This is a genomic window from Hymenobacter cavernae (assembly GCF_014641455.1).
Classification (GTDB): Bacteria; Bacteroidota; Bacteroidia; order Cytophagales; family Hymenobacteraceae; genus Hymenobacter; species Hymenobacter cavernae.
Genome location: NZ_BMHT01000005.1, coordinates 358,041 through 415,711 on the forward strand (window position 1 = coordinate 358,041; position 57,671 = coordinate 415,711).

The following is a 57,671-nucleotide window of genomic DNA, read 5'->3' on the forward strand; positions in this document are numbered from 1 at the left end:
GCGTTATCACGATCAATCCGGATGCGGCCGCTTTCACGGGTAATCTTGCCCGCATCAAGCCCTACCTGCAACAGTCGCAGATGAGCCTGCCGGCTGCTTCTGAGGCGGCTGCAAGCCCGGCGGGTTATGCCATCATTTCTATCTCGCCAACCCTAGGTGCGCAGCTGCTAGGCACCACGCCCGCGGCGCTTCAGCAATACCAGGCCGATGTTACGCAAGCCGGCAAGCCAGTAGCTGTGAAATGGAAACCTAGCTCTGCTAAAGTGAAGGCGCCCATCATCAAGGAAAGCGTCACGACTGAAAACGTGCTGGGCTACCTGGAAGGCACCGATAAGAAAGACGAGCTGCTGGTGTGCTCGGCGCACTACGACCACGTGGGTATTATCGACGGCAAGGTGTACAACGGGGCCGACGACGACGGTTCGGGCACCGTGTCGGTTCTGGAAATGGCGCAGGCATTTACGCAGGCCAAGAAAGATGGCCATGGTCCGCGCCGCAGCATCTTGTTCATCACCGTGACGGGTGAGGAGAAAGGCTTGCTAGGTTCGGAGTACTACACGGAGCATCCGGTGTTCCCGCTGGCCAGCACCGTCGCCGACCTGAATATCGACATGATCGGCCGCATCGACTCCAACCACAAGAAAGGCGACAACTACGTGAGCCTGGTGGGGTCGGATAAGCTGTCGTCGGAGCTGCACTCTATCAACGAGGCCAACAACACAAAGTACACCAAGCTCGACCTCGACTACCGCTACAACGTGCCTAACGAGCCCGAGCGCATCTACTACCGCTCCGACCACTACAACTTCGCCAAGCACGGCATTCCGGTCATTTTCTATACTACCGGCGAACACGAAGACTACCACAAAGACACGGACGAAGTCGACAAAATCGAGTTTCCGCTGATGGAAACCCGCGCCCGCCTCGTGTTCCACACGGCCTGGGAGCTGGTCAACCGCGACAACCGGATTGTAGTAGATTCCAACAAACCGTAAGTATCTTTAGTATTCTGATTACCGTCAGAGGTTCGCGGAGGTCGTCTCTGCGAACCTCTGTGTTTTTCCTCCGCGTGCCTCTGCGGTAACCCACCACCTAGCTGCCATGACCAAAGTCCTGCAATTTCTTACCGACTCCGAGCAGAAAGCCTTCGACCTGGAGCACCGGCGCAAGATTCGCTTTAACATCGGCAAGTACAACGCCGCCGTGCAGACCGGCCTGACGTGGTACCACGACCACGAGCTAGCCCGCGAACGCGCGTCGTACCTAAAATCTAAGGTCATCAACAACCTAGATCAGTACCTGCTGGAGTTTGAGCGCAACTTCACGGCGCGTGGCGGTAAGGTGATCTGGGCGCAAGATGCAAATGATGCACTGCGGGAAATCGGCAAGATCATGGCCCGGCGCAAAGCTCGCACCGTGGTGAAGGCCAAGAGCATGACTACGGAGGAAATTCACCTGAATCACTTCCTCGGTCAGAACGGCATCGACTCCATCGAAACGGACCTAGGTGAGTACATCGTGCAGCTCAACGGCGAGCGGCCCTATCACATCGTGACGCCAGCCATGCACCTGAACAAGCACGACATCGCCAACATCTTCGTCAAGCACCTAGGTATCGAGTACACCGACGACGCCCAGAAGCTGGTGCTCACGGCCCGCCACCTGTTGCGCGACAAATACACCACGGCCGAAGTCGGCATCACCGGCGGCAACTTCCTCATTGCTGACGCGGGCGCCATTGCCGTAACCGAGAATGAAGGCAACGCTCGCCTCTCCGCCACTTTTCCGCGCACCCACATTGCCATTGTCGGCATCGAAAAAGTCATTCCCAAGTTGGAGGACCTAGCTTTGTTTTGGCCCTTGCTGAGCACCAGCGGCACCGGGCAGCAGGTTACCGTTTACAATACGATTTACACCGGTCCGCGTCAGCCGTTGGAAAAGGACGGTCCGGATGAAATGTACGTGGTGCTGCTCGACAACGGCCGCACAAATCTGCTTGCCCAGCCTGATAAGCGTGAGGCGCTGAACTGCATTCGCTGCGGCGCCTGCCTGAATGTGTGCCCCGTGTACAAGAACATCGGCGGCCACACCTACGAGGCCACGTACTCGGGGCCAATCGGCTCGGTGATTACGCCACACCTGTCGGGAATGGCTGAGAATAAGCACCTGAGCTACGCCTCTTCCTTATGCGGCGCTTGCACGAGTGTGTGTCCGGTGAAGATCAACATCCACGGCATTCTGCTCAAAAACCGCCAGCAAAGTGTGCAGGAACACCTAACCGATAAAGAAGAACGACTAGCCGTGAAGCTCTGGATGCGCGCCATGCTCAGCCGCACGCTGCTGAATCTGCTGCCGGCGCGAGCTAAGAATTACGTCTTGACTCGTCTGCTGGACCTTTCCTGGAACAAGCGACGCGGCACGTTAGCTGTGGCTCCGAAGTCGTTCAACCGCATGTGGCGCGAACGGAAGTAGAACCTAGCTAGCTTTTACACAACAACGTTCTCATCTCTATACCTTACTGCAAGGTTGATTTTTGTGCGGTAGAAGGCTTTGTACAGGCCGATTCTCCGTTCGTGACTATAGCAACGAGCTAACTATTCCAGGCTGAGCTTAGTACAACAGCAGCAAATGCTAAGCGCAGCCCTGTATGTTTGGATTCTATCTGTTGCACGTGCTGGCCTTCGTGGCCGGTGGGTTTCTGGTTGTTATGGTTATCCTGGCTGCGGTGCGCTCATTCGTGATGCCCCGCAACGAGTCGGTCCTGATCAACAACTGGACGTTTATGGCTATCCGGTTTGTGTTCAACCAGCTAGCTACCAAACAGAAGACCTACGCCAAGCGCGACCGGATTATGGCGCTGTATGCGCCGTTGAGCCTGGTATCGTTACCTATTGTCTGGCTGGCAGTAGCCAGCTTTGGCTACATTCTGATTTTCTGGGCCTTAGGTGAAGAAGACTGGCTTCAGTGCTACCGACTCAGCAGCAGCGCCCTGCTTACCCTAGGTGCCGAAAACGCCGAGTCGATCTGGATCAGTGCCTTCTCCTACTCCGAGGCCGGCCTAGGTCTGCTGCTTATGACGTTGCTGATTTCCTACCTGCCGACCATCTACCAGGCGTTTTCGCGGCGCGAACTGGTGGTGGCGCGTCTGGAATTGCGGGCGGGTGTGAACCGCTCGGCGCCCGACCTGATTGGCTGGCTCAACCGCAGCGGTAGCTTGCAGGACGACCGTGAGCAGTGGGAACGATGGGAAGAATGGTTTGTGGAGATTGAGGAAAGCCACACTTCCCTGCCCATTCTCTCCTTCTTCCGCTCGCCGCAGCCGGGCCGCTCCTGGGTTACGGCAGCCAGCATCATCCTCGACACAGCTGCTCTGATTATCAGCACCATCGACCAGCCCGCCGACCCGCACATGCAGCTCTGCTTTAAAGCCGGTTGCCTGTCGATAAGCCGGGTTTCGCGCTTCTTTGATGAAAGCGCCGACGCAAAAGCTCCCGACGTTCCGGAAGACGAAGAACCTATCGAGCACCCCGACCGTGCCTCGTTCTTCACAGCCTATGAGCAGCTCAGCAACCTAGGTTTAGCCCTGAAACCCGACCGCGAGCAAGCCTGGCAGCACTACCACGAACTGCGCGAACGCTACGTAGCAGCCATCGACTACTTGGCTAAGCTCACCATGTCTCCCGACCTAAAATCGTTGGGTTAGGTGCTAGGCATACCCGTTATATTACCGTAGTTCGAAGCCTTTGTCCGGCTGAAAAAGAGTTTTTTCACAAATGCAATAATTGTAATTATTACAATATTAAACATAATATATTATAACAATTTTCCGCGAAATAATGGCATTTATTACGTTCTACTCTATAATTTAAGTAATATACTAAAATTTATATCTATACATTAATTGAGTTTTTTTTGTATAAAAACAATCTAAAATTTGCTTCTGTCGTATATTTGCCGTCTCCAATCCTATTATATACTAATAACATGCAAAAAACTGTACACTCTCGGCGAAGTTATTCTTCCCTTTCCATAGACTTGTATAGGAAAGCTTCTGCACTGCGCACTCGGGTCCTGCTTTTCGCAGGTTTTGCTTTATTCTTCCTTACCAGCTTAGCGTTGCCGGCCAAAGCGGACAGCGGGTTCTGGAAAGACTTTGTAATCATCAATAAAGGAGGTGCTAACGATTATTACTTCACTAATTATGTTACATCGAACTACCAGTTTAACGGTGCGAACCTAGGTTCAGTAGACCGAAGCACCGGCACGCTCCTGCTCAATGGTGGCGAGGCCAACACGTACAACACGAACGGTGATGCCATCGTCGCGACGCGCCTGTACTACACGGTGTACCCAGTCGGCAAACGCCCTGTTAACCCCAGTTTCTCACCTGTAAATCTGCCACGTACTACCGCAGAAGGCCCTAACAGCGGCAACGACCGGCAATGGGCTGCTACGAGTGCGGGTATCAACCTGGTAGCCGCGGCAGGCTTTGTAGGAACCTATACTCTGGAAGTATACTTTGAGGGCGACGGCACTTATCCAGGCGGCACTTTCAAGATTTTCGACAACAACAGAAACCCTAACACCAACTACCAGGCGACTTTCACCGTCACAAACTCCAGCCCACCGGCAGCATCGCAGTTGCGCTGGACCGGCGCAGTGAACAGCCGCTGGCAGGAACCCGGTAACTGGAGCCCTCGTCAGCTTCCAACCAGAGAGACTGATATAACCATTCCTAGAGGGCTCATTAACTACCCCGAGCTTGCCAATGAATTCGAAATAGCGGAGGTGCATACGCTACAGATCGAAGGTGTTAGCCTGACTGACCGGGGCCAGGTAAACTTATCAGCTGGTGAGTTGCGCGTATTTGGTGACTTTATCAATCCAGCCAACGGGTTTTCCTCAACAGGAGGCTTCTTTATCCTAGCTGGCACCAACCAAACCGTTGATGCGGGCTTGTTCTACAATCTTCGCGTAGAGGGTGGCGGTGTAAAGGTTGTCTCAACCCGTATGGACGTGCAGAACGATCTGGGGATGATTAATGGGGTGCTGGAAACTCGCACCTACGATCCATCTACTTACGGCATTGACCTGCGGCGCGATGCTAGGCTAGGTCCTGAATCGATGCAAAGCTACGTACGTGGTGTTATCCGCACCGACCGAATAATGGCACTAGGCCGCACAGAAGGTTTCGGTGGAATCGGGATAGTTGTGACGGCCTACGGCGCGGCGCCCGGCAACACATTTGTAACGCGGACCACCAATGTTGCCTTCGATAATGTTGGCAACAAACAAGGTATTAAGCGTTCCTTCGAATTCCGCCCCGATAATAACACGGGCCTGAATGCTTCCATGGTCTTCACCTACCAGGACCAGGACGTGACCGGCACAGGAGTAGTAGAAGGCAACATGAAGCTCTTTGTGACCCGCCAGAATAGCCCTGCTTTCCAGGATCTGGGCAGAGAATCTATTAACACGGGTGCTAATACCCTATCGCAAAACGGCATTGATGCGCTGCGCACTTTCACCTTAGGTGATGGTACGGCTGCCCCGCTACCGGTAGCCCTCACCAGCTTTACCGCCGCGCGCCAGGGTGCTGATGCGGTGCTTACCTGGGCTACTGCACAGGAAGAAAACAATGCCGGCTTCCAAGTGCAGGTATCTGCCGATGGCAGCTCGTTCCGTACGCTCACGACCATCAAGCCTAAGGCACCGAACAGCAGCACCGGCTACACGTACCACTACACCGACAAGGAGGTTGGCAAAACCGGTACGCGCTACTACCGCCTTCGCCAATTGGATACGGATGGCACCGAGTCGTTCTACGGCCCGCAAGCAGTGGAATTCGCCGACCTAGCAGCCGCAGCTCTCTCCGCTTCGCCTAACCCTTTCTCCTCCGAAGTTACCCTCACGGCGCAGAGCAGCGTACGCGGTACCGCCACGCTGCGCCTCACCGATATGAACGGCCGCACGGTGCGCGAGCAAGCTCTGACTTTGGAGAAAGGCGTTTCGAACCTGCCCATAGCTAGTCTCGATGGCCTAACGATTGGCATGTACTTCGTGCAGCTCACTCTGCCCAGCGGCGAGGTGCAGCGCCTGAAGGTGCTTAAGCAATAAGCAATCTAGCTTCTCAAGAGGCACAAAAAAGCCGACCTAGCTAGGTCGGCTTTTTTTGTGCTTTCTGGAAATGATTGCCTACAGGTTTTCGCCCGGTTCATCGGGTAGGATGTTGATGTCCTGCACCAATACACGCTGCTCAATCTGGCGGCCCCTGGGAGTGTTGGCCAAGCCTCCCAGGGCGGTTTCCTTGTAGCGGGTTTCCATACTCTGACCTACTTCGCCCAGCGCCGCCACGCACTCATCCACGGGGATAACCGGGTCGACGCCGGCAATGGCAATCTGGGCGGAGGAAAAGGCAATGGCAGCGGCCGAAGCATTGCGGACCACGCAGGGCACTTCCACCAGTCCCGCCACCGGGTCGCACACCAGACCTAGCATGCACTGAATAGTGATGGCCACGGCGGCAAAGGTTTGGTCTACATCGCCGCCCAGGCAATACACGATGGCGCCGCTGCCCATAGCGGCCGCGCTGCCGGTTTCGGCCTGGCAGCCGCCCACGGCACCGGCCAACGAGGCATTTTGCTCAATGATCAGGGCAATGCCGGCAGCTACGAGCAAGCCTTCCAGAATCTTGCGGTCGTCGAGCTTGTGCAGGTCTTGCAGCGTCACCAGCACACCGGGCAAAATTCCGGAGGCGCCGGCCGTGGGAGCTGCCACCACCCTGCCCATGCACGAGTTTACCTCCTTGGCTCCTAGGGCCCTAGTTACCAGCTGCTTGAATTCCGGCGACAACACCGTGACGGGCGAGGCGGCAATCTTCTTGGCCCCGTTGTTTACCATCCCCGAACGGGAGGTCATGTTTTCGGTGAGGCCCGTGTGCACGGCGTCGCGCATCACGTCGTAGGCGCGTTGCAAGCCGGCCCAGATTTCCCCCTCCGCACGGCCTTTCTGCTCAATTTCGTAGTCGAGCACGGGCTGGTAGAGCGGCTCGCCCGTTTGGGCGCAGTGGGCTTGCCAGCTGGCAAAATCAGTGAACAGCAGCGACATAAGGCAGAGAGTTTTAGCGGTACAGCGAATAAGTTACGGCAAGTTCAGGCAGCATAACCTAGGTTTGCAAGCTACAGAAAGCCCGGCAGTGCTGATCATTATCTTAGTAGAACATGCGTCTGCAAACCTAGGTGCAACCGTACGCAGGTTTCTTTCAGGCAGAAACAAAAAGAGCGGCCGGAATAACCAGCCGCTCTTTTCATCTACTGAAACCTAGGTTTTTACACCGCTTCTTTTTGCGCCTGCACCAGCTTGATAGCGGCCGAGTTGATGCACAGCCGCAAGCCGCTCGGCGGCGGACCGTCGGGGAAAACGTGGCCCTGGTGCGCGTCGCACACGTTGCAGAGCACTTCCACGCGGGTCATGCCGTAGCTGGTGTCTTTCTTGTAGCGGATGGCTTTTTCCTGCACCGGCTGCGTGAAGCTAGGCCAGCCCGTGCCCGACTCGAACTTGGTGCGCGAGTCGTAGAGCGGCGTGCCACAGCACACGCAGGCGTACAAGCCAGGCTCGTGCGCCTCGCAGTATTCGCCGGTGAAAGCCCGCTCGGTGCCGTGCTGGCGGGTTACGTAGTATTGCTCAGGAGTGAGCTGCGCTTTCCACTCCGCATCGGTTTTCTCCACCCGATGCTCCGGGGCGGGACCACCGTGGTTGGCAAGGCGGATAACATCATTCCAGTTTTGCATGGCTTTGGGATTACGAAGTCCAATCAACAAATAGATTCTATTGCAAACGAACTCAGGCGCCGGAAGTTTAAATCAGTAATCCGAACTGCGCTACTGCGCTTAGCGAGCAGAAAACCTAGCTTTCGCTAACATTCTTCTCTTTCACCTTCCCCACTTTGCTTACCCGCAGCAGATGCTGGCCGCGCAGCAGAATGCGAATGCTCCGGCGCTTCAGCGAAATATTGGCCTGCGGGCTGTTGTAATCGGCTTGCTGCAGCTGGTACGCCGATAGGATATCCCGGTAGGAAAGTACGCCCACAACAGTTCCTTTCTTCTTGCTGGCCAGCACAGGCAGCACGTCCACCTTCTCGCGCGACATGATTTCGACGGCCCGGCGCAACGTGCTGCTGTCGGTGATGGTAGCAGGCTTCTGACTGATCAGGGCCCGCACCGGCAAATCGGTGGTGGTGTGCAGGTCGAAAAGCTGGGTGAAGCTCACGATGCCTTCAAACTGACCTTCGTTGCTAACGATAATGAAGTACGTGCCCGGCGTGCCGTGGCCCGCTTCGAGCCATTCGCGCACTTCGGCCACGCTGTTGTCGCCGCTGATAGTTTCGCCGCCTTCGCGCAGCACCTGCCCCACGGTCACTTTTTCCAGCACATCCGGCTCAAAGGAATCGGGTGTGCTGACACCGCGGCGCGCTATTTTCTCCGTCATAATGGTATTGCCCATCAGGAAAAACGACACTAGATACGAGCCCGTGCAAGCCCCTAGCAGCGGCAGCAGCGCCTGCGACTGCATGGTGGTTTCGAGAGCAAACACGATGGACGTCAGCAAAGCACGCGAAGCGCCCGCGAACATGGCCGACATGCCCACCAGCGCCGCCAGCGGCAGGTTGATATTGGAGCCGGGAAACAGCTGCAATACCACGCCGCCCAGCAGCGCGCCGCTGGCCGCGCCAATCGTGAGCAACGGACCTAGGGTACCGCCCGAGGTGCCGCTGCCCAGCGCAATAACCCACGACGTAAACTTGAGCAGGCACAGCGAGAGAATTAGCATGAGCGGTAGGCGACCGGCCAGCATGTCGCCGATGTTTTCGTAGCCGACACCTAGGGTCCGCGGCGCGAAATACCCGATTACGCCCACCACCAGGCCACCCATCGCCGGCCACCACATCCAATGAATCGGCAGCTCCTCGAAGAGGTCTTCCACCCAAAACACGATCTTGGTAACCAGCACCGAAATACCACCGATGGCAATGCCAATGACGCTGTAAGCGGCCAGAGCAAAGTTGTCGGGAGCGGCAAAATCGGCCATTTTAAACTCCGGGCCGTTCTCAAACAGCAAATGGTGACCGGCCGCACCCGTGATGCAAGCCAAAGCCACCGGAATGATGGAGCGAGGCGAAAACTCAAACAGCAGCAGCTCAATAGCCAGGAAAATAGCCGCAATCGGGCAGCCGAATACGGCCGTCATGCCCGCAGTGGCGCCGGCGGCCAGCAGGATCTTGCGCTCGTTGTGCGTGATTTTGAAGATCTGGCCGATGGTAGAGCCAAAGGCGCCCCCGGTGGCGATAATCGGGCCTTCGGTACCGAACGGCCCACCTGTGCCAATGGAAATAGCGGCCGACAACGGCTTCAGAAATGTGATGGATGGCTTGATGCGGCTTTGATTGGTGAGCACCTGCTCAATGGCTTCCGGAATGCCGTGCCCGCGAATCGCCTTCGACCAGTACAGCGCCATCAGCCCAACGATCAGGCCGCCAATGGCCGGCACAACGATAACCCACAAACCTAGGTTGTTCTGCGCCGGGCTGTGGTACTTCACCGAAATCGTCTGGTAGAAAGCTAGGTTTGTAACCAAGTTGATCAGGTACACCAGATCTTTGGCGATGATGCTGATAAAGGTGCCGATCAGCACGGCTAGCGCGGAAATGAAAGCTACCCGCTTTCTATCCGGCGCCAAAAGCGTGCGGAGGCGACGGCCTCCTTCCGCGTTCAGATCCAAAGAAGTTGAAAGGGGAATGCCTTGGTTTAGAATGGTATCGTCTTTCATGAAACGGTTACTGAGGGCTGCCCGAAGGCGCAGGGAAAGGACTATATTCTTCAACGCGAATCAGTCTTGGCAGTTCCCCTGCCATCTTCTTTCGACCCGTCTAGCCCGACCAGCTCGGCCGCGGTTGCGTAAAAAGAGGCGTTCAAAACCACAAATTTCGCCTCACGGGTTAAGCTTATTATGAAGATTCTAACCGCCGCCCAAACGCACCAAGCCGATCAGGCGACCATTCAGGCCGAAAACAGCAGCTCCGATGCGCTCATGGAGCGGGCCGCTACGGCCTTCACCGATTGGCTCACCAACCGGCAGTTGCCTACGGAGGCGGGCGAAATTCTCGTGTTGGCGGGCCCCGGCAACAACGGCGGCGACGGACTGGTGACGGCCCGCCAGCTGCACCAATGTGGCTACCAGGTGCGCGTGTTGCTGCTGCCCGCCGAAAAGCACTCGGCAGATTTTACGACCAACCGGCAGCGCCTGCCCGCCGCGGTGCCCGTCGCAGACCTAGGTCCGGAAAACCTGCCGGCGCTTACGCCCGCCACATTAGTCATTGATGCCCTATTCGGCACGGGCCTGAGCCGGCCGCTGGAAGGCCTGGCGGCTACCATGGTGCAGCATCTGAATGCCTCGCAAAGCCGCGTAGTAGCCATCGATATGCCCTCCGGCTTGCTGACCGATGCGCCCCAGCCGAAGGACAGTGCCGTGGTACGGGCGCATCATACCGTGAGCTTCGAGCTGCCGAAGCTAGCTTTTTTGCTGCCGCAGAACGCGGGGTTTGTCGGGGAGTGGCACCTGCTCCCGATTGGCCTGAATCGGGAGTTTATTGCGCAAACCGAAACGGCGATGTACTTCGTGGATGCGACGCTGCTGGCCGGCAAGCTCCCGAAACGGGCGAAATTCGGACACAAAGGCACCTACGGGCACGCGCTGCTGCTGGCCGGCAGCAAGGGCAAAATCGGGGCGGCAGTGTTGGCTACAAAGGCTTGTCTGCACAGCGGCGTAGGGTTACTCACGCTGCGTACGCCCGCCATCGGCTACGACGTGGTGCAAACCGCCGTGCCCGAAGCTATGGCGCTCATCGATCCGCACCCCGATTTCATTACCGAGCTACCCGAGCTGAAATCCTATTCGGCTATCGGTATGGGGCCCGGCATTGGGCAGGAAGCTGCCACCAAAGAGGTGCTGGCCAGGTTGCTGCGCGAAGCCAAAGCGCCGCTCGTGCTGGATGCCGACGCCCTGAATCTGCTCGGCCAGAACCGCGACCTGCTGGCCCTGCTCCCACCCGATACGCTGCTCACGCCGCACCCCAAGGAATTCGAGCGCCTCACCGAACCTGCCCGCGACGATTATCACCGCCTAGAGCTGCTGCGTACCTTCTGCCAGCAGCACCGCTGCTACGTGGTCCTGAAAGGCGCCTACACCTGCCTGGGCACGCCTGACGGGCAGTTCTACTTCAACAGCACCGGCAACCCCGGCATGGGCACCGGCGGCAGCGGCGACGTGCTAACGGGCGTGCTGACGGCGCTGCGGGGCCATTCGTTTCTCTCGCCCCTGGATGCGGCGCTGCTGGGGGTGTATGCCCACGGCCGCGCCGGCGACCTGGCGGCCCAGCAAACCGGCGAAGCAGGCCTCAGTGCCGGCGATATCACGCGGTTTTTGGGACCCACTTTCCAGGAGTTGATAACGCAGCCACTCTTCTAGAATGCTCGGTTGTGGAGCAAAGTGAGCAGTAAGCAAACTAACCGGGGAAGCAGGCCTTCCAATTCAGTACCTAGGTTGGTTTTGAGGCGACTTAGATAGCTGCGGTGGCTAACTGGTTTGCCAGCTCGGCGAACTAGTTCGGGTCGGAGGCCAACTTAGTGGCTTTTGCCCCAAACTAATTCACTACAAAAGCGAAGTAGTTTGCCTTTTTAGCTACCCAGTTCGCCTCCGACCCAAACTAGTTCACTACTGAGGCGAACTAGTTAGCTGCGCCGGTAAACGAGCAAGCGCAAGTAGCGCTCCAACTCAGGAAACCAGGTACACGGCCAGAAACTGCACCAGCATCACGCCATCGGCCAGTAGGGCAAAGTAGTAATCAGGGCGGGTTTCGTCGGCAAACCAGATGATGGCGCCGGCCAGCAGCGTAGGCACCGTGAGCACCAGCAGGCTGTGGTGCAATACGCCCTGCGGGATGAGAAAGCTGGAAACCACCAGCACCGTCAGGGCGAATATTTTGGTGGCTTTCACCCCAAAAACGCCCGGAAACGTGCGGGTGCCCGTGAGCCGGTCTTTGGTATAATCGCGAATATCGAACACGAAAGCCAAGGCCAGAATGAACAGGAAGCGCCGCCCAAACAACACCAGCACCACCGGCGACAGAAGCGGTTTGGAGAGGTAAAAAGCCGGAATCCAGACCGTGACAGCGGCCCACACATACGCAATCAGAAACACTTTCAGCAGCGGAAAATCGCGTAGGGCGCGCCACTTGCCCTTCACTCGCGCCACCGGTAGCGAGTAGAGCAGCGAAATAGCCGCCAGGTGCCCCAGAAAACCGAGGAGGTGCTCCCACCCATCGAGCCAGAAGAGCAGCCCCGCCACCGCCAACGAACCTAGGGCCAGCAAGAACAGCTCGCGGCGGTGATTGATCATCCACAGCTTGCGCTCTGATAGCACCAGCTGCTGGCTGTACTTGTAGGGCAGCACGCTGTCGATGTTGTAGAGAAACAGCGTCGCCGTGAAGATCAGCATGGCCAGCCGAAACGGCACATCGACCCGCCAGAACAGAAACGTGGCCCAGGTGAGTCCTACGGCTGCCGCGGCCAGCCACGCGCTGCTGTAGAGCAGCGCATCCACGCACCGCTTCAGGCCGGCGAATGAGGTGGTAGCGGAAGCAGGCGTAGAGTCACCGAAGTTGCGCATAGCTAGGCATATACGAAGGGCAGCAAGAAATAGAACAGGCAAAGCGCACAAGGGTTCAACGCGCCGCCGCGACCTAGGTCCTTACTCCCCTGTTTCCGCGTAGCTGGCATCAACGGGCTTCGACTGGGGCGAGTGCTGCTGACGCAGGAATATCGACAGGCCCACGATGGTAATAATGGAAACGAACTCGCTCTGCCAGTTCTGAAACGACTCGAACCAGAAACGCGCCGTCTGCATGTACCCTAGGGTTGTTACCGGCGGCTTGTGCTCGTGCGCCTGCTCGATGTTGTAAACCTGCATTCCGCCCCGTGCGTGCAGCCACATGGCGCCCAGAAACAGCAGGAACAGCGCCAAGCTCAGAGAGTGCTTGTACAAGGCTAGCCAAAGGCCTCCCCAGCGCACTGGCGCGGGCGCGTCGGGCTTGCTGGGGTCAGGGTCCCGGTCCACTTCCTCCTGCTCGTACAGCTTCTTCGACTCGGAGGAGCCGCGCTGCCGAAACCAGACCGTGAGCAGCACATACACAGCCATTTGGAGAAATTCGCTTTCCCAGTTCTCAAACGTAGCTTCCAGAAAATGCCCGGACGTGAAGTACTGACCTAGGGTCAGCGGCAGCAGGTGCATTTGCTCCAGGTCGGCATTGTTCTCGCGCCAGCCAGTGAGATACTGCCCTACCATTGTTACCAGCACCATCGCAGTCCCGACGAGCAGCAGGCTGTTTTCGTATACGAAGCGGCGAAAAGGGGACGAAGATGGGTGGGTAGCCATAAGAAAAGTGCGGGAGAGAGTCGGGCAAAGCTAGGTTTGCTATTAGTCCTAAACGACAAAAAACCTCCCATGCTCAAGTGCAACAGGAGGTTTTTTAGTGCTTAAGCTGCGAATTGCTCAGCTAGAAGCAGTTACGTTTCTACAGCTCTACGCCCGCTTCTTGCTTCGACGACTCCGGCGTGGCGCTGCCCATCGGGAAAGTCTCGTTGTAGAGCTTGATGCTGTCTTCGATGATGCGGTACGCATCTTCGCGGCCCATGAAACGCTCTACCGTTACTTGCTTGTGCTCCAGTGCCTTGTAGTCTTCAAAGAAGCGGCGCATTTCCAGCAGCGTGTGCGGCGGCAGGTCGGAAATATCATTGAAGTGGTTTACGGATACGTCGTTGGCGGCCACGGCAATAATCTTGTCGTCTTCCTCGTCTTGGTCGACCATCTGCATCACACCAATCACTTTCGCGTCGATAATGCACATCGGCACCACATCTACGGAGCAGATTACCAGGATATCGAGCGGGTCTTTGTCGTCGCAGTAGGTCTGCGGAATGAAGCCGTAAGCGGCCGGATAGTGAACGGCCGAGAACAGCACCCGATCCAGCTTGAGCAGGCCACTTTTCTTGTCAAGCTCATATTTACCTTTCGATCCTTTCGGGATTTCGATAATGCCGTTTACAACACTAGGGGAGTTTTCGCCACGCTCAACGTCGTGCCAGGGGTTAAAGTGGTTCATTTTCGGAGGGAATAAAATGACTAGGTTTAGGGAATATAACCTAGGAGTTCTTTCAAAAATAAGAAGGCGCGCGCAGAAATTTCACAGAAAATCTCAGAAAAATCAGATTTCTGCTATACTCAGCAAGACAAGGAAAATAGATGCTTATAAACGTAGCCGCTCCTATTAGGTTAGACTCCCGCTAAACGCCTGCTTACGGTCCCTGAGCTTCATCTACTTACTCAGCACTTCCAGCAGCGGCGTGCCCGTGCAGCCGTCCGGCTCCTGGATGTGCAGGTAGCGCGCCACTGTGGCGGCGATGTCCGTGATTTTGGCTGGCACATTCGATTCGCCGTGGCGCACATGCCAGCCCCAGAACAGCAGTGGTACGTGCGTATCATATGCGGAAGGACTCCCGTGGGTAGTTCCGCGGTTGATCGGGTACGCGTACGATTCGAGCCAGCCGGGTTCCAGCACCACCAGCACGTCGCCGCTGCGCTTGGGATAGTAGCCATTCTCCAGGTACATCAGCATCCCGCTTTCCCAGTGCGACTTCTGTACATCTTCCGCAGCAATGGCCCGCGTGACGCCCGCAAAATTGATCATAATGCTAGCTACTTCGGCCTGGAAGGCATACAGATCCAGCTTCTTCTGCGCGATGAGGGGCCGGTTGAGGTACACCTGCTGGTTTTCGTAAGTAAGCACCCATTTGCCCGCCCCATGCCGCCGCACCAGCTCGTGTTGCAAGGAGTCGCGCATGAGCGAGGGGCCTACCGAGCCCGCCGGAATGCGCTTATCGCGCAGGAAATCGGGCGAGTGGGCCGCGCCGTGGTCAGCGCTCAGAAACACAAGCGCCTGGCCTTTCCCAACGGTTTTATCCAGGTATTCCAGCAAGCGACCTAGGTCTTGGTCCAGCCGCAGATACGTGTCTTCGGTCTCGATGGCGTTGGGGCCAAATTGGTGACCCACGTAGTCGGTGCAGGAAAAGCTGACGGCCAGGAAGTCCGTGATGCCACGCTGTCCCATCTGCTCCGCCCGGATGGCTTCAATGGCGAAATCAGCCGTAAGCGTATTGCCGAAAGGCGTGGAGCGAATCAGGTCATAGTTCGCCGATTTTGTCGCCACGGAAGCATCGGCGCCGGCACGTAGGCCCGCACGACCCGCGGCAATGTCAACTCCGCTTAGCGTGGGCAGGTCATGTGGAAAAACAGGCCTAGCTTCGCCCTTGAAAGCGCCTTCCCAGGCTACGTCGTCGGCCGTGCTTTCCGTGTATTGCGCGATGGGCAGCAACGTTTCCCACGGCTTCGACAGGTATTGCTCCGGAAGCTTGCGGTTGTTGAACTGCACCACCCATTCCGGCAAGGCAGCCTGGTAGAATGTGCTGCTGATGAATGCGCCATTGGTGCCGTCGTACCAATAAGCCGCATTCGCTGAGTGCCCGGCCGGCAGAATAGAGCCCCGGTCTTTCATGCTTAAACCAATGACTTTGGCCTGAAAATTTGTCGCCAAGCGCAACTCATCGGTAATGGTAGAAGCTAGCATGTGGCGCGGCGACTGTTGTCCGGCCGCTGTCGAGCCACCTATCGACTGCACGGTTTTGTCTTCGGTAACGTAGGTTGCTTTTCCTTCTTCCCGCACCCACCAGTTGTTGCCCACAATGCCATGCACAGCAGGCGTAGTACCCGTGTAGATGCTGGCGTGGCCCGGCCCAGTATAAGTCGGCACGTAATTGTAGTGGGTGTTCTCGTAGCTGAAGCCCTCCCCTAGCAAGCGCCGGAAACCATTGCTCCCAAACTTATCCCAGTAGCGGTACAGGTAATCGTAGCGCATCTGATCTACCACAATACCAACAACAAGTTTGGGCCGGTCGAGCGGCTTTCCTTTTTTCTGACCAAATGAAGTGCCCGCCAGCGCGGCAGTTATCAGCAAGAGCAAGGTCTTTTTCAAAAGCAAAAAAGTTAAGTAGCCAACGTTACAAGCTAGCTTGATGAATCGCCAAAGATAAATTCACAAAGCCGAATCTCGGCCTTAGCGTCCAAAGCTAGGCGTCTTACGTAGGAATAGGCTGTTACTTTTCTGTTAAAGCGCCTTGTTTTCAAACCTGAATGCCTACTGACCAATCTTACGCGCTCATCTTCGATATGGATGGCGTCATCATCGATAATACCGATTATCAAGCCGAAGCCTTTCAACTGCTTTTTCGCGAGCATGGCCTGACCACCAACGCCCGGCACTTGCTCGAGCGACTGAACGGCATGCCCGCTACTGCCATTCTCAAAACGGTTTTTCAGCATCCCGTACCCGAGAAAGAGCTTAAGCGCTACGCTGATCAGCGTGAGTTTCTCTACCGCGTCATCTACTGGGACAAGCGCCAAGAGCTTGCCGGCTTACGAAAATTCTTGGAAGCCGCCAAGAAAGCCGGATTCAAGATTGGCCTAGGTACCGGTTCTGCTCCTGATACCATTGGCTATATCATCGATCATCTGCATCTGCGCCCCTTCTTTGATGTGATAACCGGCGCTGCTGATGTTGAAAAAGGCAAGCCGCACGCCGATACATTCTCCGTTGTGTCGCAAAAGCTAGGTATTCCGCCCGAGCGCTGCGTCGTTTTTGAAGATGCAGTGCTAGGTGAACAAGCCGCCTACAAAGCCGGCATGCGCTGTATCTGCCTAAGCACCTCAGTGGATGCCAGTAAGTTTCAAAACCCGATGAAGATCATCAAGGATTTTACCGAACTCGTTCCGCAGGATGTGCTGGATTTATTGGAGCAACATCCCATTGTTCCGAAACCCGATAAACAACGCGCAAAGCGAAAGTATATGAAGCTGCAGTAAGAAGCTTTAAGCCAGAATGAAAAAGCCGGCTTCTGGATAGAAGCCGGCTTTTTCATTTGCTGTTGTTTACTGCTTATCGGCTGGAAGCTAAAGCCTCAGCGCCACCTACGATTTCGAGAATCTCCGTGGTAATAGCTGCCTGGCGCGTACGGTTATACGTCAGCTTGAGCGACTTGAGTAGCTCACCGGCGTTTTCCGTAGCCTTGTCCATGGCCGTCATCCGTGCGCCGTGCTCCGAAGCATTGCTTTCTAATACCGCCTTGTAGAGCTGAATCTTGAGCGACTGTGGGATAAGCGTTTGTACGATTTCCTCTTTCGAAGGCTCGAAGATGTAGTCGATGTTGGAAGTCGCAACAGCTTCAGCAGGTGCCTCAGTAGGCACCAGCGGCAGCAGCTGCTCCGAGCGCACGATCTGGGTCGCTACGTTCTTGAATTCGTTGTACACCACCACCACCTGATCGAATTGACCATTGCGGAAGCCCTCCATCGCCTGCTCAGCTGCAACACGAACCGTATCGAAGGAAAGCTGGCTGAAAACGTGCGTGTACTCGCCCAGCACCGGACCACGCTTCGAGAAGTAATCGTGGGCCCGCTTACCGATGGCCATTACCGTGATATTGCCAGCCGCAGCCTGCGTTGCGTAGCGCTCAGCAATCAACTGGTTTACTCCTTTGAAGATGTTGCTGTTGAATGCACCAGCCAAGCCTCGGTCGGAAGTAATAGCGATAATAAGTACGCGGTTCACATCACGCTGAACGCCGTACTCGCTTACCATATCATCGTCACCTGCTAGGCTAGTCAGGTTACTCAGAATGCTGTTGAGCCGCTGCGCGTAGGGGCGCATCCGCAAAATGTTATCCTGAGCCCGACGTAGCTTAGCCGCCGCCACCATTTTCATGGCTTTGGTGATTTGCTGTGTGCTCTGCACCGACACGATACGGTTACGAACTTCTTTTAAGCTAGCCATTTATTGAATGGTTGAATTGTTAAATGGCTAAATGATTGATTGTTCTGGCACCTAGGTGCGAACGACCAACCATTTAGCCATCTAGCTAGTTACTTCGCGTAAGCAGCCGAAAGGTCTTTTGCTACCTGACGAATTGCGCTGGTGATAGAGTCATCTAATTTACCGGCTTTCAGCGCCTTCAGCTCTTCCGGATGACGCGTCTGCATCACCTGACGGAAATCGGCCTCAAACGTACGAACCTTGTCTACCGGCACTTGGTCGAGTAAGCCGTTTGTAGCAGCGTAGATGATAGCCACCTGATCTTCCACTTTCACCGGCGAGAATTGCGGCTGCTTCAAAATCTCCAGGTTACGACGGCCACGCTCAATGGTGAGTTTGGTTGAGGCGTCTAGGTCTGATCCGAATTTAGCAAAAGCCTCTAGCTCGCGGAACTGCGCCTGATCCAGCTTCAGCGTACCAGCCACTTTCTTCATCGACTTGATCTGAGCGTTACCACCTACGCGGCTCACCGAGATACCCACGTTGATAGCAGGACGCACACCTGAGTTGAACAGGTTAGTTTCGAGGAAGATCTGACCATCCGTAATCGAAATTACGTTCGTTGGAATGTACGCCGATACGTCACCAGCCTGTGTTTCGATGAGCGGCAAAGCCGTCAGCGAACCACCGCCTTTTACCAAGTGCTTGATGCTCTCGGGAAGGTCGTTCATGTCGCGGGCAATAGCGTCGGAAGCGTTGATCTTCGCAGCACGCTCGAGCAAGCGGCTGTGCAGGTAGAACACATCACCAGGGTATGCCTCACGTCCTGGAGGACGGCGCAGCAGCAGCGACACCTCGCGGTAAGCCACGGCCTGCTTCGACAAGTCATCATACACAACTAAAGCCGGGCGGCCCGTGTCGCGGAAGAACTCGCCGATAGCAGCACCGGTGAAAGGCGCGAAGAACTGCATCGGAGCCGGGTCGGAAGCCGAAGCGGCTACCACCACCGTGTAGTCCATAGCACCGCCGCGGGTCAGGGCATTTACTACCTGCGCTACGGTCGAGGCTTTCTGACCAACAGCTACGTAAATGCAGAAAACAGGCTCACCGCGCTCAAAGTACTCACGTTGGTTCAGGATAGTGTCAAGCGCTACCGTCGACTTCCCCGTCTGGCGGTCACCGATGATCAGCTCACGCTGACCGCGACCAATCGGAATCATGGCGTCAATAGCCTTGATACCCGTTTGCAGTGGCTCGTTTACAGGCTGACGGTAGATAACGCCAGGAGCTTTACGCTCCAAAGGCATATCGTAAGTCTGCCCCTGAACCGGACCACGACCATCAATAGGCTGACCTAGGGTATTCACTACGCGGCCAATGATGCCGTCACCCACTTGGATCGAGGCAATCTTATTGGTTCGGCGCACGGTAGCTCCTTCCCGAATGTCGCTGTAGTCGCCAAGCATTACGGCACCTACATTGTCTTCTTCGAGGTTTAGAACCAGTGCTTGTAAGCCATTTTCAAATTCAAGCAACTCACCTGATTGGGCCTGGCCCAATCCGTAGATGCGAGCTACCCCGTCGCCAACTTGCAGCACCGTGCCAACTTCTTCTAGTTCGGCTTCGGTCTTGAAGTTAGACAACTGCTCCCGCAGGATGGCGGATACTTCATCCGGACGTACTTCTGCCATGATGCTGATTTATAATTGAGATTGGTGGGAGGTCTCTTTAAGAGTATTGCGTAGTCGGTTTAAGCGGCCACGCACGGAGTCGTCGATCTGTTTGTCGCCCACACGCAGCACGAAGCCGCCAATGAGTTCCGGATCAACTTTCTCGTTAAGCGTTACGGTCTGGTGACCAGTTTGCTCACGTACCAACTTCGTTACCTCGTGGCGCAAAATAGCGTTAAGAGGCGTCGCAGTAGTTACCTGAGCCACCTGAATGCCCCGTAGCGTTTCGTACTGACTTTGAAACTCAGTAGCGACCCATTCAAGTGCGCTTTCGCGGTTATGCTGAGTAATAATCGTGAAGAATTTTTCCGTTACTTCCGATACTTTACCCCCGAAAATAGCGCGCAGAATAGCTAGCTTCTTGTCGTGCTTTACTATAGGATTACGTAGCAACAAACGCAGGTCACGGTTCTGTTCCAATGTTTTGGCGAACAGATCCATGTCCTGCTTTACTTGCTCCAGATTTCCCCGCTCCTGCGCCAAGTCCAACATAGACTTAGCATAGCGCGAGGCAGCTCGTTGTTCAGACATTCTTGTAGGAGTTAGGAGTTAGAAGCTAGGAGATAGGAGAAAGTATCGTTAGCCGACTTCTAGCTCCCAATTCCTAACTCCTAGCTTCTTAGTTCAGTTTAACATCCTTCAGGTAAGAATCCACTAACTGCTGTTGCGAGTTGGTATCAGCCAATTCACGACGCAGAATACGCTCGGCAATATCAATCGAAAGCTGAGCAGCGGTGTTCTTCACTTCGGCCAAAGCAGCGTTCTTTTCGTTCTGAATAGCTTCGCGAGCTTGTACGATCATGCGGCCACCTTCTTCAGTAGCTTTAGTTTTGGCTTGCTCGATTAGCTGATTCGACATTTGCGTAGCCTCGTGCAGCATTCGGTCACGCTCTTGACGAGCTTCAGCCAGCAGCTTTTCGTTGCTAGCTTTCAGTTGCTGCATTTCTAGCTTGGCTTCGTCAGCCATACGCAATGCAGACTCAATGGAATCTTCCCGCTCTTTCAGCGAAGAAAGAATTGGTTTCCAAGCAAACTTAGCCAGCAGAAACAGGACAATCAGGAAGATGATCAGCTGCCAGAAAATCAGGCCGAATTCAGGCGTTACGATTTGCATAGTAGGTTAGTCAGTAAAGCGTTCGTACTGATGGCATTAAAAGCAGGCAGACAAGTTTAAGAATAAGAGAACAGCCCTAGAGAAGAACAGGAAAATACTCTTACTACAAAATCACGAGCAGCCCGTTGCGCCGTGCGCCGAAGCGACGCGCAACGGGCTGCTGCTATGATGCCTCTTTCTTCTAGAGTTTGAAGGAAATCAGCAGGCAGACTACTACTGCGAACAGAGCCAAACCTTCGATAAGAGCGGCCACAATTAGCATTGCGGTTTGAATACGACCAGAAGCTTCGGGTTGACGACCGATAGCCTCCATAGCGCTACCACCGATGCGGCCAATGCCTAAGCCGGCGCCCAGAGCAACCAAACCAGCACCAATTGCGGCGCCGAATACGGCCAGACCAGCGGAATTAGCAATCTGCAACAACAGAGAAAGAAGCATAAAAGAGGGAGTTTTAAAGAGAATGAAATGAAAAGCTGGGTGAAAACGAATTAATGACCGTGGCTGTGCGCAGGCGTGGCAGCATCGCCGCCGCCAATCTGCAAATCAGCATCATGGTGCTCTTCTACGGCACCGCCAATGTACATGGCGGTCAGCAGTGTAAAGATGTAAGCTTGTAGGATAGCAACCAACAACTCCAGTACGTTGATAAACAAGCCGAAAGCGAGCGAAACAGGTGCTACGTAGATGCTACGAAAGATGAAGATCAGGCTGATAAAGCTCAGAATTACGATGTGGCCCGCCGTGATGTTGGCGAACAGACGTACCATGAGCGAGAAAGGCTTGGTAACGACACCGATCAATTCCACCGGAATCATGATGGGGCGCAGCCACATAGGTACGCCAGGAGTGGCAAAAATGTGACTCCAGTAGTATTTGTTGCTGCTGAAAAGTGTAACCAACAACGTCAGCATAGCCAGCGTCAGCGTCACAGCAATATTGCCGGTCAAGTTCGCTGCACCTGGCGTCAAACCTAGCAGGTTGTTGAACCAGATGAAGAAGAATACCGTGAGCAAGTACGGCATATAGCGCTCATACTTAGGCCCGATGGACTTCTTTGCTACTTCGTCGCGAATGAAGACGATAATAACTTCAAAGAAAGATTGAATGCCTTTAGGAGCACTACCCCGCCGCTTCTTATAACCACTAGCCACGATGCTGAATACGACGAGCATCATGATGCTGCTCAGCAAAAGAGCGAAGGCGTTCTTGGTAAGTGAGAAATCGTATACTTTGCTTCCGTCCTCAGCCACGAGATGCTCGTGTTCCAGCTTGAAGCCGTTGTATGATTCTCCTTCAGCTACGTGTTTCGACGAAAAAACCGATAACCCTTTGCCCGGCTGGTATGCGATAATGGGCAGATAAGTCGTTAGATGGTCGTTATCAGTCGAGAACCAATGCCACTCGTGGGAGTCACCGATGTGGTGCAGAATCATCTCTCCAGGGTTGAAAGCTTCCTGCTCGGTAGCTTCTGCCTGAGTTGCGGCTGGTTCGTTAGCGAAAACAGGAAGCGAAAGAATACAGAAGAGAGCTATCAGTAAGCGCTTCATTAAGAGCATTTTAGAGGGCCACCAAGGAAAAGATGAAGTTTTGATTAACCCCGTTTTGAAAACGGGCGCAAGTTACTCAGCACGCTCCAGATTTCAAACCCGGCAAACAGAAAATACAGGAGAAAGAAGCTTCCCAGAAAAGCCCAAGTAGCAGGCCCTTGCTTAGCTCCTCCTTTATAGAAGTAGATAAGTACGAAGCTAACTGATACCAGCAGGCGCACGACCATCGAGCCAAAGTACGCTGGCATGAAATGGTCGGGGTTGGCTTGCATGAGTCGGGCCGTAACCCAGTACGTAGCGGCGGAAAGCAACGCAAAGAAGCCTAACATGTAGCCGGTTAGCGGGTGAACGATAGCCGGCCCGAACTGACTACCGATTGCATAGAGTGTACTTCCAAGCAGTAAGCAGAACAAGATAAGGTCACGAAAAAAACGCTTCATTCTATTGGTACTTGTTCCTTATGATACTGGAACCTAGGTATAAGCAAAAAGCTAGGTTGCGCTACTAAACCCTACTACTTGCGAGTGACCGAACGGATAACCTGATACAATCCCCCGATCACGCCTACCAGCATCAGCCCAATGGTATACCACGGATTCTTATTATGGAAGTAGGAATCCAGCTTTACGCCAGCCCAAGCACACAACCCAATAGTCGCCAACATCTGGAAACCTAGGCCGGAGTACTGCGCGAAGCTGCGCATACGGTCGGCGTTGGAGTCGGTTGGTTTCTTGTCGAAATCAGAGGAAGTGGGCATGTAACACTGGACTTAGAAAGGCAAAAGTATTACTTTTCGAGGTAGCAGGTTGCATCATATTTCTGCTTCGTCTGTCGAAAGTGGGTAGGCGCTATGAAAATCCGTAATTTTACTCAATGTGCTACGTTGTGCAGCAGGAGAACCTGCCTCGAACGAACGAATCGGTGCAGGGCGCACGTTTGATTTCGCACGATACTGTTCCGATCTACTCTACCTTGATTTCTTCTTTCACTTCCCGTCGTCTGCTGCTGGCCTGTGCGGCGCTGCTGTACCTAGGTTTGGGGCTGAGTGCTTGCTCTTCTGAGCGCTCTGTTGTCGGCAAAGCGTACGACAACGTGGTAGCCCGCGACAATGCCTACTTTCTGGCTCGCGAGAAGATGCTCGTGCTGGAGGACGCGCTATATAAAGGCCGTGTGAATGATTACAATCAAGTATTGCCCCTGTTTCCGACCATCGACGAAGCCACCGTTACCAAAATTACGGCTGACCTGGATGATATCGTGAAGAAAGCATCGCTGCCGATTCAGCACCGGCCCGGCAGCGACTGGACGGATGATAGCTACGTCCTCATCGGCAAAGCACGCTATTATAAGAATGAGCTGGAAGATGCCATCAAGACCTTCAAGTACATCAACACGACCAGCAAAGACCCAAATGCCAAGCATGAGGCGCTGATTTGGCTGATGCGCGCCTTCATGGCCGATAAAGATTACGAGAGTGCCCTCACCGTTTCGAACCTGCTCGACAAAGAACAAGGCCGCGAGCAAAACGCGCGTGAGCTGTTTCTGACCCGCGCCCAATATTATCTGTTGACCGGAGACCAGAAGCTAGCTATCGAGCATCTGGAGCATGCCATACCGTATATAGAGGAGAAGAATGAGCAGTCGCGCACCCGCTATATTCTGGCGCAGCTATACCAGGCAAGCAACGAGGACAAGAAGGCCTACGCCGAGCTCAACAAGATTCTGAAGCGCAATCCGCCTTACGAGCTGGACTTCTTTGCGAAGCTGATGCTAGGTCAGGTATCCGATCTTAACACAACGGATCGGGCGCGGCTGGACAAGTACTTTGCTAAGCTTCTGAAAGACACTAAGAACAAAGAGTACCGCGACAAGATCTACTACGAGATGGCCCGGCTCAGCTACCGGCAGCAACGTTACGACGAGGCCCTAACTTTGCTTGAGAAGTCAGCGCGCACGCCCGGCCCGAACAAGGCCCAGAAGTCATACACGTACTTACTGGCTGGTCGCATCTACTACGAGAACTTACAGAAGTACCGGTTAGCTGCCGCTTACTATGATAGTACGGTGCAGAATATGCCCAAAACTGCTCCTAACTACGCGGCTATAGCGGAGCGCAGTGCCATTCTAAAAGATTTTGCGCAGCAGATTACCATCATTGAAACCCAGGACAGCTTACAAGCACTGGCTAAGCTAGATCCTGCTACCCTCCAGACCCGACTAACCGGATACGCGGTGTCGGCGCTGGAAGCGCAGAAGAGAGAACAGGAACGCTTATTGGCGCAGCAGGAAAAACAGGCGCGGCAGCAAGAGTCCATCTCAGGCGTGAGTGCGCTGCGAGCGGGCAACCCCGATATTGATCCTGGTACATTTGCAGCTACCAGCACGGGAGCCCAATGGTATTTCGACAACCCAACAACCCTGGCTAGTGCCCGCGGTGACTTCATTCGGCGCTGGGGTGACCGGCAATTGCAGGATAACTGGCGCGTAACGAGCCAGGCTAACAGCTCGGCGGTAACGAACCAGGGCGGCAACGTGCCCGTTACGATTGCTGGTGCCAGCTCTACTAATGTCAATCCGGCCAGCGAAACAACGGCAACTCCCGCTTCTACCGACCCGGCCGTACAGGCGCAGGCACTAGCGGAGAAGTACCGGCAAACTATTCCGCTGACAGAACCTCAGATGCAAACTTCTCAGAAGCAAGTAGAAGAGGCTCTGTTCACCCTAGGTACCATCTACAACCAGCAGTTGCGGGAATCCGCACCTGCCACTGATACGTACGAGAAGCTTGTGACGCGCTTCCCGCGCAGCAAGCATTTACCTGAGACGTACTACAGCCTCTATCTTCTTTATAAGGAGAAGCCTGATGCGCCGAAGGCAGAAGCTTATGCCCAGCGGTTGCGACAAGAGTTCCCAAACTCGTCGTACGCCAAACTGGTCGCTGATCCGGAGTACCTGCGTCGCACGTCGGTAGCTAATGCCAAGGTAGCAGTGCAGCTGGACTCCGCTTTTGCTCTGTATAAGAAGCAAGAGTTCAAAAAGGCCGCCGCGTTGTTGACTCTCACCCGGCAGCAGTACCCGGAGAATGATCTGAATGATCGAATAGCGTTCCTGAACACACTGCTGACCATTCGGACGCAGCCACCGCTGACGGCGAAAGCCTCGGTAGAAAAGTTCTACAAAGATTACCCGGAAAGCCAGCTGAGCAGCCAAGCCCTGACCATGCTCAACACCTACAAGGAGTATGAAGCTGGTAAGATCAGCGGTGCCCTAGCGTCCACCGATAAACCAGTAGTCTCCTTGTTCCGACCCGGCGAAATTGAAAACCGGATTCGCATTCTATATGCCGAGCATGAATCACCAGCGCCTGCGGGGCAACCTAGGGTAGCTGGCGCCACTACGCCGAAAGCACCCCGAGCCGTTATCAACCCCGCTGATGCTCCCGTAGCACCTAGGTCTGCTGTTCCTGTTGCGGCAGTGCCCAACCAGCCTGCACCGGCTAGCACGAATATTCCTCCGGCCGTTAACACAACGCCATCCACTCAATCAGCGACAGCCAATTCGGCTCCCACAACAGTACCACCATCTGCCGCGCCTGCTCCTACTACTCGTCAGGAAACCGCAGCAGCGACAGCCGCCACACCTGCTCCTACGTCTTCAACTCCTACCATTCTAGCTAAGCCAGCTACCGCCTACATATCAAATGCCAACGTTCAGTATGTGGTAGTGCTGGCCTTCCCCAAAGGCACTCCTCCCCTGAAAGATTTAGCAACCCAGCTAAATACGTATAACAGCCGCTTCTTCCGGGTCAATAACCTCACGGTGCAGGAGTCAAGTTTGAGCGATGCGTTGGATATGGTAGTTGTCCAAACGTTGCCGGGCACCAAGGTAGCCCAAAGCTATGCGCTGAAGCTGCGTGGACCTCAATCACCGCTGAGCCGCCTGCGCGGAATGGGTTACCAAACCCTGGTTATTGGTATTGATAATCTGCCACTGCTGCTTCAAAGCAAAGACATTGAGGAATACCAGAAATTCTATCAACAGACTTACGGCAAGTAGCCCGTGCGTTTTGCATGCTGAATGTCGGATGATCCTTTTTGTGGCTTTGCAAGCCGACACCAGACAGATCTGTTTTCAGCGTTAAAGCTTACAATTCATTAGTAAAAACATGGCTTATCCCGCCACTAAAAATAAACCCTCTGCCCGTAAGCCTCAGCGGGCAGGCCGCTTTGGCCGCATCACGCACGCGCTTTGGTGGATGTTTGGCGGTGGCTTTCTCCTCTTTGTTCTGTATGTTTTTGCCGTTAGCATCAACTTCCTGAACCTGTTCGGGCGAATGCCAAACCTGAAGACGCTCGAAAACCCAAAGAGTGAGCTAGCTTCGGAGATTTACTCCGCCGATGGCGTGCTGATGGGTAAGTTCTTTCGGGAAAACCGCACGCCGGTTGACTACGAAGATCTGCCTCAGACGCTTATCGATGCGCTCATCGCAACCGAAGATGCCCGCTTTGAGGAGCACTCCGGCATCGACCCGAAAGCAATGGGCCGGGTAGTTACCGGTGTGCTGACGGGCGGCGGTGGTGGTGGCGGTTCTACCCTTACGCAGCAGCTGGCGAAGGTGCTGTTTCGCACCCGTGCCGACCTCAACGATGGTGTACTCAGCAACGTACCCGGCCTTCGGATGCTGATTATCAAGACGAAGGAGTGGATTATGGCCGTGCGGCTAGAGCGCAACTACACAAAGCGCGAAATACTGCGCATGTATTTGAACACTAACGATTTCGGTTCTAATGCTTTTGGTGTCAACGTTGCGGCCAAGACCTTTTACAACAAGAAGCCCAAAAACCTAACGCTGGACGAGTCGGCGACGTTGGTAGGTGTGCTCAATGCGCCAACGGCGTTCAGCCCCGCGCTTAACCCGGAGCGTTCCAAGAAGCGCCGTAATTGGGTGCTGAATCAAATGCGCAAGTACGGCTACATAGAGCAGTCAGCTTACGACAAGGCTGTTTCTACCCCTATTGTGCTGCACTACAACGTGGAGAATGCGAACAAGGGCATGGCACCTTACTTCCGCACAGAGGTAGGCAAAGCCTTGCTACAATGGGCCAGGGAAACGGACCACGACCTCTATGCCGACGGCCTGAAGATCTACACCACCATCGACTCCCGGATGCAGGAGTATGCCGAATCGGCCATTGCCGATCATATGAAGCTGCAACAGAAGTGGTTTAACCAGCATTGGAAAGGTCAGCAGCCGTGGCGCGATGAGAATGGCAGGGTTATTCCGAACTTTCTGCAAACCTCTATTAAGCGCACTGAGCGTTACAAATCGCTTTATAATCGGTTCGAAGGCAACAAGGATTCGATTCAGTATTATCTGAATAAGAAATATAAGATGACGGTGTTCTCGTGGCAGGGCGAGAAGGAAGTGACAATGTCGCCGTTGGACTCTCTGGCCTACTACAAACGGTATCTGCACGCCGGATTTATGGCCATGAACCCACTCAATGGACATATCTTGGCGTGGGTCGGTGGCACCAATTTTAAATACTTCAAATACGACCACGTAAAGCAGGGCAAGCGCCAGCCGGGCTCTACCTTCAAGCCGATTGTTTACACCGCCGCTATCGATCAAGGCTACTCGCCCTGCTACCAGCGGCCTGATATTGCCACTACTTTCCCTCCGGTGGCCGGTCGGCCGGCCTATACTCCTAAAAACTTCGAAGGTGGTTTCTCAGGCCGAATGTTCACGCTACGGCAAGCCCTGGCTCGCTCGATGAACTCTATCACGGCCTTTCTGGTGCAAAAGCTAGGTCCGGAAACTATCGTTAGCTACGCCAAGCGCCTAGGTATCACGTCTCCCATTGAGGCCGTGCCAGCGGTAGGCTTTGGCTCCAGCGACGTGAGTATTTATGAGCTATGCGGCGCCTACGGTACGTTCGTTAACAAAGGTGTCTGGACTGCTCCGATGATGGTGACGCGCATTGAAGACAAAAATGGCAACGTACTCCGCGAATTCGTAGCTCAGACGCGTGAAGCATTGAGCGAGGAAACTGCGTATCTGATGACTTATATGCTACAAGCTTCTACCACGGAGCAGGGCGGCACTTCCACTATCCTCAAAACAGGTTTCAAATTCCCGTATGAGATAGGTGCCAAAACCGGCACAACCAGCAACTATTCCGATGGTTGGTTTATGGGCATCACCCCGAATCTGGTGTGTGGTATGTGGGTTGGGGGCGAGGACCGCAGCATTCACTTCCGCACGGGTGCCTACGGACAAGGTGCCCGCCTGGCGTTGCCGATCTATGGCGTGTTCATGCGGAAGGTTTACGCCAACAAGAACAACATCAAAAGCGTTGACATTGATACGGGTCCTTTCCCGAAACCTGCCTCCCTGTCTATCGAAATTGATTGCAGCCGCTATAACGGCGGGCAGCGCGACACCATTCCGTACGAGCAAAAGCTTAATCAGGCAGACCTCGACGACCTAGATGACGAAGACATCTAAGAGAGTCCGTAACTCTTGGCTGTTGATTTCTTCTTCAAAACGTGGCTGGTAATCTCTACCAGCCACGTTTTTTGTTATAAAGTAATCCGTCGGAAATTCCTCTGCGAACCTCTGCGTTATTACTCTGCGTACCTTCTTAGAAGGAAGCTAGGTTTTCCTGGTTGCGCAATCGTTCACTCTGCACCGAACCGTGATTTATGGCCGCCAACGCCCATTTACAAGAGCAAATTCGTCACCTGCCGCATCGTCCAGGTATCTACAAATACTTTGATGATGAGGGTATTATTTACGTCGGAAAGGCCGTCGACATTCGCAAGCGAGTTAGTAGCTACTTCACCAAGCAAGACCACAACAAGAAGACCCAGCAGCTGGTCAAGAACATCAAGCGCATTGAGTTCACCATTGTCGATAATGAGTCGGAAGCATTTTTGCTGGAAAACAACCTTATCAAGCAGCATCAGCCGAAGTACAACATTCTGCTCAAGGACGGCAAAACCTACCCGTACCTGTGCCTGACCAATGAGCGCTTCCCACGCTTGTTGCCTACCCGGCAGAAGATAAATGATGGCTCACGGTACTATGGCCCTTATGCCAATCTAACGGCCATGAACATTGTGCTGGAACTGATCAGGGCCTTGTACCCGCTTCGTACCTGCACTTACAACTTATCGCCCGAGAACGTAGCCGCTGGTAAGTTTAAAGTATGCCTGGAGTACCACCTAGGTAATTGCAAAGGCCCATGCGAAGGTTTGCAGGACGAAGAAACGTACGGCCAGTACATTCAGCAGATTCGTAATATTCTGAGTGGTAATCTTTCTGTTCCAAAGGCTTATTTCCGGGAGCGGATGATGCAGGCCGCGCAAGAACAACAGTTCGAGCTAGCGCATACGCTTAAGCAGAAACTCGACCGCCTAGATGACTTCCAGGCTAAATCGACTGTCGTCAATGCGTCGCTTTCCAATATCGATGTATTCAGCATTGCTTCCAATGAAAAGAGTGCCTTCATCAACTACCTGAAGGTGATGAGTGGCGCTATCATCCAGACCCAGTCGCTGGAAGTGCAGAAGAAGCTAGATGAGCTAGATGCCGACATCTTAGCTCCGCTGGTCATGCAGATGCGCGAAGAGTTCGAGAGCGAATCAAAGGAGATCCTCACGAACGTTCCTCTTCCGCCCCTACCTCTGCCCGGTGTTACGCTCACGGTGCCACAAATCGGCGACAAACGTAAGCTGCTGGAGCTTTCCATCAAGAACGTGCTCTATTTGCGCAAGGAGAAGGAAAGCATGAACGACCGCTCCAAGGATGTGAACGAGGTGCGTATTATGGAAGGTATCAAACGCGACCTTCGGCTCACGGAACTACCAAAACATATAGAGTGCTTCGACAACTCCAACTTTCAAGGTGATAATCCGGTAGCGGCTATGGTCTGCTTCCGCAATGCCAAACCTAGCAAGAAGGACTATCGTCACTTTCATATTAAAACGGTAGTTGGACCAAACGATTTTGACTCTATGTATGAAATAGTTACGCGCCGATATCGTCGTCTGCTTGACGAAGGAGCTTCCTTGCCGCAACTGGTGATAGTGGATGGTGGTAAAGGGCAGCTTGGTATGGCTGTAAAAGCGTTACGCGACCTAGACCTGTGGGGTAAGATCCCCGTAGTTGGAATCGCCAAACGCCTAGAGGAAATCTACGTTCCGAATGATCCTCTTCCGCTCTACATCGATAAGAAATCAGAAACGCTGCGGCTCATCCAACGGATGCGTGATGAAGCCCACCGCTTTGGTATTACCTTTCACCGTAGCCGTCGCGACGCTGCGACGCTCAAAACGGAACTTACTGATGTGAAAGGTCTAGGTCCGACAACGGCTGACAAGCTACTCAGCAAGTTCAAGTCTGTTAAGAAGATCCGGGAGTTAAGTGAAGCAGAGCTAATAGCTGAAATTGGCAAAGCAAAAGCCCGTATCCTGATCAATCATTTTGAGCAGCAGGAGTCACAGGCCAGCGACACTACTACGTCTGTTAATTCTTAAATATTACTCGGAGCTAAACCTAGGTAAAACAAAAAGCCCCCGCTTTGCAGCGGGGGCTTTTTAGGTATTGACTAAAACTGGATTAGAAGCTCCAGAGGTTGTACTCGTACTCAATCAGGTCGGAAGCCGCCTGCTGTGAGGCCAAGACACCTTGTTGCTGTCCACCGTAGATTTCGTCGAGACGTGAATCATTCGGGTTAGACACTTTCACGATGTAAGAGTTGAACAACCACAGTTCAAAAGCGTCTGCCAGATTCTTGTGCTGAGCATCGTTCTGCGAATTAAACCAGATAGCTTTATCAGGATTATTGCGGAACACCCGAACCAAGTCACTGTACTTGAACGTACCGATTGGCTTTTCAATGCCTGAGGTATTTGCACCTAGGGTAGCTGGCACCAGAAGCGTGATGGTTTTAATGTCATGATACATCCGCGACCGTTTTTTGTCGAAGATCATATCTTCCTTTAATTCCATCTGGTAAAGATCCTTGTAGCGATATTCGTAGCTAGGTGGAGGCGGAGGTGTTTTCGCTACAACGGCCTTCGTTTTACCTTTGGTCTTACTAGCCGTAGTCTTCTTCTTAGAAGAGCTTCCCCAGCCGTCATCACTAGCTGCACCCCAGCCACCACCGGCATCTTGCTCACTGAAACCCGCAGCCTTTTCCTCATCGGATAAACCAGCAGAAGCTTCGGCGTATGACATGTTAGACGTCATCTCTGCAGGCGTATAAGTCGTCGTTAAAGAGTCGTTACGATAAACCTGCAATTCGCCGCGCTTTACAGCTTCAATGATCACCCGGCTGATTTCTTTGCCTTCCGAGAACATTGGCTTGTTCTGCTTTTCCCGAAGGTCAACCGCCCGCCAGATCGTCTTGCTGAACATGATATCTGAATTCGGAATCGGGCGGTTGGAGCCGTTACTGCTTGCGGTGGTAGCTTGCTCCTGTGCCGAAGCTGCCACCGACAGCATCAGGCCAGCCGTCAGAGCGGCAAGGGAAAGAAATTTATTCATACCGAAGTAATCAAAAAAGGTCTACGGTTATTTAGTTCAAAAGGAGCGCTTACAAAAGCGGCACGTTGAACATCTTCGATACGTTTACGGATTCCGTGTTGCCTTGGAAGTTCATACGCTGAACTTCCTTTACTTCAATGTTCAAACGGTCACCTTCACGAGCTGAGTTTACAACGTCGTTCAAGTTCGCATCAGGACCATTGACAGTGCGAGTTGGCATAGCAGGGCGCTTACCACGTACAAGGGTAATCTCGTAGCGAGTCACACGGTAACGAGCATCCTCTGGAAGGAAGTTAGCGAAGCTAGCATCAGCTACGGCTTTCAGGCTCATATTACGTACAGCCGTAATCGGAGTGCCTTGCTTTTCGTTTGCCTCACGGCCACCTACTACGCAGTGAATCTCAGGTTTCGGAATCGGACGCACTTGGAATGTTTGCGAACCGATAGCGTTGCCGCTGCTGCTTACATTCAAGGTAACCTCCTTCGAGTTTGGCACCAAGGTAACTTCCCCCGTCTTTGAGCCCGGGATAACCGATGCACCTGAAGCAGAGAAGCCTGGCTTGTACTGAGCACCTAGGGCTGGAACCTGAACGTTCAATTTGTTACCACACTTGAAGTACAGTGCTTGTACTGAAGCAGACTGAATTTGCATTACTGGCTTGCTAACCGTGTAAGGCACATTCACTTTAAAGGTGGTGTCACGACCATTCTGCTTGAAGCGAATAGTACCAGTCCACTGCTTTTTAGCATTACCAGCAGCATCGAAGCCACCAGGAGTAGCTGTGAACTCAACCTTACCTTTACCATCAGCACCAACTTGTAGCGGGCTGCCGTTCAGTGTCATGGTTGGGCGCAAACCTGTTGCCGAAGCAGTCAGGAATAGCTCAGCTTTGTATTTAGTGCCAGCGGCTACCGTGTTTGACTCAGCGCTAGCAAAAGCACCCACCTTGTCGAACACGATGATAGTACCACCTACTTTTCTCGATTGTGCAGCCAAAGCATCCGATTCGTACTTCAGTACTTCAGCCTCTTTCTGCGATAGTACAGCTAAAGCAGCTACTACCGGCGTGTTTTCAAAGTTCAGCTCAGCGAAGTTTTTGTTCTTCTGCTCCTTCTCAGTTACCATAGGATCTTCCTTGGCGTCGAGTGCTAAAGGAGCAGCATTTGGAACAAACTTCTGAACGTAAGAAGAATACTTGTTCAGTTCGTCTTTCAAAGCGTAACCAGCGCCATTCTTTTTAGCACCTAGCATGGTGATAGCCACTTTGTCTTCAGAACTCATGTTCTTAAACTCATTCTTGCCCTTGTTTTCAGTGGCCGTTAAGAGTTTCTCTCTTACGTCTTGCAGATAAGCAATCATCTGCTTCGTACGCTCCCGGATTCCTTCGCTCTCTTTAAGTACGGCTACATCATTGGCCAGATTATGGTTCTTCTCGACTTGTGCCTGAATTGCCTTAATCGTACCATCGTTTGCCGTGGAAACCTTCTGGTTGATAGATGAAAGGCTATCATCCAGAAACTTAAACTTGAGTAGAATTGCCGAGTTTACTTGTAGGGCTAGAAGGGCAGTCAGTACCAAGTACATCATGCCAATCATCTTTTGCCGTGGAGTCTCTTTTGCTCCTCCTGCCATCGTTGTATGGTATGTTATCTAACTGATAAGTGTATAGAACAGATTCGCTAGCGTGTCAGATTAGCTGCTAGCACGCATTGCGTTCAGCATGTTGCCGTACACACGGTTGAGCGAGTTCAGGTTCGTCGTGAGGCTTGTTACTTCCTGCTTGAACTGGTCGGTTTCTTTGCCAGCTTCGGTCAGGTTCTCCATTGCCTGGCTCAGGGTACCGTAGAACTTGTTCATCGACTTCAGGTGCGTGTTAGCATCCTGTAGCTCCATTTCGTACACTGCGTTCAGCGCACCTAGGTTCTTGGTTACGTTCTGAACCTGTACGTGGTATTCTTTAGCGTCAGAAGTAGCTTCCGACATTGCCTGCATTGCCTGAGCAGTGTTAGCATAAGCTTCGTTGATACGCTCCAGAGATTGAGCAGCGGAACGAACCTTAGTAGTGTATTCATCCGTAGCATTAGTAGCTTCACCTAGGCCAGCCAGTTGCTGCGTAGTAGTGCTCAGACGGTTCAAACCTTGACCCAGCGAAGCAATAGCTTCGGGTGTCACGTTAGCATCCTTCAGCATATCATCCAGCTTACGCGTTAAGCCAGTGCTGCTGCTGTTAGTCGTTGCTGTTAGTTTGTTGCTGTTCGTCGAAGGGTCATATCCTTCACTGAGTTCTGGATATACAAGCGACCAGTCTACCTCTTTTGGATTAGGCTGAAAAGAACTCAAGAAGAAAATAACGGCTTCTGTAGAGAGACCAGCGATAATTGCGATATCCGCGCCTGGCCAGTGCTCGATTTTAAATAGTGCGCCAACGATTACAACTGCTGCCCCAATGCCATAGATTTTAGGCATTACTACGTCAAAGAGGAAGTTACCTTTTGCTGCCATTTTACTGAAGTTGAAAAGAAGAAGTGATTATATAGAAGTTAAAAATTAAAGGTGCTTTTAAAAAAGCGTTTAGTTGAGTCTACCGTTAGTACCCATGCCAATCTGAATCATTGAGGTGCGGAAACCAATATAGGAACGTGCTGAGTCCTGATATTCGAAATTACGGGTACCTGTTTCCAAGAAATATGCAATGTCCTTCCAAGAACCGCCGCGCACTACTTTGCGAGGCTCGTTGTCATCTGGGTTCGTTGGGTTCATATCCCATACTACTGGCACAGAGGCTTCCATGAAGGCATCATCGCACCACTCAGCTACGTTGCCAGACATATCGTACAAGCCAAAATCGTTAGGAAAGAAGGCTCCGACAGGCGAGGTATAAGCATAACCGTCTGAAGCATAGTCACCACGACCTGGTTTGAAGTTAGCCAGCATACAACCTTTCGAGTTACGCAAGTAAGGACCTCCCCAAGGATAAGTAGCTAAGTCACGACCACCACGAGCGGCGTATTCCCACTCTGCTTCTGAAGGCAATCGGAAGTTTGGAGTTGGAGCTAAGCCTGCTTCAGCATTAGCTGCATTCTTATTTTTAGTGCGCCAGTTGCAGAAATACTTGGCCGCAAACCAGTCTACTCCTACTACTGGATAATCATCAAATGCTGGGTGAGTGTAATAGTACTCCATCAGCGGGTCGCCCATATGATAGGTGAAGTCACGTACCCAAACAGTTGTATCTGGGTAGAGTTCCGTCATTACATACTCTTCTCCAAGAACATCAATGGAATCTTGGCGAATGGCATTCATAAACTGCCGATACTCATTGTTGGTAATCTCCGTCTCGTCCATGTAGAAGCCGGCAATAGTTACCTGCTTGTTCATGTTAACCATGGACGCCGAGATGTCTTGGTCGGTTTGGCCCATGTGGAATGTGCCACCGGGGCAAGGCACCATACCAAAGGGAACTTCCTGGGGGTTGAATTCAGGTCGATCCTCCGCCCCGACTAGGTCCCCCTGAGGTCCTTTGCCGAAACCACAGCCTCCCAGTATCAATGCTGATAGGGCTACGAGAGGCAATCTGAGAAACTTGTTCATATTGAGAAAAAAGGTCTGTTAGGCGGCAATATTCAAAGATTACAATTTCGCTGAGCCAGCAAATTTAACTGTTGGTCTACTTGCACACAAGTGAACTGCCTAAAGTAGGGCAATCGTTCATGTACTTCGCAGAAATTTGTTAAACGAAGAAAGGCAGCTTGTTAGTACTTAAGAAGCACTTTATTAGTTGCTTGAAAACTTCAAGGCAATAAGCAGGCCATTATTGCTTACAATTTTAAAAACTGTAGCGCGGCGTCCGAATAGCAGGCCGAGTGACCATTCCGGGCTTGGGCAAGCGGTAAGAAAGCATAACCTCGTATGAACTTAGCGCACGAGCATCTTGATTAAATGCAATAAAGTCGTACGCCAGTCCCAACCTGAACGCATTATCCTTAGCAAAGCTGAGTCCCGCTAATCCCGTAATGGACTCATCATATCGATACGCCAATCCTCCCCAGAAACGGTCGTTGAAGGTAGCCCGAATTCCTCCTTCGTAAGAATTACTCTTGAACGTAAACTTGTCGCTATCACCCAACTTCCCAGGCATCACCATCTTCACCAAGACCGTAGGAGTTATAACAACGGAAGACGTAGCTTCAATATTGTAGCCGGCGGTGAAGTACGCGTGATTTTCATTCAGGATAGAGGCAGTAGAGCTGCTCAATACACTATTGAAGCTATAACCTTTTCGAAATAGGTTATTTACGCTCAAGCCCGCATAGAGCTTATCCGATTCGTACCATACCCCGGCGCCGGCATCAAACTTATGATCCGATCCTTGCTGCGGCACATCCGGATCATCTGGGTCGTTAGCCCGATAGGTACCTTGATTGATATAATTAAATATGCCCTGAATACCAACTCCTAAGCGCCCCTCTCCTACCTTGAAATGCTTTGAATAAGATAATTGCGTATTTGTAGTAGTCCACTGAGCTATTTTATCCCGGTAAGCTACTACGCCTATACCACCACCGAGCACCTGCACAGGCAATGAAGCACTCAACATGAACGTTAGAGGCGAGCCTCCGTCGTCGAAGGAAGCATTATACCCAACGTATTGATCCCGACCAATCGTGGTTATTTCACCTTGTCCTTTTATGCCAGCGTAAGCAGGGTTCAGGTACATCCCATTGAACCCGTAGTGGCTGAATTGAGGCTGCTGCTGCGCAAGAGTGGTGCCGGTAACTGCCGACAGCAGGAGAGTGGCAATTAGAGTTCCCTTCATGGAAGCAACTGAATTGAGCTGTTGATGAGAGTATTAAGCCAAAAAGGGCGTTTTCAAATGTAAAAAAACCCTGCAACCAATCTAGGCTAAATAACGGATTTAAGCCGTTATTATTTGCTACTCTTCGCCAGCTAAGCGTTTTGTTTACCGCTCTTGCTTTTCTCTTTGCCTGCATCTGCACCTTGGTGCAAACGAATGTACGCTTCGATTGCACCCGTCATTGATGGCGCGTTAGGCTGGGGAGCTTCAATGTCTAGCTCTAATCCAGCATCCAGCACCGCTTTGGCCGTTGTTGGACCAAAAGCAGCAATACGGGTACCGTTCTGTTCAAAATTAGGGAAGTTAGCGAACAGCGAAGTAATTCCGGAAGGACTGAAGAAAGCGATACAGTCGTACTTCACATCCGACAAATCTGATAAATCGCTAGCTACAGTGCGGTAGATAACAGCTTCTGTAAACTTGAAGTTATTGGCCCGCATAAACTCTGGAATGTCATCCTTGCGAATATCAGAGCACGGGTATAAAAACTTCTCGCTCTTATGCTTCTTGATTACGTCGAACAGATCAGCAGCGGTCCGTTGCCCTATGAATAGCTTGCGTTTGCGTAGTACGATATACTTCTGCAAATAGTTAGCAGTCTGCTCTGAGATGCAGAAGTACTTCATCTCCGCCGGCATTTCCAGCTTTGCTTCCTGGCAGATCCGGAAGAAGTGGTCTACGGCATTACGGCTCGTGAAAATGATAGCCGTATGATCAGCAATGTTGATCTTATCTTTTCGGAAATCCTTATAGGAAACCGGCTCAACCTGAATGAACTCGCGAAAATCGACTTTGATGCCGTATTTCTCAGCAATAGCAAAGTAAGGAGAAACGTCGTTCGTCGGCTTAGGCTGGGTGACAAGAATGCTGGAGATGCGCTTGGCGTGCCGGCCCGTCCCCGGTTTGTCTGTGCTCTCGGCCATAAATTAATTGAAAATGGTAAGTCTAAGGCAAATAAGGGGCGTGAAGAACACTAGCAGGAATACCAGTGCCGTAGGATGTCAATACGTAAACACAATCAGCTTCAGAAGGACGAGCAATGGTATCACTTCTGTGGCACAAAGGTACGAAAACAAATGCAGATTCAGCAGGGACACGCGGTGGCTTAGCGTACGGGCAATGCGCACTACAGTACCAACCAACATCAAGGAAACGACACCATTAGATATCCACAGCACGGCTTCGGGCAAGGTCTGATTCAAACTCAGATAGAGAACCATGACCAGCGGTAGGAATAGCCCCATGAATAAAAAGGTGCGCACAAACTCCCGGTACTGCACCATTACCAGCTCTGTTACATCAAAGATGTATCCCATCAACTCCAAAAAAAGGTACTTACCCAACACGAACCCGGCTATTAGGGCCGTGTAAAGAAGTACCCGAACCATGATTGCTGATTCAGGCACATCAAACAGGCGGCGGAGAATAACGATGGTCTGGATGTTCGTGTGAATAGCGACCAGCAGCAACGCCAATGAGAGCGAAAACACAAGTATGAGCAAAATATTCAGCCAGGTAGCTGTTGGCTTAGTTAGAAATTCCTGGTCTTTGGCTGCCTTCCCCCACAAGTTCTCGAACTGGTAGATTCGGGCGAAGCTAGGTTGATACGTAGCCCGAATTCCGCCGTAGAGTAAGCCGATCAGCAACAGGAAACACAAGAACACGTTCTCACCCTGATGACCATGCGCGCGCGCTTGCGCGAGCAGTGCACCTGTCGCTACTTTGCCTGGCTGCACTTGTGGCACCGGGCTCGCATTAGCAAAGGAAGAGAGGTTGGGAGGCGTTTCGGGGTGCCACACGCATAATAAGTGCGCGCCGGAGTTCATTCCGGCGGGCAACAGTTGGGCTAAATCGAGGGAATAAGAAGCGGGCGCGGGCGCAGTGAATACCAGACGATTGTCGAGAAACAGACTTTGATCTTTGCGTGCCGTAAACGTGATCCGCAGAGACTGCTTGGGTCGAATACTTACCCACTGGTAATATGCTCGTGCTGGATTATGATAACCAGGCAAATAGAGCACCAAGCGGTTGCCAGCCTCATCATAGATCAGCCACTCATCAGAAATGCCGGTTTTAGGGCTCGGCGGTAATGGCTGATACTCGGCGGACCAACTGGTTATAGCCTGCAGGATCAGGCAAATGCACAAACCTAGCCTTGCTGCTTTTGCTGACGCTGATGTTATGTTTCTCACCCTTGCGTGTTGCTTGTTCCACTGCTCGCTACGATGCGACCCGTTGTTGCGCACTTCGGCTGTGATACACCCCTAGGAAGATGCTGAGTAGCACGGAGAAAGCGACCAGCGCGCTAATCAATAACGTATTGCCTAGGTCAGCGAAATTGATAACAAACAAGATAACTACCAGATTCATAAGACTTAATAGCAGAACCGTGCTTATCTGCTGAAAGCCCATTGCCAGAATGCGGTGGTGAATGTGGTTTTTGTCGGGCGAGAACGGAGAACGGCCAGCCATCATCCGCACAAGGAAAACTCGCATCGTATCAAAGAGCGGCACGAACAAGATGCCAGCCGCTACTGAAGGCGCCGACGAGGCGAAAGGCTGCCCAACCTTCAGACCCATTTCAACAAACTGAATAGTCAGCACCGAAACGATAAAACCGCATACTAGAGAGCCGGTGTCGCCCATGAAGATACTGGCCCGATGGAAGTTATAGCGCAGAAAACCTAGGATTCCGCCAACGACACATACAGATACATAAACATAATTACCGTAGCTGTCACCGCCGTAACGGTAGAAGTAGTAGCCAAATGTGCTTACAATAATGATAACAATGGTGCCCGCCAAGCCATCGAGGCCGTCGATCAGATTGATGGCATTGGTGATGCCGACGATAACTAGGAACGTAAATGCGTAGCTGATCCCGATTGGCAACTCGTGGATACCTAGGATACCCTGAAAACTGGTGATGCGGATTTCGGGTTGAGCCATGATCATCACAATACCCGTAGCTAGCAGTTGGCCTATGAATTTCTTCATCACAGAAATGGTGACCAGATCATCTTTAAGACCGACGAAAAACAACACGATACAACCCGCCAGCAACTGCTGCAAACCATGACCTAGGTCGGCAAAGATCGTCAGGGCTGACATGAAGCCGGCAAACACGGCCACGCCGCCCAGCCGCGGCGTCAGCGACTCATGCACGGTGCGCACGTTGGGCGTATCGAGCATGTTTTTGAGGTGGGCAATGTAGATAATAGATGGTACCGCAAACAACGCCACCAAAAAGGACCACATAAACGATAAACTCAATGAAATTCCGAGTACACTCATCACCTATTCAACGCTTAAGAAGGAAAGGCCAGCAACCAAAAGTAGGAGCTAGCTCTTGGTTAACTTAACTGTGCAATACGCCCGGACGCCCCAACAAAGCAATCGGAATCAGGTTGGCGGCTACAATAGAATCGGGTACAAAAATAAACTTCTTGTCAAAGATCTGCGTGCCGCGGTAGTAGCTGACCCAGTACTGGTTATTCAAATGGAATAGTTCAGGATCAATAGGCTCTATAGCCACAACGCTATGGGGTGCCACCTCCACGAACACATGGCGCAACGTAGAAGTACGTACGACTTCGCCGTCTTCCTTGGTGCCATAGCCATTGGAGCTGACGATAACGTTTTGCAGCGGAAACGCATTATGGTTGAGTAAGTACACCTGCCAACCAGCCTTCCCCTCTTCGGTAGCTGCATCATCGTCGGGTACTACGGCTATCGAAACGCCTTCTACCGGGTCGAATGTGATGTGTTCTTTCATGCTTGCTCAAGTAGCGCGGCGTCCAACAAATGGGCTAGGTGGATCAACAGCCGATCTTCCACTTCGGCGAGTGGCACCGCCCGACCTAGCTCCTGCTGCAACGAGGTAACGGCTTTGTCGCTGATGCCACAGGGAACAATGTGATTGAAGTAGGAAAGATCCGTATTCACGTTCAGGGCAAAGCCGTGCATGGTTACCCAACGGCTGCATTTCACGCCCATGGCGCATATTTTACGTGGATTCGCCGCGCCTTCCTCAAAACCTAGCCATACGCCGGTGAGCCCCGCAATGCGCCCGGCCGTCAGCCCGTACTCTGCCAGCGTCAGCATCACGGCTTCTTCCAGTACGCGCAGGTAGCGGTGAATATCTGTGAAGAAATTATCCAGGTCCAGAATAGGATAGCCTACCAACTGCCCCGGACCGTGGTAGGTAATGTCGCCGCCACGATTGATGCGGTGGAAGGTAGCATTGTGTTGAGCTAACGCCGCCTCATTGAGCAGAAGGTGCTCCGGCTTGCCGCTCTTGCCCAGCGTATAGACGTGCGGGTGCTGGCAAAGCAGCAGGTAGTTCGGGGTAGTAATCAGTGGCAGGCCCGCTTCAGCAGCCTGTCGATTCTGAGCTTTAACAGCCAACGTATCCGCTAGTATCTTCTCCTGATAAGCCCACGCGGCTTCATAATCAGTAAGCCCGAGTCGCTGCACGATAATGTGACGATTTTGTCCTAACGTAGCAGCCGGTGCTGTTGCTTGCTCAGTAGCAGATAGCACCACCGCCGGCGCACTGCATTGGCTATAAAAGGAGTCCATTAATGAACGGTTTGGATGGTGGGATACGTAGCGCGGAAGCAGAGCGTGGTGAGCAGTATACCTACGTGAGTAGCTTCAACCTAGGTTTTATGGATGGATCGGCTTATAAATTACTCGCTTCTTGTAGGTGCTACAACAGTTTATCTGGCTATGATAAGTGAAAAAGCTAGGGTAGGAGCGACTATCCGTTTGGCTTATCGCGCCGGAAGGTTTCAGTATGTGCGTCGATAAACCCACTCAACATCTTCATAGGCGCCCGGTTTTTGGTAGAACATTGAATCACAGCAAAGGTACGTAGATTCGTTCCAACGTCAATTGCTCTGCTCACCGCCGCACCTCTCTCCTATGCCGCACGCTGCCCACCCACTTGGTCATGCCGGTGAAGCTGCCGCCGCCTATTACCTATTGGCACAAGGCTTCGAGCTGGAACGCCGGAACTACCGCCACCACCGCGCCGAAGTCGACCTGATTATGCGCCGAAGCACGCAGCTATTAGTTTTTGTGGAAGTAAAAACGCGCTCTTCCTCACAGTTTGGCTACCCTGAAGCGTTCGTCACGGAGCGAAAACGCCAGCTGTTCCGCCTGGCCGCCGATCAGTATCAAGAAGAAATAAACTGGCAAGGTGATATCCGCTTCGATATCCTAGCTCTCACCCAAACAGCCAAAGGCTTTCACATTGAGCACTTTGAGGATGCGTTCTATTGATTTGCTGATATGCTAATGAGTTGATGTGCTGATCTTATGGTAGCTTTCCCTAACCAGCACATTAGTATATCAGCTAATTAACTCATCAGTAGACTACTTCCGTCCGCCGGTGCGGTTTATGCCGGGACGGTCCGTGACGGCATCACGGCGGTCGAGCTTATCTTTTTCATAAACGAGCACGCCGTTGCGGTTGTACTCGCGCAGCAATATGGGCTCCGCTTCGGGCTCGTAGCCGCTTTCCGGGTATTGGTAAACGTAATGCAGTCGGTTGGGCAAGTTGCGGAAGCCCCAGTACTTGTTCCAAAGACCGATTTTTTTACCGTTCTCAAACTGCCCATCCCAATCGCGCTTGCCGCTTTCCAGGTAGCGCACGTAGTCGCCTTCCAGCTTGCCATCTACGTAGGGCACCACTTCTTTCAGTTGCTTCTGGGCGCCGTCGTAGTAGGTAATATTAGCATCGCGCGGGAAGCCTTTCTCGTAGTGTGCTTTGGAAACCAGAATGTTATCCTTATTCAGCCGCTCCCACCGCAGATGCCGCGTGCCCACGGCAAAGAACCCGGTTTCCACTACTTTGCCGCCCTGCATCTTCTTGTAGGGGCCGTGCAGCACTTTGTTATCGCCGGGGTCTACGCCCGCCCGATCCTGCACAATGCGGCGCTTATGAGCATCATAATAGTAGCGAATGGGCGCAAAAGGATCGGTTTTCTGCGGGGTACGCATGTAGTAGAAGATTTCCACCACCTGGTTGCGCCCCTTCGGCCCCGACTTGGTGTAGGCTTTCTTGATTGGCTCGCCCAGGAATATGTTCTTCTTTTTCTTGGGCTTGCGTTGCGCTTTTTTATCTTTCTCTTTGGCCTGCTGCTCCTGCTCCTTGGTCATGGCCACGCGCTTGTTCAGCAGGTTCGTTGTGTCGCTGTTCTGCGTTAGCGTGTCGCTGAGAGCTAGGTTGCCCATGTCCTGGTCGGGCTTGCTACTAAAGGAAACTGTCTTTTTAGAACAGGCACCAAGCAGCAGGAGAACAGCAAACAGCGAAAGTTGCAGACGAGAAAGGGGCATGGCAGAAGTAGGCAGAAGTCGCAGCACTAAACGTAAATATACACGCATTTGGTGCCCGGCACCTAGGTCATATCGGTAACTGAGTAGTTGAGTAAAACAGCTTTGCTTCGCTGAAACGACAAAACCCCAACAGCTTCCGCTGTCGGGGTTTTGAGTTGGTCCAATCCGAGCAACCTAGGTTGTTGGCCTACGATGCGGTCAGCAGATCGGCGCTGCGCTTCACAAATGCCGTTAAGGCTTCGCCTTTCAGCATGTTCTGCGCCAGCAAACCTAGGTCGAACGCCTGGCGGGCTAGCTTGCTGCCGCCTTCTTCATCAGCGCTCAGAATGCGCTGCGCAATCGGGTGATTCGCGTTGACACTCACCGTATAGCTATCCGGCAGACTGCCCATGAAGGCCATCCCGCCACCGCCGCCGGTGCGCTGCATGTCTTTCATGCGGCGCATAAACTCGGGCAGCGTGATGATAACCGGCGAATCCTGCGGCGACAGAGCCTCAACCTGCACGTGCATGTGCTCGTTGTTGATGGCTTTGGCAAACAGCTCCTGCAAACGGGTTTTGTCCTCGTCGCTCAGCACGCTTTCCGTGGCTTCATCTTTTTCGATGAGCTTGCCAACCGTGTCAGCATCTACGCGCTTGAAGGTCACCTTCTCCAGCTTCTGCTCCAGCTGCCCGATGAAGTGCGGATCGAGCACGGCATTTAGCTTGAGCACGTCATAACCGCGGTCGGTGGCGGCGGCTACGTACGCGTGCTGCGCCTCCGGGTCGGTGGCGTAAAGCACGGCCAGCTGATCGTTTTTATCCTTCTGATTAGCCTGCACAAACTCCTGGTACTCGCTCAGGGTGAAGTACTTGCCAGCCGTATTCTGCACAAGCGCAAAGTCTTTGGCTTTGTCGTAGAACTTCTCGTCCGACAACATGCCGTACTTCACGAACAGGCCAATATCCGACCATTTCTCTTCGTATCCAGCGCGGTCTTTCTTGAACAGCTCGCTGAGCTTATCGGCTACCTTACGGGTAACGTAAGTGTTGATTTTCTTAACGTTAGCATCTGCTTGCAGGAAGCTGCGCGACACGTTCAGCGGAATATCCGGCGAGTCGAGCACGCCGTGCAGCAACATCAGAAACTCAGGTACTACGTCCTTCACCTCATCGGTGATGAACACCTGGCGCGAGTACAGTTGAATCTTGTTGCGCTGGAATTGTAGCTCATCCTTCACCTTCGGGAAGTACAGAATACCCGTCAGGTTGAACGGATAATCAACGTTGAGGTGAATCCAGAACAGCGGCGGCTCCGAGAAAGGATACAGCTCCTGGTAGAACTTCGTGTAGTCCTCATCGGTCAGCTCCGACGGCTGCTTGGTCCAGATCGGCTGCGTCTGGTTAATTACCTCCCCCTCAAACTCAATTTCGATGGGCAGAAACTTGCAGTACTTGGTCAGAATGGTCCGCAACCTAGCTTCTTCCAGGAACTCGTCGGAATCGGCCGCTACGTGCAACACCACATCGGTACCCCGCTCGGCTTTGGCGTGCTCGCCGGTGGGCTCATCGAGGGTAAATTCCGTGCTACCATCGCAGGTCCAGTGTGCCGTGAGCGTGTCTTCCTGGTAGGATTTAGACCAAATCTCAACTTCCTCAGCCACCATGAAGGCCGAATAGAAACCCAGGCCAAACTGCCCGATGATCTGGTCTTTCGTGCTGGCATCCTTCTCCTTATACTGCTCCACAAACTCCGTGGCGCCGGAAAAAGCAATCTGGTTGATGTACTTCTTAATCTCCTCAGCCGTCATACCGAGGCCACGGTCGGAGATGGTGATCTTGCGAGCTTCCTTATCCACCGTTACCCGCACCTTCAGCTCACCTAGCTCGCCTTTAAACTCTCCTAGCTGCGCCAGGCTTCTGAGCTTTTGGGTGGCGTCTACGGCATTCGAAACCAGTTCCCGCAGGAAGATTTCGTGGTCCGAGTACAGGAACTTCTTGATAATGGGGAAGATATTCTCAGTATGAATCGAGATGCTACCTTTCTCTTGCATAGCGTATTGACAGAAGCAGTGAAACAAAAAACCAGACAAAACGCTAGCCTTTAGCAGGCTCAGCGTCGTCTGGCAGCACGTTTCAAAAGCTGTTCCACGCTGGCGGCGCTGTCAGATTGACAGCGCCGCCAGCGTGGTTAGTCAAGCCATTCGTCTGGCAACAAGGCCGCAGCACCGGGCCGCGTGGCAGCCAGCCTAGCCGCAAACCATTCATGCTCCAGGCGCTGCACATCGTCAGAACTTTTGGAGAGCCAATCCAGCGCAGCTGGAAAATCGCCGAAGAACTGCACATTCACCTGGGTGTAGCAGCGGCCGCTGTCCAGCACATGCTCCATGGCGAGCTGGTTGTGTAAGTCGTCTGGCAGCATCAAAGCTAGGTTCTGGATGCCGCAGCGGGCAAATTGAGCCACCCAGCGCTGGCTCAGCCAGGCTTGCTCGTCGTTGCCGAGCGGTGGCATTTTGGAAATATCAACCAGCCACTGTCGTGCTTTATTCTGGCGCGAAAACAAGAGTAGTCGCTCCAACGCCATCTGGAAGCGCAGCAAGCTTAAAGGGCCTTGCCACTGCCAACGCATTAGCCGTAGTTGAGGATCGTGTTGTAATAGGAGTGATTCGTGTAGAGCGCAGATCATAGATAACGGTACTCACAACATTAACATAGCGAGTTAGTAGCCGCAAATCTATATAGGAAATTTTTAATTATTACTGGCTACCGATTTATTTTGTCATATTTCTCGTTTAACGCAATATATACCACGCCGTATTGATGAAGTCTCTTGCTGAATATGTTTGTATGCAAGCTGGATAGGGCAGTTTCAGGTATTCTCATTCCTTACTTCCTTTTCTCTCATAATTTGTATTATATCAATATTCAAGCAAGTTAAGATCAAGGTTAGCTTTAGTAATTTCTTTAATAATATCAATTTGCCCGAAAAGAAATTACCTCTACATTTGGTGCATCTACACGATACATTGTTGCATAATGCACACCCATCGTTCCCGTCTGGCCACCTTGCTCCTGCTGTGTTTTCTGCGGGTGCTACTGCCAGATGCCTGGGTGTTGGCGCTGCACAACCACCAGCACACCTGTGAAGAACCGGTGCACGCTTCGACGCCGACGAAGGCCAAGCTGCTGCTTACAGCTAAGCACCAGCATTGCCAAACGGATAATTTCAGCCATGTGCCTTTCCAGCTGGCTTCGCCGCTGGAGTTTCGGCTGGTGGCAGTTTATCCGGTCGTTCGCACGTATTGTTCTGGTGTACTATGGCTTAGCTCATCCGTAGCAACGCGCTACCTGCGGGGGCCGCCGCATCAGGCGTAAACTCATCCACGGCGTTTCACGCGCCCTTGCTGCCGGCTCAGATAGACTTCAAGGTGCCGTGACGCACCAAATACTGCGCATACCTAGTACTCGCCTGCGGCTCGTTGTGGAACAGACTTCCGCGCTACTTACCAGTGAACCTAGCCTATGTGCAGTGCCAGCCGGTGGCTTTTACGCGCAGCCTAATCAGCAGGAATCTACTGGTGATTAGCTGCCCTTTTCCTGCGCTGCTGATGCAGCCCCTCCTTTCCTTTACGGTTCATTGCTAGGTCCTAGCGCCCAACCTATGTCACGACTTTTTTTAGTGGGAGCTTTGCTGCTGCTCACCACGGGCATTTTTGCCCAAACTCCTATGCCATCTACGCCGCCGCGCGCTGCGGTGGGCACTCCTGTCACTGGCCGCGTGCTGGATGCTGCAACGAAAGAACCTGTGCCGAGCGCTACCGTATTGTTTTCGGACCTGCGCCAAGCCACGGCCACGGGACCGGATGGCACTTTTAAATTCAACACCCTGCCTCGCGGGCGGTTTCTGATGCAGATTCGCTCCCTGGGCTACACCACCGTTGCCCGCACGGTGGATACAAACCTAGGTCAGCCGATAGAGGTAACCCTAACGGCTGCTACTACCGAGATTGGGCAGGTGGTCGTGACGGGTGTATCGGCGGCTACGGAAATGCGCCGCTCGCCTATCCCGACAACGGTGGTGGACCACACGCGCCTTCAACAATCGGCTTCCACCAACGCCATCGATGCCATTGCGCACACGCCGGGCCTCTCGCAGATTACCACCGGCGCGGCCATCAGCAAACCCATCATCCGGGGGCTAGGTTTTAACCGCGTTATTACCCTGAACAATGGCTCGAAACAGGAAGGCCAGCAGTGGGGCGATGAGCACGGCATCGAGATTGATGAGTATTCGATTGATCGGGCCGAGATAATCAAGGGGCCTGGCAGCCTGCTTTACGGCTCCGATGGCATGGCCGGCGTCATCAACTTTCTGGCGCCTGATCCGGTAGAAGAAGGCAAGATTATCGGCTCAGCGTCGGCCAATTATCAGTCGAACAATCACTTGCAGGGCTACTCACTGATGAATGCCGGCAATAAAAATGGCTTCAACTGGCTGGTACGCGGCAGCAGCAAGCTAGCCGGCGCTTACCGTAACCGCTACGATGGCCGCGTGCTCAATTCCGGTTTTCGGGAGCTGGATGCCAATGGCTACGTGGGCGTGAACAAAAGCTGGGGCTACTCGCACCTGACGTTCAACACCTTCAACCAACAGCTAGGTCTGACGGAAGGCGACCGGGACCCGGTAACCGGCCGTTTCCTGAAGGAAGTCGCCGTGAGCGACACCGCCACGGAAGCCGTGCCGGTGACCAACGACGACCTGCGTGGCTACGGCCTAGCTATTCCGCGCCAACGGGTTAACCACTTCCGCATCGGCACCGAGAACAACTTCATCTTTGGCCAAAGTCGCTTGACGGTGAATGCCAGCTGGCAGCAGAACCTGCGCCGTGAGTTTGGCAACGTGTTCGACCCCAACACGCCGGACCTGTACTTTCAACTGCGCACTTTCGACTATGCCGTGCGCTATTTTCTGCCGGAAATAAGTGGCTGGAACACGACGGTCGGGGTGAGCGGCATGCAGCAGCAGAATGCTAACAAAGGCCTAGAATTTCTGATTCCGGCTTATCACCTGCTCGATGGCGGCGTGTTCGGTGTGACGAAGAAAACGATTGGCAAGCTCGACGTAAGCGGCGGTCTGCGCTACGACATTCGCCGCATCAATGCCGACGCTCTGTACCTCGATGCGCAAGAACGCCCTGTGCCTGCGCCCGGCGAAGAGCAGAAGTTCGGGGGCTTCAAATCTACCTTCCGCAATGTCTCGGGCAGCGTGGGCGGCGCTTACAGCGTCAGCGAAAAGCTGCTGGTGAAAGCCAACCTTTCACGCGGATTCCGGGCCCCAAACATTGCCGAGCTAGGTTCCAACGGCCAGCACGAGGGCACTATTCGCTATGAAATCGGTGACCCTAGGTTGAAGGCCGAAACCAGCTTACAGTACGACGCCGGCATCAGCTACGTGACGGAACACGTGAGCCTGAACGTGGATGCTTTCGAGAACCGCATCCAGAATTACATTTTCCCGCGCCATATTCTGAACGCCGCTGGCTCCGACTCGATTGCCGGCACCGGAAACCCCGTGTTTCTGTACGACCAGGGCAACGCCCGCATAGTGGGCGGCGAAGTGAGCCTAGACATTCACCCGCACCCGCTTGATTGGTTGCACTTCGAGAACAGCTTCTCGATGGTGCGGGCCCGTCAACTCGATCAGCCCGCCGATTCGCTGCGCTATCTGCCGTTCATCCCCGCCGACCGGCTGCAATCGGAACTGCGGGTGAACTTTCATAAGGTGAAAAACACGCGGCTGGCCAATCTCTATGCCCGCATCAACGTGGAGCATACATTTGCCCAAAACCGCTTTTTCTCTGCTTACCAAACCGAAACCCGTACGCCGGGCTACACCTTATTTAATGCAGGCCTAGGTGCAGATTGGCTAAACGCCAAAGCGCAGACGCTGTTTTCGCTGTACCTGACCGGCAACAACCTGTTCGATGTAGCCTACCAAAGTCACCTGAGCCGTCTGAAATACGCCGACTACAACGCCAGCAACGGCCGAACGGGCATCTTCAACATGGGCCGCAACGTGAGCGTGAGAGTGGTGGTGCCGCTACGGTTCAACTGATCAGTTTTCATTTACCATTTACCATTTAACATCTACCAGTTAACTTTTTGCTTAACCATATAACTTAATCGAAAGCTGTTGCGCATCCGTTATTTTTATTATTCCTCCATTCACCTCAGAGAAGGATGACCATTGGTAACTGGTAGATGTTAACTGGTAAATGTTAAATGAAAAATGGCGCATTCTCACGACCACGATCATACTCACGACCACCATCACCATCATGGCTTGGCAGCGGCGACGGAGATGCACTTCGACCGTGCTTTCGGCATTGGGATTGGGCTGAACCTCGTCTTCGTGGTGGCCGAAACCGCGGGGGGTCTTTGGTCGCATTCGTCGGCGTTGCTTTCTGATGCCGGCCATAATCTGAGCGACGTATTGAGCCTGGCTTTAGCCTGGGGCGCTACGCAGCTGGCTAGCCGACCTTCCTCGGAGCGCTATACTTACGGGTTTAAAAGTGCGACTATTCAGGCGGCGCTGATCAACGCGGCGCTGTTGTATGCGGCGCTGGGGTTTATTCTCTGGGATACGGTTGACCACTTGCGGAACCCGGCGCCCGTCAACGGCTACCTTGTGATGGTGTTGGCGGGCATCGGAATTGGCGTGAATGGCCTGACGGCTTTTCTGTTTCGGAAGGGTCAGCACGGCGACGTGAACCTGCGCGGTGCGTACCTGCACATGCTCACCGATGCGCTGGTGTCGTTGGGCGTGGTGGTGGGCGGCGGTTTGGTCGTCTGGACGGGCTGGCACTGGCTCGACCCGCTGATCAGCTTTGTCATCCTAGGTATTATTGCCTACAGCTCGTGGGGGCTTTTGCGCGAAACGGTCCAGTTGACGATGCTGGCCGTGCCAGAAAGCATCAACTTGCAGAAGGTCAGGGCGCTGCTGCTCGCCCAGCCCGGCGTCACGCAGGTACACGATCTGCACGTATGGCCCATGAGCACCCGCGACACTGCCCTGACCGTGCACCTAGTACGCCCCGGCTGCGGCTGCGACAGCGACTTTTTGCAACAGCTGCAAAAAACCCTCAAAGAGAAGTTCAATATCTGCCACTGCACCGTGCAGATTGAGGAGCGCGTGCCGGTGCTGGAAGAATCCTGCGGGTGCGATTGAGCAACCTAGGTTTTCGCGCACTTCTTTCTACCTGACTTACCCAACAGACCGCCCGGGCAGCCGGGCGGTCTGTTGCGTGTAGAGGCGGAGAAATCTTCCGCTGACCGCTGAAAAAAGATCGGGCAAAACAGCTAAAAAGTGCCGAATATGCGTACGTAAGCCTTCTTTCTCACTCGCTCTACCTAGCTAATGGTTTCTCCCGTAGCTCCTCAGCCTCCCAGAACAGCCTCGCTGCTGAGTGCTGTCGTCATTGTTGCCTCTTTGGGTTATTTCGTCGATATCTACGACTTGGTGCTTTTCAGCATCGTGCGGGTCAAGAGCCTGAACGGGCTAGGTATTACGGTGCCGAGCGAGGTCACTAACCTAGGTATATACCTGATTAACATGCAGATGGCCGGCATGTTGCTGGGCGGCGTCCTGTGGGGAATCCTGGGTGATAAGCGCGGGCGGCTGTCAGTGCTATTCGGCTCCATCCTGCTGTACTCGCTGGCCAACATTGCCAACGGCTTCGTACAGACAATTGACCAATATGCCTGGCTCCGCCTGATTGCGGGCGTCGGATTGGCTGGTGAGCTAGGTGCCGGCATCACGCTGGTAGCCGAGAGCTTGCCCAAGGAGAAGCGCGGCTACGGCACCATGATTGTGGCTACAGTGGGCGTATCGGGCGCCATGGTTGCCTACTGGGTAGGCGAGCGGTTTGGCTGGCGCAACAGCTATTTCATTGGCGGCGGGCTTGGGTTGGCGCTGCTGGCACTCCGTGTTGGCGTGTTCGAGTCGGGCATGTTTGAGCAGGCCAAGCGCGAGGATGTCGCCCGCGGCAATTTCTTCAGCTTGTTTACCAACAGCGAACGGCTAGGCCGCTATGTGCGCTGCCTGCTCATAGGCTCGCCTTTCTGGTTTATCGTGGGTATCCTGATTACGCTGGCACCGGAGTTTGGCAATTATTTCAACCTGCAAGGCCCTGTCACCGGCGGGCTCAGCATTTTCTGGTGCTACCTAGGTCTTACGCTCGGCGACTTTACCAGCGGTAGCCTGAGCCAGCTTTTGCACAGCCGCAACCGCACGCTGCAGATTTTTATTCTGGCTTGCTTGGCCATGGTGGGCGTGTATCTATTTGGGCTGCACGGCGCTACTCCCACCACGTTCTACTTCGTCTGCTTTCTGCTGGGCCTGGCGGGCGGGTTCTGGGCGCTGTTCGTCACGGTGTCGGCCGAGCAGTTTGGTACTAACCTGCGCGCTACCGTTGCCACCACGGCGCCCAACTTTGCCCGCGGCGCCATCGTCCTGATCAACCCCACGTTCAAAGCCTTACAAGGCCCGTTCAGCATTGTCGGCGCGGCGGCTATCATCGGGGCGGTTTTGCTGCTGCTGGCTTTCTGGAGTGCCAGCACCTTGTCGGAAAGCTACGGCAAAGACCTTGATTATCAGGAGGTATAAGCTCTTTTTTCGAACTTCATTCGCTTGCAGGCGTATCAGTAATAATCTCTATAGACCTGCACTCATGAAAAAGATAACCTTCCTCCTCACGTTTGCCGCTGTTGCTGCGCTCAGCTCGGCTGCTCATGCCCAAACTACCAGAGTTGACAGCTTACAGCAACAAACCGCCAATTCGAAAGCTGCCTACAATTCAGAAAAGGATAACGCCAAAGCTAGCCGGCAGTCGGTAAACGACAGCAAAGACGAGCTAAAGCAGCAGAAGCTAGCTCTGAAAACTCAGAAGAACGAGCTAAAGCAACAGCAACTGGCTGATAAACAAGCTCAACAGCAGGCAAAACTGGCCAAAGAGCAAGCCAAGCTCGACAAGAAGCGCCTGCGGGAAGAAAAGAAAGCCGCGAAAGGCTAGGATACTTCCAGCCTCATCCCGTATAAACCAAAACTCCAGCCCAAAGCGGCTGGAGTTTTTTGTTCCCCTACTTCCAACCCCTACCAAAATGGCAGATTCGCCTACCAAAAACACCGTTAAGTATTATCCGCTGCACCACTTTATTCTACTGCCGGCGGCGCTCATCATGGTTGTCTACACTGTGCGGCGCTACCTGGCCGTGGCCGGCGACGACTCAGAGGTGTCGCGTTTGTGGTTCTGCGTTATGGCACTCGCAGTCATTGTGTTTCTTGGTTTGGTTATGCTGCGCCAGCACTATGCCCTGACGCTCCAGAACCGGCTTATCCGGCTGGAAGTACGGCAGCGCTACTTCGAGGTGACCGGCAAGAGCCTGCGCCCGCTGGAAGACCAGCTCACCCTAGGTCAGATTTTCTCCCTGCGCTTCGCCGGCGACCAAGAGCTCCCTAGCTTAGTGCAGGCGGCCATTCAGGAGAAATTGCCGCCCAAGGACATTCAGGCACGTATTCAGGATTTTCACTTCGACACGATGCGCGTCTGAACCTGTACCTTTGCGGGCATGTTTCTGCTTGTACTTACGTATTCCAAACCGCTGGAGGAAGTTGAACCGCTTATGGCGGCGCACATGGCCTGGGTCGACGCCCAGTACCAAAACGGCACCTTTCTGGCTTCCGGGCGGCGCGTGCCCCGCACCGGCGGCATCATCCTCGCCCGCGCCACCGACCTAGGTAGCCTGGAAGCACTGGCCGCCACCGATCCTTTCCTGGAAGCAGGCGTGGCGCAGTACGATATTATCGAATTCACTTTGTCGCGCACGGCGCTTGGCTTTGAGAGCCTGCTCAGCTAGCATTGTTTTGCGCGTTTTCTTATTTTCAGCTTAATGATTCTCTACAACGTAACCAGTAGCATCGACCCGGAAATTGCCGACGAGTGGGTCACGTACATGCGCGACGTGCACTTGCCGGATGTAATGGCCACGGGGTTTTTCCTAAGAAGTCAGTTGTGCCGCCTGCTCAACGAGGAAGAAGGCGGCGTCACCTACGCCGCGCAATATTATTGCCTTGACTTAGAGCAGCTTGAAGATTACCAGAACCTCTTCGATCCTGGCTTAAGTGCCAACCTAACGACGCGCTTTCCAGGTCAGTACGTGTCGTTTAGCACCGTGCTGGAAGTAGTCGATTAATCATCTCTCGCTACCTAGGTTGCAAACAGAAACGCCAGGCTGAATGAGCTTCAGCCTGGCGTTTCTGTTTGCAATTTTTTGCTTTTACAGGCTCTGCACCGCTTCATTGCAGCTATAAGCGGCTAGCTGTTCGCTGGTCAGGTTGCCGTTGTGCCACTCGGGGTCGAGGTTGGCACCAATCTTTTTGTAGAAGCCAATAGCAGGCTCGTTCCACTCCAGCACTTGCCACTTCATGCGGTTGGCACCCGTCGTACGCGCCTCGTGCACCACGGCATCAAAGAGTAGCTTGCCGAGGCCGGTGCCGCGGGCAGCTTCCGTCACGACTAAGTCTTCGAGGTAGAGCATGCGGCCTTTCCAGGTAGAATAAGCGGTGTAATACAGCGCAATACCTAGGATGGTACCGCTCTCATCTTCAGCCACAAAGAACTTGAAAATGGGGTCCGGGCCGAAGCCGTCGCGCTGCATGTCGGCCAACGTGTTGGTGACTTCCTGCGGAGCGCGCTCAAACTCAGCCAGCTCCTGAATGAGACCTAGCACCTGGGGTAAATCGGCTTCAACGCCGCGACGAATCGTTGTCATCGATGATCATTGAGCAGTTAACAATGATGAATGAGCAATTTTAGGTAACCGAATACGCTGATCAGAATTACCTGAAACGAACAATGAGCAACGCCGCGAACGGTAATTGCTCATTGTTCATTACTAATTGCTCATTTCACAAGCTACATCTGCGGCTGCATTTGCTTGATGTCCTGGGTGGCATTCACCGCGTTGATTTCGCGCGGTACGTTGGTATCAGGCTTGCCGCCGGTCGTATCGGCTTTGGCCGGAATAGGAGGCAACGGCCGCGTAGCTACGTCCTCATCTTTGTTAACATCAGGACCGCCGCACGACGACAAGGACAGCGTTAGAGAAGCAGCGGCGAGCAGACCGAGCAGAAGCGTTTTCTTCATAAGTAAGCCGAAATAAACGGGCATTGGAGTTTCGAGCCGCAAGATACAAAGCAGGCTTCGAAAGAGTTGTACGGGTTCCCTTGTTGTTTTAGCTGTCTTTTCGCGGGCAATTTTACCCTAACCAGGTGACCTAGGTCAGGAAATCTCTTACTTGCCGTACGGATTCAGTCCCATATTATAGTAGGCAAAAGCCCACACATCGGCCCATTCCTGAATCTGAAGCGCAGTGCTTTTACCCGCGCCGTGGCCTGCATTCACATCCACGCGGATGAGCTGCGGGTACGGACCAGCGTTTTTCTCCTGAAGCGTAGCGGCAAATTTGAACGAGTGCGCCGGCACAACCCGGTCGTCGTGGTCGGCGGTGGTAATCATGGTAGCGGGGTAGATCGTACCAGCTTTCAGGTTATGCAGAGGCGAGAACCGGTAGAGGTTCTGAAACTGGTTGTAGTTATCGGAGGTGCCGTATTCGGGCGCCCAGTTCCAACCGATGGTGAACTTCTGGTAGCGCAGCATGTCCATCACGCCCACGGCCGGGAAGGCCACGTGAGCTAGGTCGGGGCGCTGGGTCATGATGGCACCTACCAGCAAGCCGCCGTTGGAGCCGCCCGCAATGGCGAGACGGTTGGGGTTGGTGTATTCCTGCACCGTGAGGTACTCGGCGGCGGCAATAAAGTCGTCGAACACATTCTGCTTGTGCGGCGTCATGCCGGCTTTGTGCCACTCTTCACCGTACTCGCCCCCGCCGCGCAGGTTCGGAATAGCTAGGATGCCGCCATTTTCCAGCCACAGCATACGCGCCACACTGAAGCCCGGCGTCAACGACACATTGAAGCCACCATAAGCATAGAGGTAGGTTGGGTTCTGGCCGGTCAGCTTCACGCCTTTCTTCCGCACAATGAACATCGGAATCTTCGTGCCGTCTTTGCTAGCGAAGAACACCTGCGTAGTTGCATAGTCGTCTGGGTTCACATCAACTTTCGGAGCCCTGAACACGGTGCTGATGTTCGAAGTTAGGTCGTACTTGTAAATGGTGGTCGGGTACGTGAATGAGGTAAAGGCGTAGTACACCGTCTTGGCATCGTGCCGCCCGCCGAAGCCGGCAGCCGTGCCGATGGCCGGCAGTTCTACATCGTGCAGGAACTTGCCTTTCTCATCGTACACCTTCACCAGCGAGCTAGCATCTTTCAAGTAGTTGGCAATCAGCTTCCCTCCTACCTGGCTTACGCCCTCCAGCGTGTTTTCCGACTCTGGTAGAATCGTCTTCCAGTTCTTTTCCTGCGGCTTCTTGGGGTCGATGGCCACGAGGCGGTAGCGCGGGGCTTTGTAGTTGGTCATCACCAAGAGCTGTCCGCCCACGTTGCCGACTACGGAGTTATTGTGTTCGTAGCTGGTGATGAGCGGCGTGAAGCTGTGTTCCTGCTTCGGGTCGGTGAGGTCGCGCACCGAGAGGCGGTTGCCGTCGTTTTTGCCGTCGGTGAGGTAGAGCACCAAGAAGCGTTCGTCTTCTGTGGCGCCCGCCATCCGAAAACCGAGGGGCATCTTCTTGTCTTCGTACACTAGCTTGTCGGCACTCTGGGCAGTACCTAGCTTGTGGTAGTAGACTTTGTGAAACTCATTCTTACCGGCCAGGCTATGCTCGCCCTTCTTCGGGGCATCGTAGCGGCTGTAGAAAAATCCGTCTTTGTACCACGAAGCGCCCGACACTTTCACCCAATTCAGCTCATCTTTCAACGGCTGACGGGTTTTGAGGTCGAGCACTTTTAGCTGGTGCCAATCGGAACCGCCGCCGCTGGTGGCGTAGGCTAGGTAGCGGTGGTCGTTGGAGAAATAGGTGCCCGCCAACGCCGTCGTGCCATCGGCCGAAAACTTGTTGGGATCGAGCAGCACTTCGGGCTGGGCGCCGTCGGTGTTCGGCTGCACGTACAGCACGGCTTGGTTTTGCAGGCCGTCATTTTTGGAGAAGTACAACTGATTCCCTTCTTGTTGGGGCACGCTGTAGCGCTCGTAGTTCCATATCTTGGTGAGCCGGTCGCGAATCTGATTGCGGAACGGAATCTTCTCTAGGTAACCGAAAGTCACCTTGTTTTCGGCTTCCACCCACGCCTTGGTTTCGGGGGAATCGGGGTCTTCAAGCCAGCGGTACGGATCGGCAACGGGAGTACCAAAGTAGTCATCGACTACATCAACTTTATGAGCTTGTGGGTATTGCACAGTAAAACGGGGTAAGTCGGCGCCGTTGCGGCGAGCCGAGAAAGTAGAACGGTTGCCAGCAGCACTGGTTTCATGTTCGGCTTCAGAAGCAGCAGAACGACAAGAAGCTGTTAGTGCCGTTAGCGCTAGTAAAGCAAGTGAGAGGTTGCGCATAGGAGATTAGGTGGGAGCAGAGAACAGCGAAGATATGCGCTGGTCACTATACATCCGGTGTACCCTGCGGAATGTTTAGCAAGCAAGGTTATTCAACCTAGCTTCCGTGCTCACCCTCGTGCAGCTTGCGGCTTATGCTTCACTTTGGAAGCTAGGTAATCTCGCCTGCTGGTCCGACGCCCTAGGCGTCCGACCGGTTGCCGTTGAACGAGCTATCAGCGCAATGACCACGCATCTAGCTTGTGCAAACATTCATAAGCGACAACCGGTCGGATGCCTAGGGCGTCGGACCGGCAGGCATCTTCTTAACAACTTCTATTTACTGCTCATCCGGCCTACTTTCGGGATTACCTGAATTAAAAACCGCTTATTCTGCCCCTCTCGAACGCCCGAGTAGCGCCCGGTTCCGAAGAAGCCGCTGCCACCGATAATCAATTCGATGCCACGATCTTGCGTGAAGTCGAGGTTATTTTGCTTCCACAGGTTCAGCAGGTTCAAAGCGCGGCGGTAGCTGAGCTGGTAGGTAGCTTGCTGTTCGTAGTCGTTGCGCGGGTCGCCTTGCGGATAGCGGGCTGCCATACCTTCCACAATCACGAGATAGCGCACCGGCTGATCGGTTTTGATGTTTTTGAGCACTGTGCGTAGTCGGCGGCCAGCTTGCAGTAGCGCCGGCTTGTAGGCGTCTTGGATTTCGTCACGGCCCGACTTAAACTGCACGGGCACGAGTAATTCGTGGCGCTCGTTGGCGGGGTCGTATTTGAAGTACTTGCCTTCGAGTTGCTGCAAGGACCGCCGAATTTTGGTGATCTGCTCCAGTTCAGCGGCTTTCACTTTCAATTCACCGTTGGCTCGTTTCAGCTCCCCTTCTCTATCCTTGAACAGCTTGAAGCTGTACACAAACAGCACCAACATCACCACAAACAGCGACGTCATCAGGTCCACATAGCTAGGCCAAAAGAAGTCGGAGGATTCGCGGCTGTTCGTGGAGTTGTTCATAAAATCTAAATA

The 57,671-nt window shown here is 53.4% G+C and carries 50 protein-coding genes (1 of these 50 only partly in view); 18 read left to right on the plus strand and 32 right to left on the minus strand.

The features are described 5' to 3' along the window. The 4 genes from IEX74_RS15065 to IEX74_RS15080 form a co-directional block, all read left to right on the plus strand. Positions 1-995 carry the 3' portion of a M28 family peptidase gene (locus IEX74_RS15065; protein WP_188814837.1) on the plus strand. 661 nt of this gene lie to the left of the window's left edge, so 995 of the gene's 1,656 nt are visible here — the last part of the coding sequence; the start codon falls outside the window, past its left edge; the stop codon is at positions 993-995. Positions 996-1,101: 106 nt separating this feature from the next. Then, complete coding sequence (locus tag IEX74_RS15070; RefSeq protein ID WP_188814838.1) at positions 1,102-2,472, plus strand: LutB/LldF family L-lactate oxidation iron-sulfur protein; 1,371 nt, start codon at positions 1,102-1,104, stop codon at positions 2,470-2,472. A 175-nt stretch (positions 2,473-2,647) separates the two neighbouring features. Then, entirely contained in the window at positions 2,648-3,703 is a 1,056-nt protein-coding gene (locus IEX74_RS15075) for a hypothetical protein (RefSeq protein WP_188814839.1), read from the plus strand. 413 nt (positions 3,704-4,116) lie between these two features. Further along, positions 4,117-6,117: a T9SS type A sorting domain-containing protein gene (locus IEX74_RS15080; protein WP_188814840.1), complete on the plus strand. Its 2,001-nt coding sequence runs from the start codon at positions 4,117-4,119 to the stop codon at positions 6,115-6,117. 78 nt (positions 6,118-6,195) lie between these two features. Here the strand turns inward: IEX74_RS15080 and sdaAA are convergent, their stop codons facing one another. The 3 genes from sdaAA to IEX74_RS15095 all read right to left on the minus strand — a co-directional run bounded on the left by sdaAA (position 6,196) and on the right by IEX74_RS15095 (position 9,825). Further along, a complete protein-coding gene (gene sdaAA, locus IEX74_RS15085; RefSeq protein WP_188814841.1) occupies positions 6,196-7,107 on the minus strand; it encodes an L-serine ammonia-lyase, iron-sulfur-dependent, subunit alpha in 912 nt (303 codons plus the stop codon). Between the two features lie 221 nt (positions 7,108-7,328). Continuing rightward, a complete protein-coding gene (gene msrB / locus IEX74_RS15090; RefSeq protein ID WP_188814842.1) occupies positions 7,329-7,790 on the minus strand; it encodes a peptide-methionine (R)-S-oxide reductase MsrB in 462 nt (153 codons plus the stop codon). A gap of 115 nt (positions 7,791-7,905) precedes the next feature. Next, positions 7,906-9,825 carry a chloride channel protein gene (locus IEX74_RS15095; protein ID WP_188814843.1) on the minus strand — a complete coding sequence of 640 codons (1,920 nt, stop codon included), beginning with the start codon at positions 9,823-9,825 and terminating at the stop codon, positions 7,906-7,908. 180 nt (positions 9,826-10,005) lie between these two features. On the opposite strand from IEX74_RS15095, the gene IEX74_RS15100 reads away from it, so the two are divergent. Continuing rightward, entirely contained in the window at positions 10,006-11,523 is a 1,518-nt protein-coding gene (locus IEX74_RS15100; RefSeq protein WP_188814844.1) for an NAD(P)H-hydrate dehydratase, read from the plus strand. A gap of 306 nt (positions 11,524-11,829) precedes the next feature. Here the strand turns inward: IEX74_RS15100 and IEX74_RS15105 are convergent, their stop codons facing one another. From IEX74_RS15105 to IEX74_RS15120, 4 genes are all read right to left on the minus strand, one after another. Continuing rightward, a complete protein-coding gene (locus tag IEX74_RS15105) occupies positions 11,830-12,723 on the minus strand; it encodes a UbiA family prenyltransferase (protein WP_188814845.1) in 894 nt (297 codons plus the stop codon). 81 nt (positions 12,724-12,804) lie between these two features. Continuing rightward, complete coding sequence (locus tag IEX74_RS15110; protein WP_188814846.1) at positions 12,805-13,488, minus strand: DUF6766 family protein; 684 nt, start codon at positions 13,486-13,488, stop codon at positions 12,805-12,807. 139 nt (positions 13,489-13,627) lie between these two features. Next, on the minus strand, positions 13,628-14,215 hold the full coding sequence (locus IEX74_RS15115) for an inorganic diphosphatase (RefSeq protein WP_188814847.1): 588 nt from the start codon (positions 14,213-14,215) through the stop codon (positions 13,628-13,630). Positions 14,216-14,428: 213 nt separating this feature from the next. Next, complete coding sequence (locus IEX74_RS15120) at positions 14,429-16,141, minus strand: alkaline phosphatase family protein (protein WP_188814848.1); 1,713 nt, start codon at positions 16,139-16,141, stop codon at positions 14,429-14,431. A gap of 158 nt (positions 16,142-16,299) precedes the next feature. Here IEX74_RS15120 and IEX74_RS15125 point away from each other — a divergent pair, with 158 nt between their 5' ends. Further along, entirely contained in the window at positions 16,300-17,028 is a 729-nt protein-coding gene (locus tag IEX74_RS15125) for an HAD family hydrolase (protein ID WP_188814849.1), read from the plus strand. A gap of 73 nt (positions 17,029-17,101) precedes the next feature. Here the strand turns inward: IEX74_RS15125 and atpG are convergent, their stop codons facing one another. From atpG to IEX74_RS15165, 8 genes are all read right to left on the minus strand, one after another. After that, positions 17,102-17,995 carry an ATP synthase F1 subunit gamma gene (atpG, locus tag IEX74_RS15130; protein ID WP_188814850.1) on the minus strand — a complete coding sequence of 298 codons (894 nt, stop codon included), beginning with the start codon at positions 17,993-17,995 and terminating at the stop codon, positions 17,102-17,104. An 89-nt stretch (positions 17,996-18,084) separates the two neighbouring features. After that, complete coding sequence (atpA, locus tag IEX74_RS15135; RefSeq protein ID WP_188814851.1) at positions 18,085-19,665, minus strand: F0F1 ATP synthase subunit alpha; 1,581 nt, start codon at positions 19,663-19,665, stop codon at positions 18,085-18,087. A 9-nt stretch (positions 19,666-19,674) separates the two neighbouring features. Beyond that, positions 19,675-20,235 carry an ATP synthase F1 subunit delta gene (atpH, locus tag IEX74_RS15140; RefSeq protein WP_188814852.1) on the minus strand — a complete coding sequence of 187 codons (561 nt, stop codon included), beginning with the start codon at positions 20,233-20,235 and terminating at the stop codon, positions 19,675-19,677. A gap of 88 nt (positions 20,236-20,323) precedes the next feature. Then, entirely contained in the window at positions 20,324-20,818 is a 495-nt protein-coding gene (locus IEX74_RS15145; protein ID WP_188814853.1) for a F0F1 ATP synthase subunit B, read from the minus strand. Between the two features lie 181 nt (positions 20,819-20,999). Further along, positions 21,000-21,257 carry an ATP synthase F0 subunit C gene (gene atpE, locus IEX74_RS15150; RefSeq protein WP_188814854.1) on the minus strand — a complete coding sequence of 86 codons (258 nt, stop codon included), beginning with the start codon at positions 21,255-21,257 and terminating at the stop codon, positions 21,000-21,002. A gap of 50 nt (positions 21,258-21,307) precedes the next feature. Continuing rightward, on the minus strand, positions 21,308-22,366 hold the full coding sequence (gene atpB / locus IEX74_RS15155) for a F0F1 ATP synthase subunit A (RefSeq protein WP_188814855.1): 1,059 nt from the start codon (positions 22,364-22,366) through the stop codon (positions 21,308-21,310). Between the two features lie 44 nt (positions 22,367-22,410). Further along, positions 22,411-22,695: a hypothetical protein gene (locus IEX74_RS15160; protein WP_188814856.1), complete on the minus strand. Its 285-nt coding sequence runs from the start codon at positions 22,693-22,695 to the stop codon at positions 22,411-22,413. Between the two features lie 185 nt (positions 22,696-22,880). After that, positions 22,881-23,123, minus strand: coding sequence for an AtpZ/AtpI family protein (locus tag IEX74_RS15165; RefSeq protein ID WP_188814857.1), 243 nt, complete (start codon positions 23,121-23,123; stop codon positions 22,881-22,883). A gap of 116 nt (positions 23,124-23,239) precedes the next feature. Between IEX74_RS15165 and porW the strand changes: the two genes are divergently transcribed. From porW to uvrC, 3 genes are all read left to right on the plus strand, one after another. Continuing rightward, positions 23,240-26,422, plus strand: coding sequence for a type IX secretion system periplasmic lipoprotein PorW/SprE (gene porW, locus IEX74_RS15170; protein WP_188814858.1), 3,183 nt, complete (start codon positions 23,240-23,242; stop codon positions 26,420-26,422). 109 nt (positions 26,423-26,531) lie between these two features. Then, a complete protein-coding gene (locus IEX74_RS15175; protein ID WP_188814859.1) occupies positions 26,532-28,874 on the plus strand; it encodes a transglycosylase domain-containing protein in 2,343 nt (780 codons plus the stop codon). A 197-nt stretch (positions 28,875-29,071) separates the two neighbouring features. After that, entirely contained in the window at positions 29,072-30,907 is a 1,836-nt protein-coding gene (gene uvrC / locus IEX74_RS15180; RefSeq protein WP_188814860.1) for an excinuclease ABC subunit UvrC, read from the plus strand. An 82-nt stretch (positions 30,908-30,989) separates the two neighbouring features. Here the strand turns inward: uvrC and porN are convergent, their stop codons facing one another. The 10 genes from porN to lipB form a co-directional block, all read right to left on the minus strand. Next, positions 30,990-31,919 (minus strand): type IX secretion system ring subunit PorN/GldN, encoded by a 930-nt coding sequence (gene porN / locus IEX74_RS15185; protein ID WP_188814861.1) that lies wholly within the window; start codon positions 31,917-31,919, stop codon positions 30,990-30,992. Positions 31,920-31,968: 49 nt separating this feature from the next. After that, positions 31,969-33,552, minus strand: a complete 1,584-nt coding sequence (gene porM, locus IEX74_RS15190; RefSeq protein WP_188814862.1) for a type IX secretion system motor protein PorM/GldM — start codon at positions 33,550-33,552, stop codon at positions 31,969-31,971. Between the two features lie 60 nt (positions 33,553-33,612). Continuing rightward, the gene (gene porL / locus IEX74_RS15195) at positions 33,613-34,422 is read right to left on the minus strand and encodes a type IX secretion system motor protein PorL/GldL (RefSeq protein WP_308421126.1); all 810 of its coding nucleotides are present in this window, start codon (positions 34,420-34,422) and stop codon (positions 33,613-33,615) included. Positions 34,423-34,491: 69 nt separating this feature from the next. Continuing rightward, the gene (gene porK, locus IEX74_RS15200) at positions 34,492-35,511 is read right to left on the minus strand and encodes a T9SS ring complex lipoprotein PorK/GldK (RefSeq protein ID WP_188814864.1); all 1,020 of its coding nucleotides are present in this window, start codon (positions 35,509-35,511) and stop codon (positions 34,492-34,494) included. 235 nt (positions 35,512-35,746) lie between these two features. Beyond that, a complete protein-coding gene (locus tag IEX74_RS15205; protein WP_188814865.1) occupies positions 35,747-36,736 on the minus strand; it encodes a PorP/SprF family type IX secretion system membrane protein in 990 nt (329 codons plus the stop codon). A gap of 131 nt (positions 36,737-36,867) precedes the next feature. After that, positions 36,868-37,698 (minus strand): uroporphyrinogen-III synthase, encoded by an 831-nt coding sequence (locus tag IEX74_RS15210; protein WP_188814866.1) that lies wholly within the window; start codon positions 37,696-37,698, stop codon positions 36,868-36,870. 78 nt (positions 37,699-37,776) lie between these two features. Beyond that, positions 37,777-38,922: a DUF4271 domain-containing protein gene (locus IEX74_RS15215; protein ID WP_188814867.1), complete on the minus strand. Its 1,146-nt coding sequence runs from the start codon at positions 38,920-38,922 to the stop codon at positions 37,777-37,779. Positions 38,923-38,995: 73 nt separating this feature from the next. Further along, the gene (locus tag IEX74_RS15220) at positions 38,996-40,033 is read right to left on the minus strand and encodes an MraY family glycosyltransferase (RefSeq protein WP_229755317.1); all 1,038 of its coding nucleotides are present in this window, start codon (positions 40,031-40,033) and stop codon (positions 38,996-38,998) included. Between the two features lie 100 nt (positions 40,034-40,133). After that, positions 40,134-40,550: a hypothetical protein gene (locus tag IEX74_RS15225; protein ID WP_188814868.1), complete on the minus strand. Its 417-nt coding sequence runs from the start codon at positions 40,548-40,550 to the stop codon at positions 40,134-40,136. Next, complete coding sequence (lipB, locus tag IEX74_RS15230) at positions 40,547-41,356, minus strand: lipoyl(octanoyl) transferase LipB (RefSeq protein ID WP_188814869.1); 810 nt, start codon at positions 41,354-41,356, stop codon at positions 40,547-40,549. The genes IEX74_RS15225 and lipB overlap by 4 nt, the downstream gene beginning before the upstream one ends. A 345-nt stretch (positions 41,357-41,701) precedes the next feature. Between lipB and IEX74_RS15235 the strand changes: the two genes are divergently transcribed. Beyond that, positions 41,702-42,061, plus strand: a complete 360-nt coding sequence (locus tag IEX74_RS15235; protein WP_188814870.1) for a YraN family protein — start codon at positions 41,702-41,704, stop codon at positions 42,059-42,061. A gap of 93 nt (positions 42,062-42,154) precedes the next feature. On the opposite strand, the gene IEX74_RS15240 is transcribed toward IEX74_RS15235, so the two are convergent. The 3 genes from IEX74_RS15240 to IEX74_RS15250 all read right to left on the minus strand — a co-directional run bounded on the left by IEX74_RS15240 (position 42,155) and on the right by IEX74_RS15250 (position 45,724). Then, on the minus strand, positions 42,155-43,117 hold the full coding sequence (locus IEX74_RS15240) for a toxin-antitoxin system YwqK family antitoxin (RefSeq protein WP_188814871.1): 963 nt from the start codon (positions 43,115-43,117) through the stop codon (positions 42,155-42,157). 187 nt (positions 43,118-43,304) lie between these two features. Then, entirely contained in the window at positions 43,305-45,149 is a 1,845-nt protein-coding gene (gene htpG / locus IEX74_RS15245) for a molecular chaperone HtpG (protein ID WP_188814872.1), read from the minus strand. A gap of 137 nt (positions 45,150-45,286) precedes the next feature. Next, on the minus strand, positions 45,287-45,724 hold the full coding sequence (locus IEX74_RS15250; protein ID WP_188814873.1) for a hypothetical protein: 438 nt from the start codon (positions 45,722-45,724) through the stop codon (positions 45,287-45,289). A 407-nt stretch (positions 45,725-46,131) separates the two neighbouring features. On the opposite strand from IEX74_RS15250, the gene IEX74_RS15255 reads away from it, so the two are divergent. The 8 genes from IEX74_RS15255 (at position 46,132) to IEX74_RS15290 (ending at position 53,346) form a co-directional block, all read left to right on the plus strand. Beyond that, the gene (locus IEX74_RS15255; protein ID WP_188814874.1) at positions 46,132-46,470 is read left to right on the plus strand and encodes a hypothetical protein; all 339 of its coding nucleotides are present in this window, start codon (positions 46,132-46,134) and stop codon (positions 46,468-46,470) included. Positions 46,471-46,756: 286 nt separating this feature from the next. Further along, the gene (locus tag IEX74_RS15260; protein WP_188814875.1) at positions 46,757-49,210 is read left to right on the plus strand and encodes a TonB-dependent receptor; all 2,454 of its coding nucleotides are present in this window, start codon (positions 46,757-46,759) and stop codon (positions 49,208-49,210) included. Between the two features lie 174 nt (positions 49,211-49,384). Next, positions 49,385-50,323, plus strand: coding sequence for a cation diffusion facilitator family transporter (locus IEX74_RS15265; RefSeq protein ID WP_188814876.1), 939 nt, complete (start codon positions 49,385-49,387; stop codon positions 50,321-50,323). 189 nt (positions 50,324-50,512) lie between these two features. Continuing rightward, the gene (locus tag IEX74_RS15270; protein WP_188814877.1) at positions 50,513-51,760 is read left to right on the plus strand and encodes an MFS transporter; all 1,248 of its coding nucleotides are present in this window, start codon (positions 50,513-50,515) and stop codon (positions 51,758-51,760) included. Positions 51,761-51,824: 64 nt separating this feature from the next. After that, positions 51,825-52,166 carry a hypothetical protein gene (locus IEX74_RS15275; protein ID WP_188814878.1) on the plus strand — a complete coding sequence of 114 codons (342 nt, stop codon included), beginning with the start codon at positions 51,825-51,827 and terminating at the stop codon, positions 52,164-52,166. An 88-nt stretch (positions 52,167-52,254) separates the two neighbouring features. Continuing rightward, a complete protein-coding gene (locus IEX74_RS15280; RefSeq protein ID WP_188814879.1) occupies positions 52,255-52,704 on the plus strand; it encodes a DUF6526 family protein in 450 nt (149 codons plus the stop codon). A gap of 18 nt (positions 52,705-52,722) precedes the next feature. Then, positions 52,723-53,010, plus strand: a complete 288-nt coding sequence (locus IEX74_RS15285) for a YciI family protein (protein WP_188814880.1) — start codon at positions 52,723-52,725, stop codon at positions 53,008-53,010. Positions 53,011-53,043: 33 nt separating this feature from the next. Then, positions 53,044-53,346: a DUF4286 family protein gene (locus tag IEX74_RS15290; protein WP_188814881.1), complete on the plus strand. Its 303-nt coding sequence runs from the start codon at positions 53,044-53,046 to the stop codon at positions 53,344-53,346. A gap of 84 nt (positions 53,347-53,430) precedes the next feature. On the opposite strand, the gene IEX74_RS15295 is transcribed toward IEX74_RS15290, so the two are convergent. The 4 genes from IEX74_RS15295 to IEX74_RS15310 form a co-directional block, all read right to left on the minus strand. After that, positions 53,431-53,925, minus strand: a complete 495-nt coding sequence (locus IEX74_RS15295) for a GNAT family N-acetyltransferase (protein ID WP_188814882.1) — start codon at positions 53,923-53,925, stop codon at positions 53,431-53,433. Between the two features lie 143 nt (positions 53,926-54,068). Continuing rightward, positions 54,069-54,299: a hypothetical protein gene (locus IEX74_RS15300; RefSeq protein ID WP_188814883.1), complete on the minus strand. Its 231-nt coding sequence runs from the start codon at positions 54,297-54,299 to the stop codon at positions 54,069-54,071. A gap of 147 nt (positions 54,300-54,446) precedes the next feature. Further along, positions 54,447-56,663 (minus strand): prolyl oligopeptidase family serine peptidase, encoded by a 2,217-nt coding sequence (locus IEX74_RS15305; protein ID WP_188814884.1) that lies wholly within the window; start codon positions 56,661-56,663, stop codon positions 54,447-54,449. Positions 56,664-56,978: 315 nt separating this feature from the next. After that, the gene (locus tag IEX74_RS15310) at positions 56,979-57,659 is read right to left on the minus strand and encodes a hypothetical protein (protein ID WP_188814885.1); all 681 of its coding nucleotides are present in this window, start codon (positions 57,657-57,659) and stop codon (positions 56,979-56,981) included. Positions 57,660-57,671: the final 12 nt, after the last annotated feature.

What these genes read in the sequence shown, in the direction of transcription:
- IEX74_RS15070 (WP_188814838.1), top strand. Translation starts at nt 1,102, where the DNA reads ATGACCAAAGTCCTGCAATTTCTTACCGACTCCGAGCAGAAAGCCTTC.
- IEX74_RS15075 (WP_188814839.1), top strand. Translation starts at nt 2,648, where the DNA reads ATGTTTGGATTCTATCTGTTGCACGTGCTGGCCTTCGTGGCCGGTGGG.
- sdaAA (WP_188814841.1), bottom strand. Translation starts at nt 7,107, where the DNA reads ATGTCGCTGCTGTTCACTGATTTTGCCAGCTGGCAAGCCCACTGCGCC.
- msrB (WP_188814842.1), bottom strand. Translation starts at nt 7,790, where the DNA reads ATGCAAAACTGGAATGATGTTATCCGCCTTGCCAACCACGGTGGTCCC.
- IEX74_RS15095 (WP_188814843.1), bottom strand. Translation starts at nt 9,825, where the DNA reads ATGAAAGACGATACCATTCTAAACCAAGGCATTCCCCTTTCAACTTCT.
- IEX74_RS15100 (WP_188814844.1), top strand. Translation starts at nt 10,006, where the DNA reads ATGAAGATTCTAACCGCCGCCCAAACGCACCAAGCCGATCAGGCGACC.
- IEX74_RS15105 (WP_188814845.1), bottom strand. Translation starts at nt 12,723, where the DNA reads ATGCGCAACTTCGGTGACTCTACGCCTGCTTCCGCTACCACCTCATTC.
- IEX74_RS15110 (WP_188814846.1), bottom strand. Translation starts at nt 13,488, where the DNA reads ATGGCTACCCACCCATCTTCGTCCCCTTTTCGCCGCTTCGTATACGAA.
- IEX74_RS15115 (WP_188814847.1), bottom strand. Translation starts at nt 14,215, where the DNA reads ATGAACCACTTTAACCCCTGGCACGACGTTGAGCGTGGCGAAAACTCC.
- IEX74_RS15125 (WP_188814849.1), top strand. Translation starts at nt 16,300, where the DNA reads ATGCCTACTGACCAATCTTACGCGCTCATCTTCGATATGGATGGCGTC.
- atpG (WP_188814850.1), bottom strand. Translation starts at nt 17,995, where the DNA reads ATGGCTAGCTTAAAAGAAGTTCGTAACCGTATCGTGTCGGTGCAGAGC.
- atpA (WP_188814851.1), bottom strand. Translation starts at nt 19,665, where the DNA reads ATGGCAGAAGTACGTCCGGATGAAGTATCCGCCATCCTGCGGGAGCAG.
- atpH (WP_188814852.1), bottom strand. Translation starts at nt 20,235, where the DNA reads ATGTCTGAACAACGAGCTGCCTCGCGCTATGCTAAGTCTATGTTGGAC.
- IEX74_RS15145 (WP_188814853.1), bottom strand. Translation starts at nt 20,818, where the DNA reads ATGCAAATCGTAACGCCTGAATTCGGCCTGATTTTCTGGCAGCTGATC.
- atpE (WP_188814854.1), bottom strand. Translation starts at nt 21,257, where the DNA reads ATGCTTCTTTCTCTGTTGTTGCAGATTGCTAATTCCGCTGGTCTGGCC.
- atpB (WP_188814855.1), bottom strand. Translation starts at nt 22,366, where the DNA reads ATGAAGCGCTTACTGATAGCTCTCTTCTGTATTCTTTCGCTTCCTGTT.
- IEX74_RS15160 (WP_188814856.1), bottom strand. Translation starts at nt 22,695, where the DNA reads ATGTTAGGCTTCTTTGCGTTGCTTTCCGCCGCTACGTACTGGGTTACG.
- IEX74_RS15165 (WP_188814857.1), bottom strand. Translation starts at nt 23,123, where the DNA reads ATGCCCACTTCCTCTGATTTCGACAAGAAACCAACCGACTCCAACGCC.
- porW (WP_188814858.1), top strand. Translation starts at nt 23,240, where the DNA reads ATGTGCTACGTTGTGCAGCAGGAGAACCTGCCTCGAACGAACGAATCG.
- IEX74_RS15175 (WP_188814859.1), top strand. Translation starts at nt 26,532, where the DNA reads ATGGCTTATCCCGCCACTAAAAATAAACCCTCTGCCCGTAAGCCTCAG.
- uvrC (WP_188814860.1), top strand. Translation starts at nt 29,072, where the DNA reads ATGGCCGCCAACGCCCATTTACAAGAGCAAATTCGTCACCTGCCGCAT.
- porN (WP_188814861.1), bottom strand. Translation starts at nt 31,919, where the DNA reads ATGAATAAATTTCTTTCCCTTGCCGCTCTGACGGCTGGCCTGATGCTG.
- porM (WP_188814862.1), bottom strand. Translation starts at nt 33,552, where the DNA reads ATGGCAGGAGGAGCAAAAGAGACTCCACGGCAAAAGATGATTGGCATG.
- porL (WP_308421126.1), bottom strand. Translation starts at nt 34,422, where the DNA reads ATGGCAGCAAAAGGTAACTTCCTCTTTGACGTAGTAATGCCTAAAATC.
- porK (WP_188814864.1), bottom strand. Translation starts at nt 35,511, where the DNA reads ATGAACAAGTTTCTCAGATTGCCTCTCGTAGCCCTATCAGCATTGATA.
- IEX74_RS15205 (WP_188814865.1), bottom strand. Translation starts at nt 36,736, where the DNA reads ATGAAGGGAACTCTAATTGCCACTCTCCTGCTGTCGGCAGTTACCGGC.
- IEX74_RS15210 (WP_188814866.1), bottom strand. Translation starts at nt 37,698, where the DNA reads ATGGCCGAGAGCACAGACAAACCGGGGACGGGCCGGCACGCCAAGCGC.
- IEX74_RS15220 (WP_229755317.1), bottom strand. Translation starts at nt 40,033, where the DNA reads ATGTGGTCCTTTTTGGTGGCGTTGTTTGCGGTACCATCTATTATCTAC.
- IEX74_RS15225 (WP_188814868.1), bottom strand. Translation starts at nt 40,550, where the DNA reads ATGAAAGAACACATCACATTCGACCCGGTAGAAGGCGTTTCGATAGCC.
- lipB (WP_188814869.1), bottom strand. Translation starts at nt 41,356, where the DNA reads ATGGACTCCTTTTATAGCCAATGCAGTGCGCCGGCGGTGGTGCTATCT.
- IEX74_RS15235 (WP_188814870.1), top strand. Translation starts at nt 41,702, where the DNA reads ATGCCGCACGCTGCCCACCCACTTGGTCATGCCGGTGAAGCTGCCGCC.
- IEX74_RS15240 (WP_188814871.1), bottom strand. Translation starts at nt 43,117, where the DNA reads ATGCCCCTTTCTCGTCTGCAACTTTCGCTGTTTGCTGTTCTCCTGCTG.
- htpG (WP_188814872.1), bottom strand. Translation starts at nt 45,149, where the DNA reads ATGCAAGAGAAAGGTAGCATCTCGATTCATACTGAGAATATCTTCCCC.
- IEX74_RS15250 (WP_188814873.1), bottom strand. Translation starts at nt 45,724, where the DNA reads ATGCGTTGGCAGTGGCAAGGCCCTTTAAGCTTGCTGCGCTTCCAGATG.
- IEX74_RS15255 (WP_188814874.1), top strand. Translation starts at nt 46,132, where the DNA reads ATGCACACCCATCGTTCCCGTCTGGCCACCTTGCTCCTGCTGTGTTTT.
- IEX74_RS15260 (WP_188814875.1), top strand. Translation starts at nt 46,757, where the DNA reads ATGTCACGACTTTTTTTAGTGGGAGCTTTGCTGCTGCTCACCACGGGC.
- IEX74_RS15265 (WP_188814876.1), top strand. Translation starts at nt 49,385, where the DNA reads ATGGCGCATTCTCACGACCACGATCATACTCACGACCACCATCACCAT.
- IEX74_RS15270 (WP_188814877.1), top strand. Translation starts at nt 50,513, where the DNA reads ATGGTTTCTCCCGTAGCTCCTCAGCCTCCCAGAACAGCCTCGCTGCTG.
- IEX74_RS15275 (WP_188814878.1), top strand. Translation starts at nt 51,825, where the DNA reads ATGAAAAAGATAACCTTCCTCCTCACGTTTGCCGCTGTTGCTGCGCTC.
- IEX74_RS15280 (WP_188814879.1), top strand. Translation starts at nt 52,255, where the DNA reads ATGGCAGATTCGCCTACCAAAAACACCGTTAAGTATTATCCGCTGCAC.
- IEX74_RS15285 (WP_188814880.1), top strand. Translation starts at nt 52,723, where the DNA reads ATGTTTCTGCTTGTACTTACGTATTCCAAACCGCTGGAGGAAGTTGAA.
- IEX74_RS15290 (WP_188814881.1), top strand. Translation starts at nt 53,044, where the DNA reads ATGATTCTCTACAACGTAACCAGTAGCATCGACCCGGAAATTGCCGAC.
- IEX74_RS15295 (WP_188814882.1), bottom strand. Translation starts at nt 53,925, where the DNA reads ATGACAACGATTCGTCGCGGCGTTGAAGCCGATTTACCCCAGGTGCTA.
- IEX74_RS15300 (WP_188814883.1), bottom strand. Translation starts at nt 54,299, where the DNA reads ATGAAGAAAACGCTTCTGCTCGGTCTGCTCGCCGCTGCTTCTCTAACG.
- IEX74_RS15305 (WP_188814884.1), bottom strand. Translation starts at nt 56,663, where the DNA reads ATGCGCAACCTCTCACTTGCTTTACTAGCGCTAACGGCACTAACAGCT.
- IEX74_RS15310 (WP_188814885.1), bottom strand. Translation starts at nt 57,659, where the DNA reads ATGAACAACTCCACGAACAGCCGCGAATCCTCCGACTTCTTTTGGCCT.